The sequence below is a fragment of the Aurantiacibacter sp. KMU-128 genome (genome assembly GCF_056933515.1).
On the sequence record NZ_JBXORT010000001.1, the window covers coordinates 2,538,330 to 2,593,028 of the forward strand.

General features: G+C 61.7%; 57 protein-coding genes, 1 tRNA gene and 4 pseudogenes (1 of these 62 cut by a window edge). 21 read left to right on the top strand and 41 right to left on the bottom strand.

All coding sequences use genetic code 11. The annotated features are described in order from the left end of the window. Positions 1-756, bottom strand: the 5' portion of a protein-coding gene (locus ACS0VV_RS12390; protein WP_483533004.1) for a calcium-binding protein. The gene continues 672 nt to the left of window position 1, outside the view; the window shows 756 of its 1,428 coding nt (coding positions 1-756); its start codon is at positions 754-756; the stop codon falls past the left edge of the window. A gap of 200 nt (positions 757-956) precedes the next feature. On the opposite strand from ACS0VV_RS12390, the pseudogene ACS0VV_RS12395 reads away from it, so the two are divergent. Beyond that, a pseudogene (locus tag ACS0VV_RS12395) lies at positions 957-1,853 on the top strand (IS3 family transposase). Between the two features lie 264 nt (positions 1,854-2,117). Here ACS0VV_RS12395 and ACS0VV_RS12400 read toward each other — a convergent pair. Beyond that, complete coding sequence (locus ACS0VV_RS12400) at positions 2,118-3,305, bottom strand: acetyl-CoA C-acyltransferase family protein (protein WP_483533005.1); 1,188 nt, start codon at positions 3,303-3,305, stop codon at positions 2,118-2,120. Positions 3,306-3,495: 190 nt separating this feature from the next. Here ACS0VV_RS12400 and ACS0VV_RS12405 point away from each other — a divergent pair, with 190 nt between their 5' ends. Both ACS0VV_RS12405 and ACS0VV_RS12410 read left to right on the top strand, forming a co-directional pair. Then, positions 3,496-4,707 (top strand): aromatic ring-hydroxylating oxygenase subunit alpha, encoded by a 1,212-nt coding sequence (locus ACS0VV_RS12405; protein ID WP_483533006.1) that lies wholly within the window; start codon positions 3,496-3,498, stop codon positions 4,705-4,707. Then, positions 4,704-5,609 (top strand): SDR family oxidoreductase, encoded by a 906-nt coding sequence (locus ACS0VV_RS12410; RefSeq protein ID WP_483533007.1) that lies wholly within the window; start codon positions 4,704-4,706, stop codon positions 5,607-5,609. Before ACS0VV_RS12405 ends, ACS0VV_RS12410 begins: the two co-directional genes overlap by 4 nt. A 14-nt stretch (positions 5,610-5,623) precedes the next feature. On the opposite strand, the gene ACS0VV_RS12415 is transcribed toward ACS0VV_RS12410, so the two are convergent. Both ACS0VV_RS12415 and ACS0VV_RS12420 read right to left on the bottom strand, forming a co-directional pair. Next, on the bottom strand, positions 5,624-7,258 hold the full coding sequence (locus ACS0VV_RS12415) for a class I adenylate-forming enzyme family protein (RefSeq protein ID WP_483533008.1): 1,635 nt from the start codon (positions 7,256-7,258) through the stop codon (positions 5,624-5,626). 55 nt (positions 7,259-7,313) lie between these two features. Beyond that, complete coding sequence (locus ACS0VV_RS12420; protein ID WP_483533548.1) at positions 7,314-7,808, bottom strand: VOC family protein; 495 nt, start codon at positions 7,806-7,808, stop codon at positions 7,314-7,316. Between the two features lie 164 nt (positions 7,809-7,972). Between ACS0VV_RS12420 and ACS0VV_RS12425 the strand changes: the two genes are divergently transcribed. Then, positions 7,973-8,446, top strand: a complete 474-nt coding sequence (locus ACS0VV_RS12425; protein ID WP_483533009.1) for a MaoC/PaaZ C-terminal domain-containing protein — start codon at positions 7,973-7,975, stop codon at positions 8,444-8,446. Here the strand turns inward: ACS0VV_RS12425 and ACS0VV_RS12430 are convergent. The 5 genes from ACS0VV_RS12430 to ACS0VV_RS12450 are packed head-to-tail and all read right to left on the bottom strand — an operon-like array spanning position 8,443 to position 14,963. After that, positions 8,443-9,075, bottom strand: coding sequence for an FMN-dependent NADH-azoreductase (locus tag ACS0VV_RS12430; RefSeq protein WP_483533010.1), 633 nt, complete (start codon positions 9,073-9,075; stop codon positions 8,443-8,445). The two genes, ACS0VV_RS12425 and ACS0VV_RS12430, sit on opposite strands and share 4 nt — an antisense overlap. Continuing rightward, entirely contained in the window at positions 9,075-9,404 is a 330-nt protein-coding gene (locus ACS0VV_RS12435; RefSeq protein WP_483533011.1) for a Rieske (2Fe-2S) protein, read from the bottom strand. The genes ACS0VV_RS12430 and ACS0VV_RS12435 overlap by 1 nt, the downstream gene beginning before the upstream one ends. A 1-nt stretch (position 9,405) precedes the next feature. Next, positions 9,406-10,566 carry an acyl-CoA dehydrogenase family protein gene (locus ACS0VV_RS12440; RefSeq protein ID WP_483533012.1) on the bottom strand — a complete coding sequence of 387 codons (1,161 nt, stop codon included), beginning with the start codon at positions 10,564-10,566 and terminating at the stop codon, positions 9,406-9,408. 15 nt (positions 10,567-10,581) lie between these two features. Next, positions 10,582-12,477, bottom strand: coding sequence for an outer membrane protein assembly factor BamB family protein (locus ACS0VV_RS12445; protein WP_483533013.1), 1,896 nt, complete (start codon positions 12,475-12,477; stop codon positions 10,582-10,584). Positions 12,478-12,503: 26 nt separating this feature from the next. Then, on the bottom strand, positions 12,504-14,963 hold the full coding sequence (locus ACS0VV_RS12450) for a TonB-dependent receptor (RefSeq protein WP_483533014.1): 2,460 nt from the start codon (positions 14,961-14,963) through the stop codon (positions 12,504-12,506). 158 nt (positions 14,964-15,121) lie between these two features. On the opposite strand from ACS0VV_RS12450, the gene ACS0VV_RS12455 reads away from it, so the two are divergent. The 4 genes from ACS0VV_RS12455 to ACS0VV_RS12470 are packed head-to-tail and all read left to right on the top strand — an operon-like array spanning position 15,122 to position 17,628. Further along, positions 15,122-16,474: an aromatic ring-hydroxylating oxygenase subunit alpha gene (locus tag ACS0VV_RS12455; RefSeq protein ID WP_483533015.1), complete on the top strand. Its 1,353-nt coding sequence runs from the start codon at positions 15,122-15,124 to the stop codon at positions 16,472-16,474. A 17-nt stretch (positions 16,475-16,491) separates the two neighbouring features. After that, positions 16,492-16,782 carry a putative quinol monooxygenase gene (locus ACS0VV_RS12460; protein WP_483533016.1) on the top strand — a complete coding sequence of 97 codons (291 nt, stop codon included), beginning with the start codon at positions 16,492-16,494 and terminating at the stop codon, positions 16,780-16,782. Continuing rightward, on the top strand, positions 16,769-17,089 hold the full coding sequence (locus tag ACS0VV_RS12465) for a putative quinol monooxygenase (protein ID WP_483533017.1): 321 nt from the start codon (positions 16,769-16,771) through the stop codon (positions 17,087-17,089). Before ACS0VV_RS12460 ends, ACS0VV_RS12465 begins: the two co-directional genes overlap by 14 nt. Next, complete coding sequence (locus ACS0VV_RS12470) at positions 17,086-17,628, top strand: nuclear transport factor 2 family protein (protein ID WP_483533018.1); 543 nt, start codon at positions 17,086-17,088, stop codon at positions 17,626-17,628. The genes ACS0VV_RS12465 and ACS0VV_RS12470 overlap by 4 nt, the downstream gene beginning before the upstream one ends. Here the strand turns inward: ACS0VV_RS12470 and ACS0VV_RS12475 are convergent. From ACS0VV_RS12475 to ACS0VV_RS12505, 7 genes are read right to left on the bottom strand one after another with little or no spacing between them, the layout of a single operon-like run. Continuing rightward, positions 17,625-19,016, bottom strand: a complete 1,392-nt coding sequence (locus tag ACS0VV_RS12475) for a dihydrolipoamide acetyltransferase family protein (protein ID WP_483533019.1) — start codon at positions 19,014-19,016, stop codon at positions 17,625-17,627. The two genes, ACS0VV_RS12470 and ACS0VV_RS12475, sit on opposite strands and share 4 nt — an antisense overlap. A gap of 3 nt (positions 19,017-19,019) precedes the next feature. Continuing rightward, on the bottom strand, positions 19,020-20,030 hold the full coding sequence (locus tag ACS0VV_RS12480; RefSeq protein ID WP_483533020.1) for an alpha-ketoacid dehydrogenase subunit beta: 1,011 nt from the start codon (positions 20,028-20,030) through the stop codon (positions 19,020-19,022). 11 nt (positions 20,031-20,041) lie between these two features. Next, positions 20,042-21,013 carry a thiamine pyrophosphate-dependent dehydrogenase E1 component subunit alpha gene (locus tag ACS0VV_RS12485; RefSeq protein WP_483533021.1) on the bottom strand — a complete coding sequence of 324 codons (972 nt, stop codon included), beginning with the start codon at positions 21,011-21,013 and terminating at the stop codon, positions 20,042-20,044. Next, a complete protein-coding gene (locus tag ACS0VV_RS12490) occupies positions 21,013-22,356 on the bottom strand; it encodes an aromatic ring-hydroxylating oxygenase subunit alpha (protein ID WP_483533022.1) in 1,344 nt (447 codons plus the stop codon). Before ACS0VV_RS12490 ends, ACS0VV_RS12485 begins: the two co-directional genes overlap by 1 nt. 24 nt (positions 22,357-22,380) lie before the next feature. Then, positions 22,381-23,142, bottom strand: a complete 762-nt coding sequence (locus tag ACS0VV_RS12495; RefSeq protein WP_151972652.1) for an SDR family NAD(P)-dependent oxidoreductase — start codon at positions 23,140-23,142, stop codon at positions 22,381-22,383. Positions 23,143-23,144: 2 nt separating this feature from the next. Continuing rightward, positions 23,145-23,909, bottom strand: a complete 765-nt coding sequence (locus ACS0VV_RS12500) for an SDR family NAD(P)-dependent oxidoreductase (RefSeq protein ID WP_483533023.1) — start codon at positions 23,907-23,909, stop codon at positions 23,145-23,147. Positions 23,910-23,967: 58 nt separating this feature from the next. Next, a complete protein-coding gene (locus tag ACS0VV_RS12505; RefSeq protein ID WP_483533024.1) occupies positions 23,968-24,723 on the bottom strand; it encodes an SDR family oxidoreductase in 756 nt (251 codons plus the stop codon). 130 nt (positions 24,724-24,853) lie between these two features. Here ACS0VV_RS12505 and ACS0VV_RS12510 point away from each other — a divergent pair, with 130 nt between their 5' ends. Continuing rightward, on the top strand, positions 24,854-25,480 hold the full coding sequence (locus ACS0VV_RS12510) for a TetR/AcrR family transcriptional regulator (RefSeq protein WP_483533025.1): 627 nt from the start codon (positions 24,854-24,856) through the stop codon (positions 25,478-25,480). On the opposite strand, the gene ACS0VV_RS12515 is transcribed toward ACS0VV_RS12510, so the two are convergent. Beyond that, complete coding sequence (locus ACS0VV_RS12515) at positions 25,477-26,214, bottom strand: ThuA domain-containing protein (protein WP_483533026.1); 738 nt, start codon at positions 26,212-26,214, stop codon at positions 25,477-25,479. The genes ACS0VV_RS12510 and ACS0VV_RS12515 overlap by 4 nt on opposite strands. 100 nt (positions 26,215-26,314) lie before the next feature. On the opposite strand from ACS0VV_RS12515, the gene ACS0VV_RS12520 reads away from it, so the two are divergent. Further along, positions 26,315-27,529, top strand: coding sequence for a CaiB/BaiF CoA transferase family protein (locus tag ACS0VV_RS12520; RefSeq protein WP_483533027.1), 1,215 nt, complete (start codon positions 26,315-26,317; stop codon positions 27,527-27,529). On the opposite strand, the gene ACS0VV_RS12525 is transcribed toward ACS0VV_RS12520, so the two are convergent. Next, positions 27,517-27,885, bottom strand: a complete 369-nt coding sequence (locus ACS0VV_RS12525) for a Zn-ribbon domain-containing OB-fold protein (RefSeq protein ID WP_483533028.1) — start codon at positions 27,883-27,885, stop codon at positions 27,517-27,519. The two genes, ACS0VV_RS12520 and ACS0VV_RS12525, sit on opposite strands and share 13 nt — an antisense overlap. A gap of 50 nt (positions 27,886-27,935) precedes the next feature. On the opposite strand from ACS0VV_RS12525, the gene ACS0VV_RS12530 reads away from it, so the two are divergent. Next, positions 27,936-29,087: an acetyl-CoA acetyltransferase gene (locus ACS0VV_RS12530; RefSeq protein WP_483533549.1), complete on the top strand. Its 1,152-nt coding sequence runs from the start codon at positions 27,936-27,938 to the stop codon at positions 29,085-29,087. 26 nt (positions 29,088-29,113) lie between these two features. Beyond that, a complete protein-coding gene (locus ACS0VV_RS12535) occupies positions 29,114-29,671 on the top strand; it encodes a carboxymuconolactone decarboxylase family protein (protein ID WP_483533029.1) in 558 nt (185 codons plus the stop codon). A gap of 88 nt (positions 29,672-29,759) precedes the next feature. Here the strand turns inward: ACS0VV_RS12535 and ACS0VV_RS12540 are convergent, their stop codons facing one another. The 3 genes and pseudogenes from ACS0VV_RS12540 to ACS0VV_RS12550 form a co-directional block, all read right to left on the bottom strand. Further along, positions 29,760-30,221: a helix-turn-helix domain-containing protein gene (locus ACS0VV_RS12540; RefSeq protein ID WP_483533550.1), complete on the bottom strand. Its 462-nt coding sequence runs from the start codon at positions 30,219-30,221 to the stop codon at positions 29,760-29,762. A gap of 30 nt (positions 30,222-30,251) precedes the next feature. Further along, a pseudogene (locus tag ACS0VV_RS12545) lies at positions 30,252-30,401 on the bottom strand (sigma 54-interacting transcriptional regulator); the annotation flags it as partial. A 39-nt stretch (positions 30,402-30,440) separates the two neighbouring features. Then, a complete protein-coding gene (locus tag ACS0VV_RS12550) occupies positions 30,441-30,656 on the bottom strand; it encodes a hypothetical protein (protein WP_483533030.1) in 216 nt (71 codons plus the stop codon). A 6-nt stretch (positions 30,657-30,662) separates the two neighbouring features. Here ACS0VV_RS12550 and ACS0VV_RS12555 point away from each other — a divergent pair. The 3 genes and pseudogenes from ACS0VV_RS12555 to ACS0VV_RS12565 form a co-directional block, all read left to right on the top strand. Further along, positions 30,663-31,001, top strand: a pseudogene (locus tag ACS0VV_RS12555) (GAF domain-containing protein); the annotation flags it as partial. A gap of 331 nt (positions 31,002-31,332) precedes the next feature. Beyond that, the gene (locus ACS0VV_RS12560) at positions 31,333-31,425 is read left to right on the top strand and encodes a helix-turn-helix domain-containing protein (RefSeq protein WP_483533031.1); all 93 of its coding nucleotides are present in this window, start codon (positions 31,333-31,335) and stop codon (positions 31,423-31,425) included. A 141-nt stretch (positions 31,426-31,566) separates the two neighbouring features. Beyond that, positions 31,567-32,376 (top strand): annotated as a pseudogene (locus ACS0VV_RS12565) (aldehyde dehydrogenase family protein); the annotation flags it as partial. An 82-nt stretch (positions 32,377-32,458) separates the two neighbouring features. Here the strand turns inward: ACS0VV_RS12565 and ACS0VV_RS12570 are convergent. Beyond that, a tRNA-Leu gene (locus ACS0VV_RS12570) sits at positions 32,459-32,545 on the bottom strand. A gap of 222 nt (positions 32,546-32,767) precedes the next feature. Here ACS0VV_RS12570 and ACS0VV_RS12575 point away from each other — a divergent pair. Then, positions 32,768-33,778: an NmrA family NAD(P)-binding protein gene (locus ACS0VV_RS12575; RefSeq protein ID WP_483533032.1), complete on the top strand. Its 1,011-nt coding sequence runs from the start codon at positions 32,768-32,770 to the stop codon at positions 33,776-33,778. A 54-nt stretch (positions 33,779-33,832) separates the two neighbouring features. Beyond that, positions 33,833-34,486 carry a fructose-6-phosphate aldolase gene (fsa, locus tag ACS0VV_RS12580; protein ID WP_483533033.1) on the top strand — a complete coding sequence of 218 codons (654 nt, stop codon included), beginning with the start codon at positions 33,833-33,835 and terminating at the stop codon, positions 34,484-34,486. Positions 34,487-34,609: 123 nt separating this feature from the next. Here the strand turns inward: fsa and ACS0VV_RS12585 are convergent, their stop codons facing one another. The 6 genes from ACS0VV_RS12585 to ACS0VV_RS12610 all read right to left on the bottom strand — a co-directional run bounded on the left by ACS0VV_RS12585 (position 34,610) and on the right by ACS0VV_RS12610 (position 41,229). Then, positions 34,610-36,319, bottom strand: a complete 1,710-nt coding sequence (locus ACS0VV_RS12585; protein ID WP_483533034.1) for a hypothetical protein — start codon at positions 36,317-36,319, stop codon at positions 34,610-34,612. 73 nt (positions 36,320-36,392) lie between these two features. After that, positions 36,393-38,021: an AMP-binding protein gene (locus tag ACS0VV_RS12590; RefSeq protein WP_483533035.1), complete on the bottom strand. Its 1,629-nt coding sequence runs from the start codon at positions 38,019-38,021 to the stop codon at positions 36,393-36,395. Between the two features lie 111 nt (positions 38,022-38,132). Then, entirely contained in the window at positions 38,133-38,996 is an 864-nt protein-coding gene (locus tag ACS0VV_RS12595) for a dienelactone hydrolase family protein (protein WP_483533036.1), read from the bottom strand. 96 nt (positions 38,997-39,092) lie between these two features. After that, a complete protein-coding gene (locus ACS0VV_RS12600) occupies positions 39,093-39,224 on the bottom strand; it encodes a hypothetical protein (protein ID WP_483533037.1) in 132 nt (43 codons plus the stop codon). A gap of 139 nt (positions 39,225-39,363) precedes the next feature. After that, positions 39,364-40,173 (bottom strand): energy transducer TonB, encoded by an 810-nt coding sequence (locus ACS0VV_RS12605; RefSeq protein ID WP_483533038.1) that lies wholly within the window; start codon positions 40,171-40,173, stop codon positions 39,364-39,366. Between the two features lie 45 nt (positions 40,174-40,218). Next, complete coding sequence (locus ACS0VV_RS12610) at positions 40,219-41,229, bottom strand: NAD(P)H-dependent flavin oxidoreductase (RefSeq protein ID WP_483533039.1); 1,011 nt, start codon at positions 41,227-41,229, stop codon at positions 40,219-40,221. 71 nt (positions 41,230-41,300) lie between these two features. On the opposite strand from ACS0VV_RS12610, the gene ACS0VV_RS12615 reads away from it, so the two are divergent. After that, positions 41,301-42,782, top strand: a complete 1,482-nt coding sequence (locus ACS0VV_RS12615) for an aldehyde dehydrogenase family protein (RefSeq protein ID WP_483533040.1) — start codon at positions 41,301-41,303, stop codon at positions 42,780-42,782. Here ACS0VV_RS12615 and purT read toward each other — a convergent pair. Then, on the bottom strand, positions 42,779-43,960 hold the full coding sequence (gene purT, locus ACS0VV_RS12620) for a formate-dependent phosphoribosylglycinamide formyltransferase (RefSeq protein ID WP_483533041.1): 1,182 nt from the start codon (positions 43,958-43,960) through the stop codon (positions 42,779-42,781). The two genes, ACS0VV_RS12615 and purT, sit on opposite strands and share 4 nt — an antisense overlap. A 345-nt stretch (positions 43,961-44,305) precedes the next feature. Next, positions 44,306-45,583 carry an aspartate kinase gene (locus ACS0VV_RS12625; protein WP_483533042.1) on the bottom strand — a complete coding sequence of 426 codons (1,278 nt, stop codon included), beginning with the start codon at positions 45,581-45,583 and terminating at the stop codon, positions 44,306-44,308. A gap of 52 nt (positions 45,584-45,635) precedes the next feature. Between ACS0VV_RS12625 and ubiG the strand changes: the two genes are divergently transcribed. Beyond that, positions 45,636-46,388 carry a bifunctional 2-polyprenyl-6-hydroxyphenol methylase/3-demethylubiquinol 3-O-methyltransferase UbiG gene (gene ubiG / locus ACS0VV_RS12630; RefSeq protein ID WP_483533043.1) on the top strand — a complete coding sequence of 251 codons (753 nt, stop codon included), beginning with the start codon at positions 45,636-45,638 and terminating at the stop codon, positions 46,386-46,388. Here ubiG and ACS0VV_RS12635 read toward each other — a convergent pair. From ACS0VV_RS12635 to ACS0VV_RS12655, 5 genes are all read right to left on the bottom strand, one after another. Then, the gene (locus ACS0VV_RS12635) at positions 46,376-47,377 is read right to left on the bottom strand and encodes a glycerophosphodiester phosphodiesterase (protein ID WP_483533044.1); all 1,002 of its coding nucleotides are present in this window, start codon (positions 47,375-47,377) and stop codon (positions 46,376-46,378) included. The two genes, ubiG and ACS0VV_RS12635, sit on opposite strands and share 13 nt — an antisense overlap. Positions 47,378-47,439: 62 nt before the next feature. Further along, positions 47,440-47,784, bottom strand: coding sequence for an arsenate reductase (locus ACS0VV_RS12640; RefSeq protein ID WP_483533045.1), 345 nt, complete (start codon positions 47,782-47,784; stop codon positions 47,440-47,442). A 2-nt stretch (positions 47,785-47,786) separates the two neighbouring features. Further along, positions 47,787-48,095, bottom strand: coding sequence for an antibiotic biosynthesis monooxygenase family protein (locus ACS0VV_RS12645; protein ID WP_483533046.1), 309 nt, complete (start codon positions 48,093-48,095; stop codon positions 47,787-47,789). 174 nt (positions 48,096-48,269) lie between these two features. Continuing rightward, positions 48,270-48,734, bottom strand: a complete 465-nt coding sequence (gene ruvC, locus ACS0VV_RS12650; protein ID WP_483533047.1) for a crossover junction endodeoxyribonuclease RuvC — start codon at positions 48,732-48,734, stop codon at positions 48,270-48,272. Positions 48,735-48,770: 36 nt separating this feature from the next. Continuing rightward, complete coding sequence (locus ACS0VV_RS12655; protein ID WP_483533048.1) at positions 48,771-49,514, bottom strand: YebC/PmpR family DNA-binding transcriptional regulator; 744 nt, start codon at positions 49,512-49,514, stop codon at positions 48,771-48,773. Between the two features lie 78 nt (positions 49,515-49,592). On the opposite strand from ACS0VV_RS12655, the gene ACS0VV_RS12660 reads away from it, so the two are divergent. Continuing rightward, positions 49,593-49,967, top strand: a complete 375-nt coding sequence (locus tag ACS0VV_RS12660; RefSeq protein WP_483533049.1) for a VOC family protein — start codon at positions 49,593-49,595, stop codon at positions 49,965-49,967. Here ACS0VV_RS12660 and ACS0VV_RS12665 read toward each other — a convergent pair. The 5 genes from ACS0VV_RS12665 to ACS0VV_RS12685 all read right to left on the bottom strand — a co-directional run bounded on the left by ACS0VV_RS12665 (position 49,964) and on the right by ACS0VV_RS12685 (position 52,668). Next, positions 49,964-50,419, bottom strand: a complete 456-nt coding sequence (locus ACS0VV_RS12665; RefSeq protein WP_483533050.1) for a GNAT family N-acetyltransferase — start codon at positions 50,417-50,419, stop codon at positions 49,964-49,966. The genes ACS0VV_RS12660 and ACS0VV_RS12665 overlap by 4 nt on opposite strands. A 3-nt stretch (positions 50,420-50,422) precedes the next feature. Further along, complete coding sequence (locus ACS0VV_RS12670) at positions 50,423-50,770, bottom strand: heavy metal-binding domain-containing protein (RefSeq protein WP_483533051.1); 348 nt, start codon at positions 50,768-50,770, stop codon at positions 50,423-50,425. Between the two features lie 78 nt (positions 50,771-50,848). After that, positions 50,849-51,874, bottom strand: a complete 1,026-nt coding sequence (locus ACS0VV_RS12675; protein WP_483533052.1) for a hypothetical protein — start codon at positions 51,872-51,874, stop codon at positions 50,849-50,851. Positions 51,875-52,017: 143 nt separating this feature from the next. Further along, complete coding sequence (locus ACS0VV_RS12680; protein WP_483533053.1) at positions 52,018-52,254, bottom strand: DUF2312 domain-containing protein; 237 nt, start codon at positions 52,252-52,254, stop codon at positions 52,018-52,020. A 96-nt stretch (positions 52,255-52,350) separates the two neighbouring features. Beyond that, positions 52,351-52,668 carry a DUF1244 domain-containing protein gene (locus tag ACS0VV_RS12685; RefSeq protein WP_483533054.1) on the bottom strand — a complete coding sequence of 106 codons (318 nt, stop codon included), beginning with the start codon at positions 52,666-52,668 and terminating at the stop codon, positions 52,351-52,353. A gap of 61 nt (positions 52,669-52,729) precedes the next feature. Between ACS0VV_RS12685 and pyk the strand changes: the two genes are divergently transcribed. Then, positions 52,730-54,220 carry a pyruvate kinase gene (gene pyk / locus ACS0VV_RS12690; protein ID WP_483533055.1) on the top strand — a complete coding sequence of 497 codons (1,491 nt, stop codon included), beginning with the start codon at positions 52,730-52,732 and terminating at the stop codon, positions 54,218-54,220. On the opposite strand, the gene ACS0VV_RS12695 is transcribed toward pyk, so the two are convergent. Further along, complete coding sequence (locus tag ACS0VV_RS12695; RefSeq protein WP_483533056.1) at positions 54,202-54,693, bottom strand: hypothetical protein; 492 nt, start codon at positions 54,691-54,693, stop codon at positions 54,202-54,204. The genes pyk and ACS0VV_RS12695 overlap by 19 nt on opposite strands. Between the last annotated feature and the right edge of the window lie 6 nt (positions 54,694-54,699).

A 54,699-nucleotide genomic window follows, 5' to 3' on the forward strand; every position in this document is an offset into this window, starting at 1 on the left:
GCCCAGCGTGAAGTCGACGAAGGAACGCACGAAATCTGTGCCCTCGTCGGCAAACTCGATGACCACGTCTCCCGCATTGTCGACGAAATAGTTGTCGTTGCCGGAGCCGCCATACATTGTGTCTACTCCAGCGCCGCCATCGATCCGGTCATTCCCGCCAGCACCGAAGATCGTGTCATCGCCTGCGCCGCCAAAGATGCGGTCATGACCAATGGCCCCAAAAATCGTATCCGCACCACCATACGCGAAGATGCGGCTGCCGAGCGCCTCGTTGGCATAGATGGTCTCGCCATTGTCGGTTGTATGGATGGCAACCGCGCTGCCGATCAGACCGAACACCTCGATATTGGCATAGCGATTACCAAAGGGGTTGAGGTTGATGCTGGTGTTCAAACGGTCGGTGCCTTCGCCTGCCAACTCGGTCACCACGTCGAAGATACTGTCTATGAAGTAAGTGTCATTGCCAAGCCCGCCGACCATCAGATCGTCGCCCGTTCCTCCGTCGATAGTATCGTGCCCGCGCTCCCCGAAGACCTGATCGTTCCCGGCACCGCCGACAAAGGTATCGCTACCACCACCAAGCGACGCGACAACCCGCTTGTCCGCTCCCGAGGCGTCCACCGTGTCGACCATTGCGCCGAGATCAAGATAGATGGTGTTGGGCGCGAGCGTCGTCTGGCTGGTGTCTTCGATGCCCCAGAAAACGTTCCGGTTAGGGCCTTTGATGTCAAGCTCGGCGAAGTTGGATAGCGCCACTTCATCGCTGAAGGCCGGTGTAGAATTTGCCGTTCTAAAACTGACAGGCAATAAGACTGAACCATCTGGACTTGGTACGAGCACCTGTGTTCCAGCCGAAAGCCTCACTTCGCTGTAATCGCCATCACTCAAGTCCAAAACTGCGCCTGAACCGCCCCGGGATTGCCGGAGGCCCTAACTCCTGAGAGGAAGGGTCTACGATGAGCAAGACGACGAACAAGTTTGCACCTGAGGTTCGCGAAAGGGGGGCTCGCCTGGTGCTGGACCAGGAGTGCGAGCATCCATCCCGCTGGGCTGCGATCACATCCATAGCCGCCATGATCGGCTGCTCGGGGCACACGTTGCTGGAGTGGGTAAAGAAGGCCGAGGTGAACAGCGGCAAGCGCGCTTGGCGTTCCTGTCGAGGTGGCAGATGCAGCGGGAGGGCTTCGATATTGCCCGCTGCACGGTGGAACGGTTGATGCGCGAGTTGGGACTGCAGGGCGTGATCCGGGGCAAGCCGGTGAAGACGACGATCAGCGACAAGGCCGCACCGTGTCCGCTCGATCAGGTCAACCGCCAGTTCCATGCTCCGGCGCCGAACATGCTGTGGGTGTCGGACTTCACCTACGTCGCGACGTGGTTGGGGTTCGTCTATGTCGCCTTCGTGATCGACGTTTACGCCCGCTATATCGTGGGCTGGGGGGTGAGCAGGACGGCTCACGCCAGCTTCGTGCTCGATGCCCTGGAGCAGGCGATCCATGACCGACGACCTGTTCACCGTGGCGGCCTGATCCACCACAGTGATCGCGGCAGCCAATATGTCTCGATCAAGTATACCGAACGCCTTGCCGAGGCCGGGATCGAGCCGTCGGTGGGCAGCGTTGGTGACAGCTACGACAACGCCTTGGCCGAGACGATCAACGGTCGTTACAAGGCCGAGGTCATCCACCGCCGAGGTCCGTGGCGATCACTTGAAGCCGTTGAATATGCCACGCTCGAATGGGTCGACTGGTTCAACAACCGGCGCCTGCTCGCGCCCATCGGCAATATCCCCCCCTGCCGAAGCTGAAGCACGATACTACGCCATGCTGGACGAAACACTCATGGCTGCATAATTTTGATGAAACTGGCCTCCGGCAATCCCGGGGCGGTTCACTGCGATTAGGACTGCAAGGTTGCAGCGATAGCCGGCCAAGAAAATTTTCCATAATCTCGGATTGCGCGATCTCGTCCAGCTATTGGTTGGAGAAAGACGATCATAGGGTTTGCGAAAACCGCGCCCCGGTCATTCAAAACCAACAGGACAGGCAAAGACGTGCTAGGCTTTGAACTCTTCTAATCTGGTTGATTTACAGATACTCCGGCAGCATTTGCCACGCCTACCCGGTTGAGGCGTTCTCGATCACCATGGCAATGCCTTGCCCACCACCGATGCACATCGTGATAAGGCCGAAGCGCCCGCCGGTCCGCTGCAACTCATACAGGCATTTGACGGTCAGGATCGCGCCCGTCGCCCCCACCGGATGCCCCAGCGAAATGCCCGAGCCGTTGGGATTGGTGCGCGCCGGATCGAAGCCGAGTTCCTTGGCCACACCGCACGCCTGCGCGGCAAAGGCTTCGTTGCTCTCGATGACGTCGATCTGGCCAAGCGTCAGCCCCGCCCTGGCCAGCGCCACCGGAACCGCGCCCACCGGCCCCAGCCCCATGACCTCCGGTTCGAGCCCGGCATGGCCCCAGCCCAGAATGCGCGCCAAGGGCGTGCGCCCGTCGCGGGCCACGGCATCGCCGCCCGCCAAGACCAGCGCGGCTGCGCCGTCATTGATGCCGCTCGCATTGCCGGCCGTGACCGTGCCATCTTTCTTGAACACCGGACGCAGCCCCGCCATCCCTTCGGGCGAGGCATCGCTGCGCACATGCTCGTCGGTATCGAATACCACCGTGCCTTTGCGGGTGGCGATTTCGACCGGAACGATCTGTTCTTTGAACCGGCCCTCGGCAATCGCGCGGGCAGCGCGGCGGTGGCTTTCGACCGCCAGCGCGTCCTGCTCCTCGCGGCTGATGCCGCAGCGTTCGGCCACGTTCTCCGCCGTGATTCCCATATGGAAGTTGTCGAACGGATCATGCAGCGCGCCGAGCATCCCGTCCTGCAAGGTCAGATCGCCCATCTTGGTGCCGAAACGCGCGCCATTGGTCATATGCGGCGCACCAGACATGCATTCCGCCCCCGCGCCAATCGCGTAGTCGCATTCGCCCAAGCGGATCGCCTGCGCCGCCGACACAATCGCCTGCAAGCCGGAACCGCATAGCCGGTTGACGTTCATCGCCACGCTGGAAACCGGGATGCCTGCTTTCACCGAGGCAACGCGGCTGACATAGGCGTCTGCCGGCTGCGTGGGGATCACAATGCCGACGATCACCTGCTGGATGGCGGCCGCATCGACACCCGCGCGCGCAATCGCTTCGCGCATCACAATCGTGCCCAATTCTGCCGGGCGGAAGGAGGCGAGCGAGCCGCCAAACGTGCCGATTGCCGTGCGCGCGCCAGAGAGAATATAAATGTCCTGCATTGCCGTATTCCACATCCCGGTTGAACCATCCGGCTCCCGCTTGCCACACCGGCAAGGGAGCAACTCACCGCCCTTCAATAGCCCTGAACGGCGCGCTTGCCACCCCCTAACGCGTGCAATAAAAAAACATTCATGATTGTTTTATCTGTTTCGTACGCTATGGTGGCTAGCGATTTTGGAGAAGGGCGAGATGGACGCTGTAATCACTGCTGAAATCAAGCTGCGGATGGAACAGGAAACCGCGCGCAAAGGGCCGCCAGAAGGCTTCCCCGCGCTCCCTTCCATCCCCGCTGGTCGGTACACCAATGCCGAATTTTTGCAGCTAGAGCGCGAGCGGATGTGGAAGCGCGCCTGGCTGTATGCCTGCCACGCAGACCAGATTCCGCAGCCGGGCGACTGGATGCTGGTACGCAACACCGGCTCACCGGTTATCGTGTTGCGCGATCTCTCGGGAGAGTTCCGGGCCTACTACAACACCTGCCAGCATCGCGGCGCGCCGCTGGTCACGGAAGACGCGGGCAATGGCCGCGGCTTTGTGTGCGGGTATCACGGCTGGTCTTACACGCTGGATGGCAAGCTCGTGGCGGTGCGCGACAAGCGCGATTTTCCGAACATGGATTTTTCCTGCCATTCGCTCAAGCCCGTGCGCTGCGAGACGATTGGCAAGATCATCTTCATCAATGAAGACCCGGATGCAGAGCCGCTGCTCCAGCATATCGGCCCGATGGCGGCAGAGCTTGCGCAGTTCGAATTCGAACGGCTCGATTTCGTCGAAAGCCGCTCTTACGAAGTCGAATGCAATGTGAAGGTGCTGCTCGATGCCTTCCTCGAAGTGTATCATCTGAAATCGATCCACCAGCAATCGGTGGACCGCTTCCTCGATCATCGCGGAATGACCGCAACGCTGTGGCCCAAGGGGCATTCGCGAATGGTGACGCCCAACCGTCGGCCCGACTGGAAGGATCCCGGCACGATCGGGATGCCCAAGCTGCCCAATGTCACCGAGATTCCGCGCGACAACAATGTCAGCTACATGATCTACCCGAACTTCGTGATGCCGCCGAGCGATAGCGGCATTCCGCTGCTGCAATTCTGGCCGACCGGAGAGCGCACCTGCCGTGTCGTCTCGACATGGATTGCGCCGGAATATGACGCGGAAAACCCGCATCCCAATTGGGAGCAGCGCAAGGCCAATTGGGAGCGCATCCTCTACGAAGACCTGCAATATGCGCCGCAAATCCAGGAATCGCTGGAATCGCCGGGCTTCGTCGGTATGCCGCTCAATTATCAGGAACGGCGCATCTATCACTGGCATGAAGAGCTGGACCGCCGGATCGGAGCGAACCGCGTGCCTGAGGGGCTTGCCGTAACGCCGGTGCTGGAAGAATGGCTTGAGGCATGAACAAGGTCGACCCCATCATCTCCGCAGACGAGGCGCGCCCGAAGTTCGGCTTCACCAATCACGAATTGGCGACGATGCAGACCGTCTATCGCGACGATTTGCTCAAGGATCAGGTCGTGTTGGTCAGTGGCGGCGGATCGGGGATCGGCAAGGGCATAGCGTTTCTTGCCGCGCGGCTTGGCGCGCATGTGGTGATTTGCGGCAGGTCGGAGGACAAGTTGGTCGAAACCTGCGATGCGCTGGAAGAGGCCACCGGCAGGCGGCCGATGCATATCCCTATGTCCATCCGCGAGCCCGAGCAGGTGGAAAGCCTGTATGATGCGATTTTCGAACGCCACGGGCGCGTCGATCACCTGATCAACAATGCCGGTGGCCAGTTTCCGCAGGATGCCATTGATTTCAGCCGCAAGGGCTGGCTGTCGGTGATCGATCTCAATCTCAACGGCACCTGGTGGATGACGCAGACCCTCGCCCAACGCTGGCGCGAGCAGGGCGCGAAGGGCAATGTCATCAGCATCGTTGCCAATGTCGAACGCGGGATGCCGCAGGCGGCGCATACCTGCGCCGCGCGTGCGGGCGTGATCTACCTCTCCAAGACGCTGGCGACCGAATGGGCGCCGCTGGATATCCGCGTCAATTGCGTCGCTCCCGGCGTGATCGAAAGCGAAGGCTTCAGGGTTTATCCGCCCGAGGCGCTTGCCCGGTTCCACGATGCCAATCCGATGAAGCGGCGCGGCGATGTGTGGGACATTGCCGAGGCGTGCGTCTATCTGATGGGCCCGTCGGGCGATTTCATCACCGGCGAGTTGCTGGTGATCGATGGCGGACAGGCGCAAAACGGGGCTGTCTGGCCCGCCGGTCGCCCCGACTGGTTCGGCGGACCGCAGTCAGACCGCAGCTAGAGCCTGTTCCCCCGTCAGTTTTCTGTCTCGGCAGCTTCGAGCAACATTTCGCGCAGGCGGAACTTCTGGATTTTCGATGTCGACATCGGCCACGCGGTTACGAAGTGGACGGCACGCGGCAGCTTGAAATTCGCGATCCGGCCTTGGCAATGCGCGATCAGTTCCTCGGGTTCAACGCTGCAATCGGGTGATAGCTCGACAAAGGCGACCGGCACTTCGACGTAGCGATCATCGGGCATCCCCACAACTTGCGCCAGCTTCACCGCCGCATGGGTTTGCAGCGCGCTTTCGATTTCCGCCGCCGCAACATTCTCCCCGCCAACCTTGAGCATATCCTTGGTGCGCCCGTGGAACATGATCGTGCCGCTCTCATCAAACGATCCGATATCGCCCGTATGCAGCCAGCCATCGCGTATGCTTTCCGCGGTCTTTTCCGGCGCGTTGAAATAGCCCGAAAGCATATTGGGGCCGCGCGCGCAGATTTCGCCCCGCTCGCCGGTCGCGCATTGTTCGCCGGTCTCGACATCAACGATGCGGACTTCCCACTCGTCGAGCGGCACGCCGAGGCGGGTGGTGCGGCTTTCCAGCGTTTCGTCCAAACGGCTGGTGCAGATCGTGCCCGCGGCCTCGGTCAGACCATAAGTGCCCACGTGCACGATGGAAGGCATGGCCTCGATCATCGCGGTCTTGATCCATTCGGGCTGGACGGCGAAATTGCTGTTCATCAACCGCATGGAAGATAGGTCGGTCGCCTTGAACCGTCCGTGCGAAATCAGATCCTGCATGATGGTGACAAAGGCGGGATAGGCAATGGTCGCGCGCTCCTGCTCCAGCATTTCCAGCGCGGTGCCCGCGTCGAAATAGGGGACGGTCAGGTACGCGCCGCCCGCATCCATAATCATCGTCATCGGCAGGATACCGGCGATATGATAGATCGGCAGCGGAGACCACACCTTGTCCTGCGCCGTCACTTCGTAGCGTATGCCAAGATTGCGGCTGTTGCCCACCATCGCCCGGTTGCTGATCATGCAGCCTTTGGGATTGGAAGTGGTGCCCGAGGTATAGAGGATCAAGCCGATATCCTCAGGCTGCACCGCGTCGGTCATCTGCGCGATCTCGGCATCGGTGATGCTGTCCCCCATGGCGAGCGCGCGGCTTTTTGGCAGGAGCGACGCGGCGCATTGTTCTTCAAGGCAAATGATCTGGCGCAGCGCCGGGGCTTCGGGCAGGCTGAGCGCCGCATTATTCTCTGCGCTCGCCAGCGAAGGGAGCGCCGCCGCCAACCGCTCGCCAAAGTCGAGCGAATCGGCAACCTTGCCGGTCGTGACCAGCACCCGCAGCGAGGCATCGTGCACCAGATAGGCCAGTTCGCCCGGCTGGTACCGCGCGTTCACCGGAACCGTCACCGCACCGATCAGCGCGCAGCCATAATATACTTCGAGGAATTCGCGGCAGGTCGGCAGCAGGATACCGACATGATCGCCGCGCTCCACACCAAGCGCCGCCAGCGCCTTCGCCCAGCGGGTGGCTGCGGCGGTCAATTCGGCATAGGTCTGGCGCGAATCCGGAAAGATCAGCGCCAGATTGTCGCTGTGTGATGCTGCCCGCGCGGTCAGCATTTTCCCGATCGTGTAAATCGCCTTAGTCATCACTCTCTCTCCACTGGCCCGGCCCCCGCCTTTTGGCAGGTGGCGAAAAGGCCGGTCACAATTCTCGCAATAGGCCCGTAGGATCGCCGTCCCACTCCTCCGCCGCGCGGGCGATGGCGGCAAAGAAGCTTTGGATCGCGGAACATTCCTCCAAAATCTCGACCATGTGGCCGAGCGCCGGGCGGCAATCCACGTAGCAGAAGCGCGCGGCGCCGAAGTGGCCTGCGCTGGCAATGTCGAACCCTTGCGCGACATACTCGGCAACGGTCGCATCATAATCTGGCACCATAATCGCGACGTGATGCATGGCTTCGCTGCCCTTGGGCACGCTGTCGCGGTAGCAGGACGGTGCGTCATCATGCTGCTGCACAAGCTCGATCTGCACCGGCCCTGCTTGCGCGATGGCGGTGGAAAAATCGACTGCACCGGGCGCGCCGCGATAGAGGGGTTCGCGGATCGGAATGTGCCGGTTCACCAGAAACGGCCCGATCCCCATTGTCTGGTGCCAGCGGCGTGCCGCATCTTCGAGGTCGTCGACAACCCAGGCCATTTGCACAATGGCATGACGGGCAGGCACGGAAACGGTCACGGCAATCCTCGACGGCAAGAGTTGCGCATATTCTAGCACCGCCTCCACGCTTGTAAACATACAGGCATGATTGTCTTTTTTTAGTTTGCGGCTAGTGTCGACGGACTAACCACGGAGGCAAACCCATGCAGCCTGATCGACCACCGTTGAAGTTTGAAGACATTGTGGTCGGCGAAACCCGCCGCTCCTCCACCCGCACGATTACCGAGGCAGAGATTGTCGATTTCGCGCGGCAATATGATCCGCAGTGGTTCCATACCGATCCCGAAGCGGCGCGCGCGTCCACCTTCGGTGAAGTCGTGGCCAGCGGGGTGCACGTGCTCGCCATCTGGCGGCAGCTCGATCACGAGATCAACGCCGATATCGATTTCGTCTGCGGGCTCGGTTTCGACAATTTCCGGCTGCGCAATGCCTTGCGTCCCGGCGACACCGTGTATGTGACATCGCGCGTAGTTTCCAAGGAGCCGTCCAAAAGCGGCAAGCCGCGCGGCACCTGCATCGGCCATTATGAAATGCGCAACCAGCATGGCGACATCGTGCTGGAGTTCGATAGCATCAATTTCGTCCACACCCGCGAGGGAGCGGCGGAAACGGCCTAATCCAGCGCCCAGCGCCGGGCCAAAGCGGCGGCGGCCTTGCAGGATCGCGCCATGGTTTCTGCTACAGCGTCTTCCGGGCCGAAGGTCGGGGCGACCTGGATGCGCTCGATCTCGTCCACGCCGATAAAGCCGAGCCACGCCGCCAGATAGGCATATTGGTGGTCGAGCGCGTCGAGTGACGGATCGTGCCCGATCGGCATCGCGCTCGCGCCGATCACCAGTGCGCGCTTGCCCGCTGCCATGCCTTCGACATTGCCCACCGCATCATTGCGAAAGGTCATGCCAGGCTGCGTGACGACATCGACGAAATGCTTGAGCCGGTATGGCACGCCGAAATTCCACATCGGGGTGCTTATGACGAAGGCATCATGCGCCAGAAAGTCCGCCGCAACCGCCGCAACCGCCTGCCACTCACCGGCGACCGCATCGTCCACCGGCCTGCCGAACAGCAGCTCGTAACGCCCTTCGATCATCTCGCCGCCCAACGAAGGCAAGTCCATCTTCCACACATCCCAGCGCGTTACCTGCACATCAGCCGGCAAACCGGCGAGAAACGCTTCGGCCACCACACGCGAGCGCGAGCGGTTGGCGCGCGGGCTGGCGTCGATATGCAGAATACGCATCGTCATTATACCCCCGCATCCAGCCGCTGTTCGAGATCGACCAGAATCCGCCCGCCCTCCTCGGCGCATTTCCACGCCTTGATCGGTGTGTCGGTCAAATCTCCGCTCGGGCAGCCATTGCGCAAGTCAAAGCGAACGCCGTGGAGCGGGCAGAAGATAAACACCTTGCGCACCTTGCCGCCGTGCAGTTCCTGATAGGCGTGGCTGCACCTGTTCTCGACCGCGAACACGCCCGCCTCGCTGCGCACGAGCAGCACCTGCTCCCCGCCATGCGCCACCACCAGCGAGCCCTTCAGCGGCACCTCATCGGCCGCGGCGATGTCTTCCAACGCCATCTTAGCGCCTTTGGTCGAAGCGGCGGCCGACCATGGCGCTGGCGATATTGGTTTTCTGGATATCGATCGCGCCCCCGGCAATGCCCCAGCCCCAGGCATCGCGCATCCGCCGTTCCATCGGGAAGTCCTTGCTGTAGCCATAGGCGCCCATCAATTGCACCGCATTGCCGGTGACTTCGCGGGAGATCGAATTGGCAAAGCACTTGGCCACCGAACTTTCGAGAATTGAGGGCAGCCCGTCCTGCGCGTTCGAGGCTGCGCGCCAGATCAGCAGACGGGCGGCATCCACTTGCATCTGCATTTCGGCGAGCTTCAGCTGCACCGCCTGGAAATCGACAATCGGTTTGCCGAATTGCTTGCGCTCCTGCACGTAGTCGATGACATCTTCCAGCGCGCCTGACGCCTGCGCCAGCGACATGGTGGCATTGCCGCAGCGTTCCAGATCAAACGCTTCCATCAGCTTGCGGAAGCCGCCTGCGGGCACCACCAGATTGGCTTTGGGCACGCGGCATTCATCGAACATCAGATCGGATGAGGGAATGCCGCGGAAACCCATCAATTGTTCGTTCGGGCCGAAGGAAAGGCCGGGCGTGTCGGCTTCGACAAACAGCGCGCCGATGCCCTTGGCTCCGGGATCATCGGACATCCGGCAGTACACGACATAACCGTCGGCATGGCCCCCGCCCGAACACCAACGCTTGGTACCGGTCAACACGAAGTGGTCGCCATCTTCCACCGCGCGGGTAGCGAGATCGGTCAGCGCGCTGCCTGCATCGGGCTCCGACATGCTGACAGCCACCACCATGTCCCCGCTGCACACGGCAGGCACCACGCGGCGCTGCAAATCTTCCCCGGCAAAGCGCTCAATCGCGCGCACCGGGCCGACACAGGATTCGAAAATCGGGAAAGCGACAGCGGAGGAGATTTTGCCGAATTCCTCGAGCACTATCAGCGCCTCCAGATTGCCCAGCCCCATGCCGCCCAGTGCCTCGGGCACATTCATGCCGAGAAAGCCCAGCTCGGCATATTGCTTCAGCAGTGCGCGCGAGGGCGGACGGTTTTCCGCTTCGAGCTGCATCGCGACGGCGGGCAATTCCTCACGCGCGAAACGGCGCGCCGCCTCCTGCAATTCGCGCTGGTCGTCAGTCAGGGTAAAATTCATGGGAAGGAAACTGTCCTATCGCTTGGCAAACACCAGCAGCACATTGCCGGGCATATGGAAGTACAGGCCGTAGCCGCTGTTCACGATCACGTGGCCGTCATACACCGCAGGCCCAGGCCCGCTCATGCTGCCGCCCCGCCCTTCGACACCCGTGATCGTTTCCACCGGATTGCGCGTATTGAACGACCAGACCTTGTTGCCGTTGCGGCGGTCATAACCGAACAGCCGGCCATCCAGATGGCCCGCAATCACTCCGCCGGGAATGGCGGTGACGGCAGACGAAATGCCCGGATCGCAATAGGCTTCATCATCGCAGATATTGTCCGCCAGACTGCGCCAGAGCACGCGGCCATTGGTGGCGTTGATGGCATGGATGCCCGCGCCATTGATCGACGCATCATAAACGCGCCCGTCATAGGTATCGGCGAGGTCGGAGATTGGCACGTAAACCGTGCTGCCCTGTGCCGCGAGGCCGAAATGCACGCCGCCTTGCGTCCCGCCATGGCCCAACCGGCGTTCCCACACTTGCTCGCCCGTATCGGGGTCGACACCGTGGACAACGCCTGACTTCGAACCGACCACGATCATGTCGCCGCCATCATCGGTGGGCACCAGCAGCACCGATGCCGCGATATCGAGATCGGGGCCGTTTTCCTCAGGGCAATTCTCGTTGCCCAGCATACAGCCGACATTCCACGCGTCGTTTTCGGTGAACTGTAGCTGGAAAATCCGCCGCCCGGTGGTGGCATCGACCGCGAAGAGGGCGTCGCTGTTTTCATCGGCGGGAGAGGAATAATTCTCGCCCGAGCCGAAGTAGAAACGGTTGCGCGCCGCATCATAGGTCGGGCTGTTCCACACCGGCGCGCCCGAGGGGCCGAGAATGCGTGCGCCCGCGCTAGTCCTGCCTTGCTCGACCGGCGCTTCGGGCACGGTGTAATGCTTCCAGATTTCCTCGCCCGTATCCGGATCAAGCGCCGCCACTGCGCCGCGGAAGGTGCAGCAACTGTAATTGGGATCGGCAGCAGACGTCACTTCCAGCGAGGAAATCGGCACCGCCAGCACACCGCCGCCCAGCGTGGGCGTGCCGGTGATCGTCGCGTTGGGATGGTCATCGGCATCCACCCGCCAAAGCTGCTCGCCCGACATTGCGTCAATAGCGTAAACGCGGCCCAGAATATCGCCGAAATACAGCCGCTCATTCTCGGCATCGGCAACGATGGCCGTGCGCACTTCGGCGCCCGCACGATAGGTCCATTTCGTGCATCCGGTGTCGATATCGAAGGCGTAGACCATGCCCGTCTGGCTGCCGACAAAGATCGTGTCCCAGCCCACCGCGGGCTGCGAGCGGGCGCGGTTGGAGCTGGGGTAGGCGAAGGCCCATTTCAGCTCCATATCGGGCAGATCGGCAGCGGTAACACCGCCAACCGATGCGGGCACGAAGCGCGCATTATCGTGCCCCCAGCCCACCGCTGCGGGCGGCGCGCCGCTGCCGCCGATGCTGGCATCGGTGCAGGCGGGCGGCGGAGCGGGCGGAACGTAGTCATCCAGCTCGATCCGCGCCAGATATTCGGCGATATGCAATTGCTCGTCTTCGCTGAGATGCGCTGCCTGCTGCTGCATGATCCCGTCCCGCATGGAGGAGAGGATCATGTCAGGTTCCAGCATTTCCAGCCACACCACGGCAGGCGCCTTGGTGACAGTGCCGTTGTGGCAGGACAAGCAGTTTTGTTCGAACAGGGCCCTTCCCGGATGCGTCTCCAGATCGATGGGCGTACCGCCCCTCGCCTGCAGTTCCTCCAGCGAGGTCATCCGGGATGATCCGTCACCGGCTGCTTGCGTCAGGAACAATGCCGTTCCCACAGCAACCAGCGTCGCCGTGGCGACTGCGATCAAGGTGCCCTTGTTCTTCATGCGTCAGCGTCCCTTGCGTGCCTGCCTCAGTTGCCGAAGGTGAAGCCGACTTCGACACCGAAGTAGCGCGGGGGGCCGAACTGGCTGTTGAGCCACAGGCCCGCAACGTTTTGCGAGGCTGTACGGTAACGCTCGTCGGTCAGGTTCTGGCCGATCAGGCGGACGTAATACTGGTCATCCACCTGGCTCAGCGTGATCGAGCCGTTGAGCAGCGTGCGCGCATTGAGGAAAGTGTTTCCCAGCGGATCGTCAATCGCCTGCGTGAACAGGCTGCTGCTCTGATAGGCAACACTGCCGTTGAAGGTCAGCTCGTGATTGCTGCCGATGGGCTGCGCGTAGGTGGCATCGATCGTCCACTGCCATTCGGGCGCCCGGTCGAGCGGCGAGGTCGAAAGATCGTATCCGGCGTTGGGCGCGTTGTATTCGCCATAGCGCGCATCCTGATAGCCGAGCACACCGCGCAGCGTCAGATTGTCGGTCGGTTCCGCCGTCAGTTCGGCTTCGATGCCCGACACTTCGGCGCTCGCTGCATTGACGAAGATCGTCACCTGGTTGGGCGCGCCGTTGACAATCAGTGGCACGTTCAACTGGCGCTGCAGATCGTTGTATTCGACATGGAAGCCGGTGAGGTTGAACCGCATCAGATCTTCGAAGAGGTCGGCCTTGAAGCCCACTTCATAGCTGTTGGCGGTTTCCGGATCGGTCGCCTGCGCCGCTTCGGCAAAGGCATCAAGGTCGGTTCCGAACGCTGCGAAACCGCCGATCTGGTCGTTAAAGCCGCCCGCCTTGAAGCCACGCGATACCGTGCTGTAGAGGAACAGATCGGGCGTCGCCTGATAGCCGAGGCTCACCCGCCAGGTGAGCTGGCTGGCGCTGTCATCCACCCGGATGACGCCAGCGGGGAAATTGTAGACGCTCGCATCCAGCGCCTCGTCAATCGTCAGGCCGAGATCGAACCCGCCTTCGAGCGCGGGAATGAAGGTCTGCTGGCGGCCAAGCCAGGTCTTGTCTTCCCACGTGTAGCGCGCGCCTGCGGTCAGCGTCAGTTCCGGGGTGATTTCGAACGTGCCTTCGCCGAACAGCGCGGTCGACGACGCTTCCTGCGCGTTGCACAGGATGTAGGGCGTGTCATTCCAGTTGCCGAAGGGCAGCGGGCCTGAAGTCAGATCAAGGAAGCCGAGAATCTGCGAAACGCAGAAATCGGTGTTGTCGGACTGGTAGAAGCCGCCGACCACAAGGTTGAACGGCCCTTCGAAATCGCTGGCAAAGCGCACTTCCTGCTGGAAGGTCTCGCGGTCGTCATCGCGGGTCGCGTCGAAAATCGAGAGCGGATTGCCCTGCGCGTCGAGCGGAGCGTGGCCAGGATAGCTGTTGGGCAAGCGCGAACGCTGGCTGCGCCAGCCGGTGACCGAGGTCAGCGTGCCGATATCGAAGTCGAAATCGATGTTGGCATAAAGCCCGTCCACATCAATCCGCTGGCCGCGCCCAGCAAACAGCAGCGCATCATCGCGCAGCGTGATCGCGGCATTGTCGAGCGGATCATCGTTCGCGGGGTTGAACGATCCGGTGTTGAGCAGATCGGTGAGGAATGGCGCCGTGCCGGTATAACGGTCGTTCTCATTGACCGAAGGCACCGAGCCCGAACGGTCGCGCAGGATTTCATACTGGAACAGCGCGGAGATGTTGTCGGTCGGCTCGAACAGCAATTTGACGCGGCCCGAATAGACTTCGGTGCTGCCGATGCGGTCGCCATTGAGGCAGCCCTGCGCGCCTTGGAAGGGGTTGGCGACAAAGCCGGTCACCGGGCCATAACACCCCCCGTTGCGGTAATAGCCGTCATCGGTTTCCACCCCGCCGACCACGCGCAGTGCCAGCATATCGTCAACCAACGGGATATTGATTGCGCCGGCAACATTGAATGTGCCCCAGTCACCTGCCTGCGCACGCCCGCGCACGGTGAACTCGTTCATTTCCGGGCGGGTGGTGCGCACGGTCACCGCGCCGCCGGTGGTATTCTTGCCGAAAAGTGTTCCCTGCGGCCCGCGCAGCACTTCCACCTGATCGACATCGAAGGTGTCGAGCAATTGCGTCTGCACGCTGGGCATCACGAAATCGTCGACCAGTACGGCCACAGGCGGTTCGAAGTAGACGATAATATTGTTCTGCCCCACGCCGCGCATCGCAAAGCTGGCTGCGTTAAAACCGGTGATCGTTTCGGCAGAGAAGTTGGGAACGAACGCCGCCAAGCCGCCGATATTATCGAGATTGGCCTGTTCGATCAGCTCCGAATCGATGGCAGACACCGCGATCGGCGTGGTCTGCAAATCGGTATCGCGGCGGGTGGCGGTCACGATAATGCGACCAAGGCCCTCTTCTTCCTCTGCTGCGGGCGTTTCCCCCGCATCCTGCGCACTGGCGCCCGACGATACCGCAACACATGACAGTGCGGCCCACGCAGCCCCGATATAGAGTACCGACTTCTTCATCACGCTCTCCCAACAACTCTTGTGGCAGCCGGGTTCAGTCCCAGCTTGCCGGTTGACAACCACCTCCTGCCACAGCAGAATATAACAATCAATCATGCTTGTTTGTTTTATTGCGCCAAGCACACAGGTGCGGCGATGCAGGCAACAGGAGAGCTGGTGTGAATTTCGATTTCCGAAACTGGGATATCCATGTGGGCGACCCCCATCCGTTCAACGCTGAACGGCCACGCCCCGATAATGGCACGCATCGTCCTGATCCGGCTCGCTTTTTTACGCCCGAATATTGGGCGGAAGAGTGGGAGAAGGTGTTCACCAAAACCTGGCTGCTGGCTGGGGTGGAAAGCGACATTCCCGAAGAAGGCGATTGGCTTCGCTTTGAGATCGGGCCTGAATCTTTCGTGGTGGTGCGGCAGGCCGATGGCGGAGTGCGTGCGTTCTACAATGTCTGCCCGCATCGCGGCAGCCAGATCGCGCTTGCCGATTTCGGCTCGGCCAACAGTTTCGTCTGTCCGTTCCATAGCTGGAAATTCGATATTGATGGCACCAACACGCATATCACCGACCGCGAGACGTTCCATCCGGACGTGTTGTGCCACAAGACCGACCTGACCGAGGTCCGCTGCGAAGTATCATCGGGGCTCGTCTTCATTTCGATGAACGATGATGTGATGCCGCTGGCCGAATATCTCGGCGAAGTGGCGGAGCACCTCGCCCTTTATGAAATCCAGGACATGGTGGTGGTGCAGCACAAGAAGTCCGATTGGGCGGCCAATTGGAAAGGCGGTGTCGATGCCTTCTACGAAATCTATCATCTGCACGCCGTGCATCCGCAAACGCAGGCGGTGATGGATGATCGCACACAGATCGATCTCTTCCCCAACGGGATGAGCCGCCAGTTTGTCCCCTTCGCGCAGCCCAGCCCGCGCTTCCCCGATCAGGAAACGGTCAATCTGGGTATCCAGATGATGCTGGCCGATGCGGGGATTGATCCCGAAACCTTCACCGGCACCGCGCAGGAAAGCCGCGCGGCGATCCAGCAGGCAAAGCGCGCACGGTCTGACAAATACGGCCTCGGTTACGAGCGGTTCAGCGACACACAATTGAGCGATTCGACGATTTACGGGCTGTTCCCGAACATCCAGATCGGCTGCCACCCCGAGGCGGTGTTCATCCACCGCTTCCTGCCCGACGCCGATGATCCCAAGCGGTTCACTTACGAAACCATCATCCTGTTCAAGCCGGAGGATATTCCCGGACACCGTCCGCCCGCGTGGATGGGCCTTGCTGCCGATGCCGATATAACCGGGATGACCCGGCCCGATATCGTGCATACCGGCCTTGGCGAGCCGCCGGAGCTGGGCGAAGTGCTCGATCAGGATAGCGAGCTGCTCCCGATCGTGCAGAAGGGTGCCCGCTCGCGCGGCTTTGCCGGCCCCTTGTGGAGCGAGCAGGAAGCACGGCTGCGGCATTTCCATGTCGAGCTTGACCGTTATATCAACGGCGAAAAATAACCCAGCAGGAGCAGAAGATGCCGACCACTTTCCTTTCGAGGTTCAAAATAAAGCCCGGCGCCGATGCCGAATTCTGCGAGCTGATCGACGCGATGGAAGCCAATGCCGCGCGCGAACCCGATACGCTGCAATACAAGTTCTACCGGCTGGAAGAACCCAACGCTTTTGCCGTGTATGAGAGTTTCACCAATGAAGAGGCGGATGTCGCCCACCAGCAGAACCCGGAGAGCGCGCCGATCATCGCCCGCATGATCGAATGCATCGATGGCACCTACACACGGGAGTATCTCTACGATGTCAAAGGCTGAACGCGGCGGTGCTCCCGGCAAATCCTTTATCGCCACGCTGCGGGTAAAGCCCGAAAAACGCGATGAATTTATCGCCCTGCAAACCGAGCTGAAGGCGCTGGTGCACGAGCATGAGCCCGATGCCTATGTCTACGAGGTGATGCAGGCGGACGACGATCCCGACCTGTTCTATTGCATCGCCACCTTCAAGGACGAGGCCGCCTTCGATCACCATATGCATATCGACTTTCACGACCGGCTGGTGCCGCCGATCCTCGAATGCTTGGCCGAAGATATGCAACTGGGCTTCTTCCGCTCGCACGCATGAGCGAGGCGGCGCTGGCAGACAGGCTGCGCCTTATCGAGGACAGGCTCGATATCGGGCAATTGCAGGCACGCTACACGATCCATATAGACGATCACGATCTGGACCGGGTGGCGGAGCTGTTCGCCGAAAATGGCCGGTTCCGTTCGGCAGACGGCGTGATGGATGCGCAAGGGCGCGCGGCGGTGTGCGAGCAGTTCCGCGGACGATTCGCGGCGCTCGGCTTCGGTTTCCATGTAACCCACGACCATGTGATCACGCTCGATCCCGAACAACCCGATCAGGCGAACGGCATTGTCTCCAGCCATGCCGAAGTCGTGCGCAATGGCGCGCCGATGCTGGCCGCGATGCGCTATCATGATCGCTATGTGCGTGAGGATAGCGCGTGGCGCTTTGCCGACCGCTTGCTGCACTTTTTCTACTATCTGCCCGTGGCAGAATATGCCGCAGCCTTGCCGACGGCAGGGCGGATGCGCGCTTATGGCGATATCAGACCCGCCGATCTGCCCGAAAGCGCGCCGACGTTTGGCAGCAAAGCCTAGAGCTGTTCGGGGTTCTCGATCAGCTCCGCAATCGCCGCGAGGAAGCGGGCCCCATCCACGCCATCAATCGCGCGGTGATCGCAGCTGAGCGACAGATGCAGCACCGGCACAATCCGGATCGCGCCATTGTCATCGACTGGCTCGGGCCGCGCCGCACCGACCGCGAGAATCGCGCCCTGCGGCGGATTGATCACCGCATCGAAGGATTCGACCCCAAAGCTGCCGAGATTGGAAATCGAAAAGCTGCCACCCTGAAACTCTTCGGGGCGGAGCTTGCCTGCGCGGGCACGCTGGGCCAGCCGCGCGCTTTCCTTGGCGATATCGGCAACGTTGCGCTCGTCAGCCTTGGTAATGATCGGGGTGATGAGGCCGCGATCGGTCGCCACCGCCATCGCGATATCGCCATGGGCGAAGCGGTGGATCGCACCATCATGCACTTGCACATTGCAGCTTGGGACTTCGCGCAAAGCCAGCGCGGCGGCGCGGATCAGGTAATCGTTGATGGTGCCGACTTTGCCATCACTTTCGCGCAGCGCGATCAGCGCATCGGCGCGCACGCGGCGGCGCAGATAGATGTGCGGGATGGCCTGCTTCGCTTCAGTCAGGCGACGGGCGATGGTCTTGCGCATCGCGCTCATCGGCTCGACCGTCACGTCCGCGCCCGGCGCGCTGGATGCGGGTATGGGCCCGCTGGGCGCTGGAATATTGGCAAATGCCAACACATCCGCCTTGCAGATCCGACCACGCGGGCCGGTCCCGGTCAGCTGCGACAGATCAACACCGTTTTGCGCCGCGATCCGCCGTGCGAGCGGGCTGGCGAAGGCCTGCTCTTGTCCTGACACCGCGATGGGGCCGCGCAGCACGGGCGTGCGCGATCCGGCCATCGCCTTGTCGACATCCTGCCGGGTGATCCGCCCGTTGCGTCCGCTCGGCACGATATCGGCAACCGACAGCCCCGCTGCCTCTGCTGCGCGCCGGGCCGCTGGCGAAATGGCGATGCTATCGGCCATCTTGCTCGGCGAAGCAGGGGGAGGGGGGGCCGGTGCTGGCTCGGCCTCTCGCACTTCCTCCATATTGGCGGCAGCAGAACTTCCCGCCGGGCGGTAGGCCGCAACAAAGGCGTCGATCTCCGCTTCGCTCGCCTCGGGCGGGCCCATCACGGCGAGCAATGCGCCAACAGGCTTGGTCTCTTGCGCGCCGACCAGCAGCCGGACAAGGCAGCCGTCGGCATCGGCCTCGACCTCGTTCGTGATCTTGTCGGTTTCGATGAGGACGATGACATCGCCCTTGGCGAAGGGTTTTCCTTCCTCGACCTGCCAGCCCGCAACCGTGCCTTCGGTCATTTCGATGCCCCATTTGGGCATGGCAAAAGGCTTGAGCGCCGCCATATCTCAGCCCCAATCCAGCGTGCGCCGCACGGCGGCTTCGATGGCGGGCGGGCCAGGAACATAGGCGCGCTCCAGCTCCGGCGAGAAAGGCACCGGCGTATGCGGCGCGGTCACGCATTCGGGCGGAGCATCGAGGCTGGTAAAGGCTTTTTGCGCCACCAGCGCCGTGATATCCGCCGCCAGCCCGCAGCGCGGCGGGCACTCGTCCACCACCACCAACCGGCCCGTCTGCTCGACGCTATCGAGGATCGCTTCCTCGTCCAGCGGGCTGGTGGTGCGCGGATCGATAATGTCGCAGCCGATGCCGTCCTCGGCGAGCTTGTCTGCCGCCTTCTCGGCAAAGCTGACCATGCGGCCAAAGGCGACGATGGTCACATCGCCCCCCTCGCGCGCCATCCGCGCATGGCCGAACGGCACGCGGTAGTCGCCCTCGGGCACCTCGCCCTTTTTGCCGTAGAGCGCCTTGTGCTCGAAAAACATCACCGGATCATCGCCATTGAGGGCTTCGTTGAGCAATCCCTTGGCATCGGCGGGCGTGCTCGGCATCGCCACCTTGAGGCCGGGAATGGCAGTCAGGAGGTTGTAGAAAGCCTGGCTATGCTGCGCGGCGGAATTCATCCCCGCACCATAGATCAGCCGCACCACCACCGGGCAACGCGCCTTGCCGCCGAACATATAGCGGAATTTGGCAATCTGGTTGATCAGCTGATCGCCGCACACGCCAATAAAGTCGGCAAACATCAGCTCTGCCACCGGCCGCATTCCGGCGAGCGCCGCGCCTGCCGCCGCACCGACGATGGCGCTTTCCGAAATAGGTGTATCGATCACCCGGTCTGCGCCGAACTTGCCGAACAGGCCGGTGCTGGTGCCCCAGATGCCGCCAATCGCCTCTTGCCCGCCCGCCGTGCCCGCGCCGCCGGCAACATCCTCTCCGAGCAGGATGACGCTGGGATCACGCTCCATCGCATCGTGGAGCGTCTGGTTGATCGCTTCGCGGATATTCATCACACTCATCGATCAGCCTTTCAGTAACTTGCGTAAACGTCTTCAAGGACGTGCGAAGGGTCTGGCCGCTCGGCCTTGCGCGCAGCCTCCACCGCGCGGTCAATCTCTTCGCCGACAGCGGCGTCGAGCGCGTCGAGTTCGTCGGTGGAGAGATAGTTTTGCGTGACGGCGGAGGCGCGGAAGCTCTTGAGCGCATCGCGTTCCTCGCGCAGCCGCGCGACTTCGCCTTTGGCACGGTACCGCTGCGGATCGCCTTCGAAATGGCCATAGAACCGCTCGGTATCGAGCTCGATAGCGGCAGGCAGATTGGTGCTGCGGACATAGTCCAGCAGTTCCGCCATCGCTTCGAATGTCGAATAGAAGTCGCAACCATTGGCGCGCCACGCGCGCATCCCAAAGGCCTCTGCGCGGCTGGCAATATCCAGCGCGGTGCCCACGGCATAGGCATCGCCAGTATGTTCGGAATAGTGATTGTTCTCGAAAACGAAGATCGCGGGCACTTCGATAACAGCGGCCATATTCATCGCTTCAAACGTAGTGCCCTGGTTGCACGCGCCGTCACCCGAAAAGGCGATGGCGACCTTGCCCTTGCCCGCCGCCTTGGCGGCAATCGCCGCGCCGACCGCTTGCGGCGCTCCGGCCCCCACGATCCCGTTCGCGCCGAGCATTCCGATGGACGTATCGGCAATGTGCATGGAGCCGCCACGGCCCTTGCACAGGCCTTCACGGCTGCCGTAAATTTCCTTCATCATCCCGTCCACATCGCAGCCCTTGGCGATACAATGTCCGTGCCCGCGGTGGGTGGAGACGATCATGTCGCCACTATCCAGATGCTCGCACACGCCCACGGCGGCAGCTTCCTGCCCGGCATAGAGATGCGTGAAGCCGGGGATTTCGCCCTTGGCGATTTCTTCATGCAGGCGCTCTTCAAACTGGCGGATGGTGGCCATGCGGCGATAGGCGCGGAGCAATCCGTCTTTCGAATATTGCATCAGATATCCCCTTCGCCCGGCCCGTTATGGCCATACAGGTAATCGCCCAGCGTCTTGTGGAAATGCCGCAAGCGGATTTCCTGATCGCCGATCCAGAGACCTTCAAACGCCTCGCTGTTCATCCCCGCCTGCACATGCGGCAGGTTGAACGCGTCCTGATCGAGCACCTGGCCAATCGTCTTGTCGCCATGCTTGAAATGCTGGTGCGGCACGCGCGCGGGCCACTTTTCGCCTTCGGGCACCAATTCGAACATCCAGATATCGTAAAGCATCTTGTTCGGATCGGTTGGATGCGGGCGCTGGCGGAACATCATCACGTCATCGGCATGCACATTCAGCGAAACATTGGGAAAAATCGTGTAGTGATAATCGTCGGTTAGCTGGTCATCATTGAGCGCGGAATAATCCTTGCCCTGCGCCGCACCGTTTGCCCGCTTGAACTTCTGCAAAGCTTCGCGGACGCCGTCGATCCGGCCTTCATACCCGGCGGGATCCATGCCCGCCGCTTCCATCATGCCCGCAAACAGCGGCGGCATGATCGAGGGGAGTGAAACGCGCGGACTGACGGCGGCGAAGGGGATCAGATAGCGGTTGTGCTTGTCGTAGCAGTCATACTGCACGTTCACATCGTCCAGATACCATTTCAGCTGCGGGTGGATGCCCTGCACGTGATAGGTCTCGCTGAAAGCATCGACGCTGGCCTTCCAGTTGCAATCCCATTCCACGGTGACATCGCGCGTCCACGCCATCCGCTCCATATGATACGGATCGAGATGCTCTGGAATCACGCCCAGATAGTCGCGCAGCGGCTCTGCATCGGGGTTGAGCGAGAACCAGACAAAACTGCCCCACTCCTCCACCTTGATCGGCCGCACCCGCCCGCAGGGCGGCGCGCCTTGCGGGAAGGTCTCGCGGTCCGGCATGTGCAGCAGCTTCCCCTTGGGCGAATAGGCCCAGTGGTGATAGCTACAACGGAACACCCCGTCCTTGTCCTTCACCGAGCCGAGGCCCTCTTCGGGCACCAGCCGGTTCCCGCGATGCAGGCAGATGTTGTAGAACCCGGCGACCGAGCCATCGCGCTGGCGCACCAGCAGCACCGATTCTTTGCCGATATTGGTGCAACTATAATCGCCCGCTTCGGGAATATCGTCAGACCGGCCACCTAGCAGCCACACCTTCGTCCACAGCCGCTCCCATTCGAGCTGCATGAACTCCTTGGAGGTATAGCGCTCCGCCGGAATCAGCGCATAGCCAAGCTCCGGATCGGGCGCTTTTTCCACCGGTGTCCCGCCCGGCACCGGTTCGCTAACGCGCTTGACGAATTGCTCGCGTTTGACATCCATGGCTCTGGCTTTCCCGCTCCGGCCCTAGAAATGCGTGTTGTTGGTGAAGCCGCCATCGACAACGATGTGCGATCCGTTGCACCAGCTGGCCGCCGGACTGGCGAGGAACGCGACCACGCGGGCGATTTCTTCCGGCTTGCCGAAGCGGCCCTGCGGGTGCTTGCGGATCAGCGACTGGTAGAACTTCTCCATCGCCCCCTTGAGCATTTCCCAATTGCCGCCTTCAAATTCCACCGGGCCGGGGGATACGACATTGACGCGGATGCCATCCTTGCCATGCGCCAGACCCAGCTGCTTGCCATACGTAATGAGCGAGGCCTTGAGCGCGTTATACGCCTGCGGGCCACCCATATCCTCCAGCGCGGAGGTGGTGCCGATCAGCACGATGGAGCCACTTTTGCGCTCCGCCATCCCTTCAATCACCGCGTCAATCGCGCGCACCGGGCCCATCACATCGACGGCGAAGTTGCGTTCCCAGTATTTGAGACTGCCCACTCCGCCCGAGGCAGAGGTGACGGGCACGAGGATATCGACCCCGTCCAGCTCCGCATCCGCCCACTGCATCCACGCCTTGAACTGCTCGCCATCGGTGACGTCGCAGCCCTTGCCGATCACCTTCGTGCCGTATTTCTTGAGATTGGCGACAGCATCCTTCACCGAATCGTCGTTGCGGGCGGTGATCGCGACATCGCAGCCTTCGCGGGCGAAGGTCTCGGCAATGGCATAGCCGATCCCCCGCGCCCCGCCGACGACGATTGCTTTCTTGCCCTTCAGTCCCAGATCCATGCCTATGCCTTTCGTAACATCTTAAAGTCGCTCTTGTCGGGCAGGCGCCCCAGTTGCGCCCCGCCCGACAGCTGGATGATTTCGCCCGTGGTGAAGCACTCCGGCGACGCGAGCCACGCCACCGCCGCTGCGACTTCTTGCGGCGTCACCGCCCGCGCGCCGAGCGGCACATGATCGAGATACAGCCCGGTCAGCGCCGCATCGGCGAAGATCGCTTCGGTCATCGGCGTTTGCGAAAATCCTGGAGCGACTGCATTCACACGAATGCCTCGCTCACCCAGCTCAACCGCCGCCACCCGCACCAACTGTTCCAGCGCCGCCTTGGCGCAACTGTAGGCGGCAAGACCTACGCCTGCGAGCCGTGCGGTTAGCGAGGAAAACAGCACCACATTGCCGCCATCGGGCATAGCCGGAACGGCGTGTTTGAGCAGCAGCGCGTTGGCGGTGAAATGCAGTTCCATTTGGTCTTCGATCTGCGCCCGCTCGATCCGGGCAATCCCGCCCGCACAGGTCGTCCCCGCGGCGTTCACCAGCACGTCAATCGGGCCGGTTTGCGCAAACAGCGCCGCAATCGAGGTTTCATCGCGGATGTCGCAAACAGCGTGCTTGCCGCCAATCGCCCCGGCAAGATCGGCAACCGCACCGCTGCTGCGGGCGGCCACCGTCACCTGGCAGCCGTTACCGGCCAGCCGCCGGGCAACGGCCTCACCCAGGCCGCCCGGGCTGGATGCGCCGATAATGAGTGCTGTCCTGCCTGCAAAGTTCATGCCCTGACCTTAGAACCTGCAGCCGTCACTGCAAGAAAAAAGTCAGGCGTGATTGTTTTTAAGGGCGGATGCTCGAGCCGTTGTCGATCAGATATTCGCCCCCTGTCAGGAAGCGCGCATCGTCGCTGCAAAGGAACACGATCAGGCTGGCGACATCATCGGGCGCGCCGATGGAGCCTGCCGGCAGGACGCCTTGCGGAATCTCCTGTTCTTCGCCGGGCCGCCCCATTGCGCCCTGCACCATCGGCGTTTCGATGGCGGACGGATGGATCGTGTTGCAACGCACCTTGTAACCCTGATCCTGACAATGGATGGCAATCGACTTGCTCATCGATCGCACCGCACCTTTGGCCGCCGAATAGGCAAAGAAGGGCGGGAAACCGAAATGGCTGGCGTTCGAACACATATTGATGATCGAGCCGTTTTCGGACTTTGCAAGGAGGGGAAGCCCCAGTTTGCAGCCGAAGAAAACGCCCTTGCACATGATATCCATCGTCTTGTCGAACTGCTCGGTGGTGGTCTGCTCTGGGTCGGCGACAATCACGATCCCGGCATTGTTGACGAGAATATCGAGCCGCCCGTGATCGGCGGCAATCCGGTCATACACCGACTGCCATTCGGCCTCGGAGGCCACATCATGGCGCAGCGCCACAGCGCCCTCGCCGATCTGTGCCGCCACGTCTTGCGCTGCCGCTTCGTTCACATCGGTCACGTAAACGATAGCTCCCGCTTCGGCGAGGCGCAGGCAATCGGCCTTGCCCAAACCCGACCCGCCACCGGTCACCAATGCAATCTTGCCAGCCAGTTTGCTCATTCTTCTCTCCCTGATGATTCGTTTGACTGTTCGCTTCGCACCTATGTATGAGTCGTCGCTAAAGCAGTCACACCTGTTTTCTTTTTTTAGACATAAGGCGATCATGTCCGCGCGCAAGCAAACTTCCCGATTGAGCGAAATTCCGCGCGAAACATCGCGCCATTTGATCGAGCCGACTGCGCAGGCGCTCAAGAGTGCAAAGACCCGCTCGCGGCTGATCGAGGCGACGATCCGCTGCCTCGTCAAATACAGCTACGCCAACACCACAACGCCCAAGGTGGCGGAAGAAGCGGGCCTTTCGCGCGGGGCGATGCTCCACCATTTCGAAAACGGGCGGCAATTGATGCAGGCCACGCTGGTGGAACTGCATCACAAGCGGCTGCGCGCGTTCCGGCGCGGGGTGGGAACATTGAACGATGATGCCCGCACGTTGCTGCGATCCTATTGGGAACAACTGCTCAGCCCCAAATTCATCGCCTTCCAGGAACTTGCCAATGCCGCGCGCACGGACAAGGAACTGGCCGCCACGCTGGAGCCTGTGCGCAAGGAATTCAACGAGCGCTGGCACGATCTGGCCATCGAACTGTTCCCGCAATGGAGCAAAAATCCCCATGCATTCAAAATCGCGCTCGCGCTGACGCATAACACGCTGGAAGGCATGGCGCTGAACCGGCTGACCTTCGGGATTGACGAGGAAGAGATAGAGCTGGTTCTGGATCATCTCGAAAAGGTCATTCTTGATTTGCGGCCGGCCTAGCATCGAGGACTAAACCCCATCCCCCAGCGTATGCCGCGCCGCAAAAGCTCATAAAACACCGGATAATTCCACGCGCACCGCTCGATATGCGGGTAATAGGCGGTGATCGGCTGCAAATCGTAATGCCCCCGGCAGTGGCCCAGCGTGAGGTAGAGAACCGCGCCTTCCCCCACGCTGCGTTCATACAGCACCGGCACTTCGGGCTCATCGCAGTTGCTGAGGCCAAACTCCGGACAATCGCCTTTGAATGACGTGTGCAGCAAGGTCTCAAAACCGGCGAGCTGGCGGGTGAGATAGAGCTCATCCACCACCGAGAAATCGCGCAAACCATCGGTCATAGGGTGATCGTGGCGAGTGACGTGCACCTTGAACGGCCCGATGGGCGGATGGCCGATAAACTGCGTTCCCAGAAGCCGCATAAAGCGCGGTGCATCATCGGGCGTTTCGACCAGCCCGCCCTCAGCAAAGCGCAGCAGCGAATTTGTCCCGTGCAGAGCGAGCCAGCGCCCGCCCCGCTCCAGCCAGCGTTCCAGCACGTCGACCTCGGCATCATCCGGCACCAGATCGCAGGTGTAAGTGATTAGGAGATCGGCGGCCTCGATCAGCGCGCAATCGGCATAGCTTGCTGCTACTGTTGTGCGCAGCGCAGGCTGTTCGGCCAGCAGCTTGAGCAGTTCCAGCCGCGCAAAGTCGATATCGTGGTATTTTCCTGCGGCGATCAGGTGCACCCGCATCCAAACTCTCCGATTGTTCGCGCCCGGCTTTCAACTGCCCCTTGCACTTCGGCCATTCCCAGACCAAAAACAAGCATGATTGTTTTTTAAGGGATGGCAAATGGCTGGTGCAGGTGCTGGAAAAGGGCCGCTCGCAGGGGTGCGGGTCATCGATTGCACCAGCGTGCTGATGGGCCCCTATACCACGCAGATTTTCGCCGATCTGGGCGCGGATGTGATCAAAGTGGAAGCGCCTTCGGGCGATACCACGCGCGCCTTGCCGCCTGGCCCGACGGACGATTGTGGCGCGATGTTTATGAACGTCAATCGCGGCAAACGCAGCCTGGTGCTCGATCTGAAGGAGGAGCCGGGCCGCGATGCGCTGCTCCGACTGATCGACACTGCGGACGTGTTCATCCATTCGATGCGGTTGAAGGCCATCACCAGACTGGGCCTGTCCTACGCCGATATGAAAGCCCGCAATCCAAACATTATCTACGCCAATCTCTACGGCTATGGCCGCAGCGGCCCGTATGCTGACTATCCCGCCTATGATGATATCGTGCAGGCGGCATCGGGCATTGTGGCGCTGCAAGCCGCGCTTTCTGGCGGCGAACCGACCTATCTGGCGACGGTGGTGGCGGACAAGGTGGCAGGCCTTACGGCAGCCTATGCGGTGATCGCTGCGCTGTTCGCGCGCGAACGCAGCGGTATCGGGCAGGAAATCGAAGTGCCGATGTTCGAAACGCTCGCCTCTTTCGCCATGCTCGAACATTTGTGCGGCGCACTGTTCGATCCGCCGATTGGCCCGACCGGCTATGTTCGCGCGCTGTCGCCGGAGCGCAAACCCTATCGCACGGCGGACGGCTATATCGCGGTGATGATCTACAATGATCGCCACTGGCGCAGTTTCTTCGACGCCATCGGCAATCCCGAATGGTCAAAAGATCCGATGTTTGCCTCGCTGCGCACGCGGACGCAGAACATCTCACAAGTGCTCGGCCAACTCGCCGCCGTGATGCGCGAGCGCACGACGGACGAATGGATGACGGTGTTCGAAGCGGCGCAATGCCCCGCCATGCCCGTGCGCTCTATCGACGATCTGCTCGACGATCCGCATCTGGAGGCCGTGGGTTTCTGGCACCGTTGCGACACGCCCCATGGCAAGGTGCGGATGCCCGGAGTGCCGGTGCGCTTTTCCGCAACACCGGGAGAAGCCGGGCGTCCCGGCCCCGGCCTTGGCGCGGACAGTGCAGAGGTGCTGGCAGAGGCAGGCTTTAGCGAGCAGGAAATCGCCCAACTAATGGGGCGCGAAGCGGTGGATCAGGCCGGATGAAAAACGACCAGCGGCCCATCTTTCGTTTGCGCAATCGCGGCAACAACCGCGCTGCCGATAGCAATCCCATCCGCCGCCATGCCGTCCACCCGGCTCATCATCCGCACCCCTTCGGCAAGATCGACCAGCGCGACATTGTAGGGCTCCATCGGCGGGCGGGGATGGATGGTCGTGACCGCATAAACCGTGCCCGTGCCGCGCGCCTCAATCCATTCGAGCGCCTGCCCTTCCGGCCCGCAAACACGCGGCGGGAAAAAGACCGCGCCGCTGGCAGGATCGCGTTGCAGCAAAATCCGGCCTTGATCCAGCGCATCACGCCAGCGGGCTTCGGGGCCAGGAGCATCGTGGGACGTCATGCGACATTGCTATGGGCCTCGCCCGCAATCGTCAATCGCCGGTGCGCGGCATGACCGACCCCTTCCCCCGCGCTGCTGCTGCGATCGCCGGTCTGGCAACCTTCGGCGTGGGCGAGTGCCCCGGCTTCACCTCGCTGGAAATGGCCGCAAAGGCAGGACTGCTGGCGCTGGACGATGGCGGCATTCCGCTCGGCCAAGTCGATGCGCTGTTCTGTTGCCTGCCGGATGATCTTTTCGCGGGCCTTTCGCTCGCCGAAGCCTATGGCATTCGCCCGCGCTTTACCGACAATAACCGCACCGGCGGTTCGTCCTTCGCCAGCCATGTCATAACTGCTGCGGTGATGATCGCTGCAGGCTATATCGACTGCGCGCTGATCGCTTACGGCTCCAACCAGCGCAGCAGCGGCGGGAAACTGGCCACGCCCGCGCGCAGCTCGGCTTGGGAAGCGCCTTACAACCCGCTTTATCCGCTCAGCAGCTATGCGCTCGCCGCCGCCCGCCACGCCTATGAGTTTGGCACCACGCGCGAGCAAATGGCCGCCGTGGCGGTGGCCGCGCGGCAATGGGCCAACACCAATCCAGAAGCCTTTGCCAAGGGCGAGCTGACCATTGCCGATTGCCTTGCCAGCCGCATCATCAGCAGCCCGATCAGCAAGGCCGATTGCTGTCTGGTGACCGACGGCGCGGCGGCCATCGTGCTCACTTCGACCCCGCGGGCGCGCGACGGAAAGCAGGCTCCCGTCCCCGTGCTCGGTGCAGCGGCGGCGACGTGGCACAATGCGATCAGCCGCTCCGCCGATCTCACCCGCACGGCGGCGGTGGAATCCGGCGCAAGAGCGATGGCCGCGGCGGGCGTGACACCGCAAGATTTCGACACCGTGCAACTATACGATGCCTTCACCATCAACACGATCCTGTTCCTCGAAGACCTCGGCTTTTGTGCCAAGGGAGAAGGCGGGCCCTTCGTCGCCAGCGGCGCGATTGCGCCGGGCGGCAGCCTGCCGGTCAACACCAATGGCGGCGGGCTGAGTTGCTGCCATCCGGGAATGTACGGGCTTTTCGCGATTATCGAGGCCGCCCGGCAAATCCGCGGCGATGCTGCCAACCAGCAGGACGGGGCCAGCCTGTGCCTCGCGCATACCAATGGCGGAACGCTGTCCAGCCAGGCGACGCTTGTGCTCGGCGCGATGGAGACCGTTTGATCAGATAACCAAAGGAGAAGGATACCATGCCCCGCATCACCATTCCGCAGGATCAGGCGCACGATCCGCTGTCCTACACCTGGGCGCACTTTACGCCGGAAATCGGCGCGGCGGCGGCGGCCTATTCCTTGGCTGTGTACGAGCATTCGCAGCTTTCGATGCGCGAAATGGAAGCGGCGCGGATGCGCACCGCGCTCATCAACGGATGCCATCTGTGCCGCAATATGCGGGCCGAACGCGATTTGCCCGGACACATTACCCGCAGCGGCGGCGATGCCGCGCGGGCCGCAGCAGCGCGCGACAACACTCCGCCACCCGAGGAGTTCTACGCCGCCATCCCCGACTGGCGGAATGCAATGCTCTTTTCCGAACGCGAACGCCTCGCCATCGAATATGCCGAGCGGCTCGGCGAAGCACCGCAATCGATGGACGAAGACGAGGATTTCTGGGCGCGGATGCACGCCAGCTTCAGCGACCGCGACATTGTCGATCTGACCTTTGCCATCGGATCATGGATGGCGCTGGGCCGCTTCACCCATGTGCTGGCGCTCGACGGAGTGTGTATGCCAACCATGCCGGAGTGACGAAGAGGAAGGCGAGGACTGGCAAATACGGGCGTGTTTCAGCGCTCTTAAGACCATATTCCCCTTCAGATGTGCCACATGGGACGGCTCAGGATGGCAATTCCCTACGGAAGTCGCGGGGGCGCAATTCGTATCGCGAAAGTTTGTCGTAGAGAGTCTTGCGCGGGATCTGCATCCGTTCGGCCACAATCCCAACATTGCCTTCGCTCATGCGGAGTGCTTCTTCGAGTACGGATTTCTCGAAATCTGCGACCAGGGTCTGCAATGACCCGCTGCCAGCGCCAACATCCGTACCCTTTCCGGTTTTGGCAATCCCCAGAATGAAGGCTTGGGCATAGCCCTGCAGATCATGCAAATTGCCCGGCCAATCGTGCGTTTGCATATGCCGCCACTCATCCGCACCTATCGGATCGGCGGTCTTGTTTGTCGCAACCTCCAGGTCCGCAACAAACCGGCGGAAGAAATCGGCAATGTCATCACGTCGTTCGCGGAGTGGTGGGAGCGAAATGCGCACTGCTCCAAGCCTGCTTTCAAAGCTTGGCGTGAGCATGGAATCCCCGGCCGCAGAACTCTCTCTCGCCGCGACGATGACCCGGAAGTCGAGCTTGCGCTCGCGTTCTGCGCCCAGTGGCAACAGAGTGCGGGTTTCCAATGCCGATACCAGCCGCGACCGGATAACACCTTCCATCTCCCCGACATTGTCGAGAAACAGGGTTCCGCCGTATGCGCGCGTCCTTTGCCCGAAAGCCGCCTTCGGTTCGCGGTAACTCTAGCGACTTTCGATGATTTGCGATATCTGAACACGATGAGGGAGCGACACGAAGCCATTGTCGAAGAGGTTTTGCAATCCCCGTAAAGCGCCGCGCATTCGCTTGTCGCAGCGAGCTGGTGCCGTTCCGGCCTGAAGCACGGTCTCGATGCGGGTGCCAATCGTGCGGAGGAGCTCGTCTCCGGCATCGACCTTACGGAACGGCGGCAGCGTCATGAGCTGATGCTGGAAGTCGCGCGGCCGCTCCTCGATCAGCTGTTCCAGACCGTTTCCGCGACCGGCTGTGCCGTCATGCTGTCCGATAATGACGGTGTCGTTCTGGAAACGCGCAGTCTGGCGGGGGATCGCGAACTCTTCGACCGGGTGGGTCTGACCCCCGGCGGAGTGTGGAGTGAAAGCCGCGAAGGCACCAATGGTATCGGCACTTGCCTAGTCGAGGCGCGGCCCGTTACAATTCACCGCGACGAGCATTTCGCCAGCCGCAATATCGGCATCAGCTGCATGGACGCACCTGTTCGCGATGCGACCGGTCAGCTTGTCGGCGCGCTTGATATCTCGAATTGCCGCGACGATCACAGCGCCGCAATGGGTATACTGGTGCAGAACATTGTCCAGGACGCGGCGCACCGCATCGAGAGCGGCGTATTCCGCAAGCATTTTGCCGCGCACCGGATCATCGACGCCAATCTGCCTGGCGGCCATGCTGCCTTGCTGGCGGTGGATCGCGACGATCTTGTAGTCGGCGCGACCTTCGCGGCACGGCATCGTTTCGGTCTGACTGATGCCTGTTTAGAAGCGCGCCGCACGGCGTCAGACATTCTTGGGCGCGACGAGGGCATTTTCTTCCACGACTCAGAAGGAGCCGTGCTGCGGAGGGCCCTGAGGGAATCTGGTGGGGAATACCACGAAAGCAGCGAAATTGTTCGCGATCGGTCGGGCCACGCTTTATCGCCGAATGGATAAGGCGGGCCTGACGCGCGACTGATTTCGTAGATTGGTTCATAGTGTCTCGATAACGAGACGGTCTCATCTGCTCACCAGTTGCGCCCTTTGTTAATCCATTCGTTTTGACGGAACCATCATCCTCGCGACCGGGAGGGCCCGGCGAATTTGAGAGGATGACAACATGGACATACAGACCAATCCGGCCACATCGATGATCGCACCGTTCGCGGAGCGATGCGACAATTTCATTGGCGGCAAATGGGTTGCTCCGAAGGACGGGCGCCATTTCGACAACATCTCATCGGTAACCGGAAAGGCGGTCGGCAAGATCGCGCGAAGCCAGGCGGCCGATGTCGAGGCGGCGCTCGATGCCGCTCATGCCGCCAAGCAATCCTGGGGCCGCACCAGCGCGGGCGAGCGCGCCCTGATCCTGAACCGCATCGCCGACCGGATGGAGGAAAACCTCGAAAAGCTCGCCATTGCGGAGACGTGGGATAACGGAAAGCCGCTGCGCGAGACGATGGCGGCCGACATTACGCTGGCCATCGATCATTTCCGCTATTTCGCCGGCTGCATTCGCTCGCAGGAAGGCAACATTTCCGAAATCGATCACGATACGCTTGCCTACCATTTCCACGAGCCGCTCGGCGTGGTCGGCCTCGAAGCGGGCAAGCCGCTCGCCAGCAGCAACCGGATCGCCAAGATCGCCTTTACCGGAGAGACGACGACCGGACGTCTGATCATGCAGTATGCGAGCGAGAACCTGATTCCCGTGACGCTGGAACTCGGCGGCAAGAGCCCGAACATTTTCTTTTCCGACGTATGCCGCGAAGAGGATGATTATTTCGACAAGGCCATCGAAGGCTTCGTGATGTTCGCGCTCAACCAAGGCGAGGTCTGCACCTGCCCCAGCCGCGCGCTGATCCACGAGAGCATCTACGACCGCTTCATGGAAAGGGCGATCGCCCGCACCGAAGCAATCGTGGCCGGCAAGCAGAGACAAGTGCCTTAAGTGATCAACGAAGACTCACATTCACGGCATTTTAACTCGATATTTCAATTACTTAAAGCGATGGTGCCCAGAAGAGGACTCGAACCTCCACGCCCTTGCGAGCGCCGCCACCTGAAGACGGTGCGTCTACCAATTCCGCCATCTGGGCACACATCAATCAGCACGAGCTTGCGCTCCGCTGTTTGGTAGGAGCGCGCCTCTAGGATAGGCTTGGCTGTGAGTCAACGCGGGTTTTGCGCAATTCGTGCGCGAGATCGGGTGACCGCATTGCGGTGGCCGGGCGATAGGCGATAGAGAGGATTGCCCAGCGCGGCATCGCTGTGCATAGGGCGCGCAACGACCGTCGCTTTTCGCTTGAAGGATAGCCGCAATGGCACAGACATCTCCGCTCAATGGCAAGCTCGTCACGCTGATCGGTGGCAGCGGATTTATCGGCACGCATCTGGCGCAGGATCTGCTCGAACGCGGGGCGCGGGTGCGGATCGCTGCGCGCGAGCCGGAAATGGCCTTTACGCTGAAGCCGCTCGCCAATCTGGGACAAATCCAGTTCGCCCGCTGCAACGCCGCCGATACGCGCAGTGTCGAAGCCTGCGTCAACGGATCGGACTATGTCGTTTATCTGATCGGCACTTTCGATGGTGACCAGAAGCGCCTTCAGGCCGACAGCGCGGGCCACGCGGCGCGGGTTGCGGCGGCCCAGAGCGCGAGCGGGTTCGTCTATGTCTCGGCGATCGGTGCCGATCTGGAGGCCGAGACGGGCTATTACCGCACCAAGGCCGATGGCGAACGGCAGGTGCTAGAGGCCTTCCCCAAGGCGAGCGTGATCCGCCCCTCGGTCGTGTTCGGCGAGGAAGCGGGGCTGATCCCGATGTTTGCCGATATGGTGCAGATGATGCCGGTTATGCCGGTATTCGGCGCGGAATCGAAATTCCAGCTGGTGTGGGTCGATGATGTGGCCGCAGCTATTGTCGCGGCGCTGGAAGATCCGGCCAAGCATGGCGGCAAAGTGTTCGAGGCGGCAGGGCCCGAGGCGCTGTCGATGATGCAGATCAATGCAATGATCGCGGCGAGCCAAGGCCGCAAGCGAACCTTCTTCCCGATGCCCGATCCGCTGGCCAAAATCTTCGCCGCGTTGCCCGGCACGCCGATGAATTCCGATCAGCTCGCCATGCTGAAAAGCGGAAGCACCGCGAGCACGGACAATAAGCAGCTCAAGGATCTGGGCATCGCGCCTAGGCCGCTGGGCCTGTTCCTTGATCGCTGGATGGTCAAGTATCGCCGCCATGGAAGGTTCAGCGACACGCGCGCCGCGTCCTTAGCGCACCAAGGCTATCCAGCAGAGGAAATCGCCCTGCCCGCGGTGGCGCCGGAGGCGGCGTAACGCCTATAGGATTGTGTAACGATTCGCCGCGCCAGAGATAAGGACGCCTCTTCCATGAAATTCTTCGCCGACACTGCCGAACTTGAAGATATCCGCGATCTCGCCGCCACCGGCCTGCTCGACGGGGTGACGACCAACCCTTCGCTGATCGCCAAGTCGGGCCGCGACTTCATGGAAGTCACCAAGGAGATTTGCGATATTGTCGACGGGCCGGTGAGCGCCGAAGTCGTCGCGCTCGATCATGCGACCATGATGAAAGAGGCCGAAGTCCTGCGCAAGATCGCGGATAATGTCTGCATCAAAGTGCCGCTGACGGTGGACGGGCTGAAGACCTGCAAGGCGCTGACCGATGATGGCACGATGGTGAATGTCACCTTGTGCTTCTCTGCCAACCAGGCGCTTCTCGCAGCCAAAGCCGGGGCGACTTTCGTCTCGCCTTTCGTCGGGCGGCATGATGACAACGGTACTGATGGCATGGACCTGATCCGCGACATCCGCCTGATCTACGACAATTACGCCTTCGAGACCGAAATCCTCGTCGCCAGCGTGCGCCATGTCGTCCACGTGCTGGAAAGCGCGCGCATCGGCGCCGACGTGATGACCGCACCGCCCAAAGTGATCCACGCGCTGTTCAATCACGTGCTGACCGACAAGGGCATTGACGGCTTCCTGAAGGATTGGGCGAGCACGGGGCAGTCGATTTTGTAGGTGTTAGCGCGCATCCCAGATTTGCACGGATGACGGCTTTTCTGTGGTCCCGCTAGCAATGGTCGGCATAACGGCGCTTCATCGGCGAAAAGCCGTATTTATGCTTGCCCTTATGAAGTCAGACTAATCCCCGCTTTCGGCTGGTGCGCCTCCTTCTTCTGCGGACGCTTCAGAGCCTTCCTCCGTTGCCAAATCAAGTATCGAGGCCCTCCAGCCGAAGACGTTACATGCGCCGGCATGGTCCGCCCGGATGCGCGCGAGATCATCGGCTTCTGGCTCCCGCAGCACCAACGTGTCGATGCGCGCGGCCTGCCCGGGAATGGTCGGGCTGAAGAGCGCGTCGATTACGATCTCTCGTGGCTCCCCGCCCTCACCGAAATCGGCAAGGGCGATCATACGCGATTGCGCCCCATCATCACCTTCGATGTAGGAATAGCACCCTACTTCGCTAGCGAATGGCGAGGGTTGGTTCCGGTTCAACTCCCACTGATCGGGATTGGACAAGGTCATTTCGCTTTGCTGCAAGATGCCGAGGCCGGCCTGATCGAAGAACGCAAGGCCGATATGCTGGCCGTTCACGCGCCGATCAAAGTCGAACAGGGCGAGCGCCAGCGGTCTGCGTACCTGCCAAGGGCTGCGCCTGAAATAGCCGATTAGCGGCAGGCCTGTTTCAATTGTGCGCTGCATAGCCGTCCGATCCGGAACGACCGGGTCCGGAACAGCGCCCACCGGTGAGGAATCGATATCCTGCGTGTCGGCCCGCGCAGCGAGGATCACAAAGGTCTGCTCCAAGCACATCCGATCATAGATGCGCGGATCGTTTGCAAGGTTGGCCCGACCAACTGCAGCCGCCCAAACAAGCAATGCCTGATCGGAATTCGAGAAGCCACGATCTGAAAGTTCGTTGGTATATTGGCGGCAGGCAATATCGAAGGCTTCGGGCTGGTTGCTGCTGATCATTTCGACGAAGCCCGGAACAGCCCTTGCCATTTCCCCGAAAGTCGTCGCGCCTCCCGGGGTGCCTGCCGGCATGGGAGTTCGCAGGACAGCGTTGGGCGTCCACCCTGCGGCCGGGCGCGTGAAATAGCTCGGCACAGGTTCCAGCGCAGCTCTGATGCGCACGTCGGGAATGCTGCGCGCCGGATCACCCGGTATCTGCCATTCGTCGCTTCGTGTGCCGCCGGCTGCTAGGCTAAGATCGGTCCGGTCTACGATCCGGTTAGTCTGCGAATAGGCGTCCGACAGCTTGCCTTCGAGGCTGCCTGCCTCCCTGAGAAAATTGAAAGGCAATTCGGGAAGCACAGTATTGACCAGTGTCGGCGCATCTTTCTGTTCGGTAAAGCGCACTCCCACTGTCCATCTTAAGGCGTCATTCCCCGCAACAGTCATTAACGGCGTGCGCAGATCGACCCGGTGAAAGCTTGAAACACACTCGCTTTTCCCCACGCCAATCAAGCCGCCAAGATCGTTCAGAATACCGCCCTCACGGCTGACTTCGATATTATACAGCTGCGCTTCGGTCACCGCGATGGCCGGCGTTTCGATTCCGATGGTGAGCGTGTGGGACGATTCCCGGGCGAGCAGCTGGGAAATGTCGAAGTTAAGAATATTGCCGGTCGGACAGTGCGCAGTCGAGAAGCGGTTCGCCTGCCCTTCATAGTCCATTGTGACCCGCATCCGGTAATACCCGTCCGGGTCAAATGTGTCGGTTGTAGCTACGCCAGATGCACTTGATGTTCTGCTGTTGGTTTGCTGCGCTACGGCTGCTTGCGAAAAAACCAAGAGACTGGCCGCTGAAACCAGCGCCAGACGTAATGCGAAAGTCCTTTTCACTTGAAGCCCCCCTTTTCAAGAGGGACTGAAATTGACGGAATTTGATGGCAAGTCAACTGGCTAAAAGGGTAGGCTACCCCCCCAGAACACCTTCCGCCTTCTCGCCGATATGCTTCGCAATAAACTGGTCGCGCAGCTTGAATTTCTGGATCTTGCCCGAACCGGTTAGCGGCCATTCGGTGACCTCCTCCCAATATGCTGGGCATTTCTGCGGCGCGATTTGCGAGCGGACGTGCGCGCGCAAGGCTTCTTCATCGAAGCTGTGGCCCTCATTCATGCGCACGCAGGCGGCAACCGCTTCGCCCAGCACTTCGTCTGGCACGCCGAAGACCGCGCATTCGGCGACGCCTTCATGCTCGGCGAGAACATTCTCGATCTCGGCGGGGAAGAGGTTTTCGCCGCCGCGGATGATCATCTCTTTCACGCGGCCCGTGATGCGCACGAAGCCGCGATCATCCATCGTGCCTAGGTCGCCGGTGTGCAGCCAGCCGTCGGCATCGATCGCCTCGGCAGTGGCCTCGGGGTTCTCGTGATAGCCGAGCATTGTCGCATAGCCGCGCGAGCGGATTTCGCCGACAACACCGCAATCGACGATTTCATTGGTAGCAGGGTCGAAGATGCCGACTTCGGTGCCCAGTGCAGGGCGGCCGATGGTGGTCGTGATATCTTCCAGCGAATCGCTCGGGCGCGCGCTGGTGATAACGGGGCTGCTTTCGGTCTGACCGTAGGCGACCAGCGCCTTCGCGCCCAGCACCGCTTCGGCTGCCTTGGCAAGCTCCGGCGCGACCATCGCGCCGCCCATGCCGATCAGCTGCATTGAAGACAGATCGCGCGGGTTCGCCCGCTGCGTCGCGATCATCGCCACCGCCATGGTCGGCACGGCCAGCGTCCAGCTGACCTTCTCCGCTTCCATGATCGTCAATGCGGCATTGGGCTCGAAGAAAGGCAGCGGCACATATTTCGCCGCCGTTTGCAGCGATCCGAGCACGCCCATCGAACAGCCCATCGTGTGGAACAACGGCGTCAGGCCGATGGTCGACTGCCGGTCAGGCAGATTACCGGTCTTGGCGAAAATGCGCGCATTGTTGGTAAGGTTGCGGTGCGAGAGTACGACGCCCTTGGGGAAGCCGGTCGTGCCCGACGTATACTGGATCTGCGCCGGATCATTGGTGTCCACATCGGGCAGAGTGCCCGAAGGATCGGTGAACATCGCGGCTTCGTCCATCATGTCAACGACTTCGCGCACATGGGGAATCTCGGCGCACACCGCCTTGCCGATTTCCGCCACCGGATTGCCACGCACTTCCTTGATCAGGAACAGCGCCACGCTGCCCGACTGGCGCAGCACATAATCAAGCTCACGCTTCTGGTAGGCGGGGTTGACCGTCACCAGCGTGAGGCCCGCCAAAGCGCAGGCATATTCGACCAGCACCCATTCGGGGATGTTCGGCCCCCACACGGCGATCCGCTCGCCCGGCTGGAAGCGGGTGGCAAATCCCTTGGCAAGGCGCTCGGCATCGGCGAGCAATTCGGCATAAGTCCAGCGGCGACCGGTGGTGCCGTCCATGCGGCCTTCGACGAGCGCTTCGGCATCACCATTTTTCGCGGCTTGTTCGCGCAGCAGCCCCCCGATTGTCGTGTCGAGGATTTCCTCGCCCGCATACCAGTCACAATGGGCCTTAACGAGGCGCTGCTCGGTCATTTCTCTCTCCGTTTGTGGTCGGCCCGCTCATCAGTGCGGCGGGCTCTCTAGTCTGTGATACACTATACCCAAGGCGCTGCCGCAACCAAGTGGATTCGGACGGACGCCCGATCAGAGTCTGGCGGCGTAAAGCGCCAGCAGATTTGCCCATGCGCGATCTGCCTCGGCCTGCGCATAGGCAGGGCTATCGAGCACCGTCCAGCCGTGATCACCGTCATAGATTTCGACACTCACTTGCGCACTTGCCGCGCTGGCGGCAGCTTGTAATTGCGGCACCATGTCGGCGCGCGCAGCCGCGTCATCGCGTGCTTCGCCGATCAGCACGCCGGTATCGGCTGGCAGCCCCGCCAGCAGATTGACCGGCGCCATCGCCTCGCCTCGCGTCAACCCGCCGCTGTGGAAGCTGCCCGCGGCCTTGATCCGGTCTGGCACTGCAGAGGCGGCGTAAATCGTCCAGCTGCCGGTCATGCAATAGCCCTGATTGCCGATGCCGCGTGCGCTATCGACTTCGTCTTGCGCATCAAGCCATGCAACCACACTGCCAGCGGTGCGCATGACATTTTCGGGCGTGTTCGCCTCGCGCCACGGGCCGACGCGGTTCCAGCCGTCATCGCTGCGCCAATCGTCGAAATCGGCAAATTGCTGGCCCGCAACCGAGCGGTAATAGGGATTGGCGACCAACACGGCATAGCCTTCAGCCGCCAACCGGCGTCCCATTTCGATTTTGGCAGGGCGCAGGCCGGCAATGTCGGGCCACAGGATTACACCGGGATTGCTTTCCCCGGCGCGGTGTAGGAAAACCCCGTCCATCGTGCCGCCGTCAGCGGCGAAAGTGACGTTGCGCTGGGTGATACCGCCAACACCGTCCATGCCGCCGACTGGGGCGCAGGCGGCCAAAGCTCCAACGGTTCCGAAGGCCCCGAACTGGCGACGGGTCATTGCCGCCTTGGCATTGAAATGGTGTTCGTCGCACATACCCGGATCTCCTGAAGTTTACCCGCCAACGCAGGCGCAGGTGGGATGTTCCACCGGCCACACCGGTTGGCAAGAAACTTCGGAGCGTGCGCCGGATCAGTTACCGGTTCGCCCGCGGCGCAAATCGCGTTGGCGCTTGCGCCGACGCAGCAGCGCGGCAATTCCCCAGCCAACGAGCAGCAGAACAAAGGCTATCAGGCAATAGGCAATAAGAACACGTGTCGGCATGGATCCCCCGGAATCGCAATGATTCGACCGCAATGTTGCAATGCAGCAATTTTACATTTTTCCGAGGCAATTGAAAGGAGAGTTTTACAATTCTTGCAACTGCGCATTTCCGGGGCTGGCGCCTGGCCCGAAATGTGGCCTAGCGGACGCGGAATTCGATATAGGGGCGAATGCGTTCGCCATATATTCGCGAGCCGCTGGCATCGGTCACCTGCAGGAGCAAATGGGGCTGCGCCGCAAGCGCTGCCTCGCCGAAACCGAGTCCTTGCGGGTGCTCCTCGATCACCACGCAATCGGCGACGCGGTCATCGCGCAAAGCGGTGCATTCGAGCACGACCAGTCCGTAAATGCGCTGGCGGCGTGCCGCGCGCGGCATAAGCCGCTGGATAACACGGCGATCGAAACGCGGTGACCAGCTGACATTTCGCGTGGTATCGACGCCTCCTGCGCCAGTGCCGTCATTACCGAGCCCGCTGCCATGGCCTGTGCCGCGCCCGCTCCCTGTTCCTGCGCCCACACCTCGGACGATCCCGGCAATATCGCCCAAGCGGTCGAGATCGATATCCGGGCCGTCTCCGCCAGCAGACACATCGAGCCTTGCGAGCCGCAAAGCCGGGTCCGGTAATTGTCGGCGGGCGCGTTCGGCACGGGTGCCGGGTCCGCCGCTTGTCAAGCCCGCCCGGCTGCTGCCTCCCGCAAGGCCGGAGGCGGCTTCCTCAACTACAGGAGACTCAGGAGGGTCAGGCTCCTCCAGCGGTGGTGGAAGGACAATTCCTTCCAGAACCGCAAGCGGTGTCTCGCGGGTTTCTGCTTCCCCGACATCTGAAAACAGCCGCAGGATAAGCAGCGCGGCTAGCAAATGCGCGAGAATGACCAGCGCGAGAACGAGCGGCCGCAGACGGTTGTCCCGGTCAAAGCGCTGCTGCGAAAACATCTGAATCGCTGCCATTTGCATGACATATCAGAGTTCTGCCGCGCTGCGAAGCGCGCGCCGCTAGCGCGCGGAAAGTGCCGCCTCGCTTTCGGCCATCAATTGCGCGATGATATCGGCGGCAGGCTCTTCAGCCTTGACCATGCCGACACTTTGGCCGGCCATCAGCGACCCGTTCTCCACATCGCCATCGATCACTGCGCGGCGCAGCGCGCCTGCCCAGTAATGCTCGATCTGCAATTGCGCCTCGCCCATTTCGATTTCGCCTGCATCGAGAATGGCGGCGACTTCGCGCTGCTTGGCGGTGAATTCCTCGGTGCCCTTGTTCTTCAGCGCACGCACGGGGATGACGGGCAGGCGCGGATCGACCTGTACACTCGCCACCGCATCGCGGGCGTTGGCGCGGAAGAACGCCTTCTTGAAATCGGGATGCGCGATGCTTTCGGTCGCGCAGGCGAAGCGTGTGCCGAGCTGCACGCCGCTCGCGCCCATTTCCAGATAGCCGGCAATCGCTTCCCCGCGCCCGATGCCTCCTGCCACGAACACGACGAAATCCGCCGCCAGCTCTGGCAGGAATTCCTGCGCCAGCACGCTGGTGGAGACAGGCCCGATATGGCCGCCCGCTTCCATCCCCTCAATCACCAGCGCATCCGCGCCTGAGCGCAGCAGCTTCTTGGCGAGCGCCAGCGTGGGCGCGAAGACGAGCACTTTGCCACCAAACGCCTTGATCGCCTCGACACTGCCTTTGGGCGGAATGCCGCCTGCAAGCACGACGTGCGAAATCTCATGCCGCGCGCACACCTCGATCAGATCGAACAGCGCCGGGTGCATGGTGATGAGGTTCACGCCAAAGGGCTTGGTGGTCAGCGTTTTCGTCGCGGCGATTTCCGCGTCGAGCAATTCGGGTGTCATCGCCCCGCATGCGATTACGCCGAAGCCGCCGCCATTGCTGATCGCGGAGACCAGATTGCGTTCGGAAACCCAGCTCATAGCGCCGCACAGAATGGCGTGCTCAGTGCCGAGAAATTCGCGTCCACGCGCCATCAGCGCATGTGTCTTTGGAAAGTCGTTCATCCCGCAGCGCTTAGGATACGGTCTTTCGCCCCGCAAGCGGAACTGCGCCGCCAAAGCCCCGTTCGTTCAGCATGACCCAATCCTATGCAAACCTTGATCGCATTTTTGTCGCCGGTGAATGGCGCACCGGAACCGGTAGCGAAATGACGAATATTTGTCCTTGGGACGAATCCACCATTTTCACCATGAACGCAGCCACTGCCGCCGACGTCGACGAGGCTTGCAACGTTGCTGCCGAAGCACAGAAGGAATGGGGCGCACTGCCGCCCGCAGCGCGCGCCGCGGTGCTGCAACGCATCGCCGATGTCATGGAGCGCCGGAAGGATGAGATAACAGACTGGATTGTGCGCGAAATTGGCGGGACGCAGGTGAAGGCTGCATTGGAGCACAAATTGTGCACCGACGTAGCGCGCAAAGGCGCTGTCCTGCCCTTCATGGTCGAAGGTCTGATACTGCCCGAGGATATTCCCGGCAAGGAAAGCCGCGCCTACCGCCAACCAGCAGGTGTGGTTGCACTCATCAGCCCTTGGAACTTCCCGTTGCAATTAACGGGTCGCACCCTGTTTCCTGCACTCGCCCTTGGCAACGCGGTGGTGCTCAAACCTTCGAGCGATTCCATCGTAACAGGCGGCACCATCTTTGCCGCGATTTGCGAGGAAGCGGGCGTACCCAAAGGCCTTGTTTCCGTTTTGCCGGGGGGCGGTTCGGATATCGGCGATCCGCTGATCGCGCACGATGTTCCCTCGGTCGTCTCCTTCACCGGTTCTACCGGCGTCGGACGCGGAGTCGGAAAGGCAGCGCTCGATGCCAATCTCATCAAACAGGTCGAACTCGAACTCGGCGGCAATTCGCCAATCGTCGTGCTTGATGACGCGGATCTCGATTTCGCGGTGGAGGCGAGCGTTTGGGGCAAGTTCATGCACCAAGGCCAGATTTGCATGATCGCCAACCGCATTGTCGTGCAAGACCGGATTTACGATCAGTTCGTTGATGCTTTTGTGGAAAGGGTGAAGCAGCTGCCAGTAGGCAGGCGCGATGCAGCCGACTGCTTCATCGGCCCCATCGTCAATCGCGATCAGTTCGATTCCGTCCAGGATATGATTGCCAAGGCCAAGGAACAGGGCGCGACCTGTGCGCTGGGCGGCGAACCGGATGGCCTCGTCATACCGCCTCACATATTCACCGATGTCGCCGAGGACAATTGTCTGGTCGCCAACGAGATTTTCGGGCCGGTTTGCCCTATCCAGCGAGCCATGGATGAGGACGACGCGATCCGGCTTGCGAATGCGACGACATATGGGCTTTCTGCTTCGGTATTTTCGGAGAACCCAGGCCGCGCATTGCGTGTCGCGAAACAGATCCAATCGGGGATGTGCCACATCAACGATGCGCCGGTGAATGACAGCCCGCTATCGCCCTTCGGCGGTGTGAAGAATTCGGGCATCGGCCGGTTCAACGGACGCTGGGCAGTAGACGCATTCACCACCACGCGCTGGATCAGTGTGCAGCATGAAAAGCGCCAGCTGCCCTTCAGTGCTGACGATCTTGGCTAGCAGTCTTCCGGATAGATGATGCGTATAGCACTCGCCGCTGCCCGCGCTTTGCTGCGTGCTTCATCGGTGTCCGCGCCGGTTGCCAGCGCGACACCCATGCGGCGATAGGGGCGCGTGGTGGGCTTGCCGAAAATGCGGATATCGGTGCCCGGCTCGCGCATCGCCTTGGCCATGCCTTCATATCGGGGCGCTGTCCCGTCGCGCTCGGCGAGGATGACAGCGGAGGCTGCGGGACGCGCATCGATACTTTCGGGCACAGGCAGGCCCATGATCGCGCGGGCGTGGAGATCGAATTCGGTGAGCGTCTGGCTTGCCAAAGTCACCATCCCGGTATCGTGCGGGCGCGGGCTGAGTTCGGAGAAGATGACCTCGTCGCCTTTCACGAAGAACTCGACCCCGAACAGGCCGTAGCCCAATCCGGTAGAGCAAAGCTCTTCCACCACTTTGCGCGCCATATCCTGTGCCGCAGCAATTGCAGCATCGGACATGGGCGTAGGCTGCCAGCTTTCCTGATAATCGCCGCGTTCCTGCCTGTGCCCGATGGGCGGGCAGAAGGTGATGCCGCCTTTGTGGCGCACCGTCAGCAGAGTGATCTCGTAGTCGAAATCGACAAATTGCTCGACGATCACCCGCTGCCGGTCTCCGCGCATATTGGCAGCGGCATAGTCCCATGCCTCCTGCAATTGCTCTGCCGACTTGACCGTGCTCTGCCCCTTGCCGGAGGAGGACATTACTGGCTTGATAACGCAGGGGAAACCCGTATGCGCCGCGCCTTCCACCACCTCGGCGTAATTGCTCGCATAACGGTAGCGCGAGGTGCTGAGGCCTAGCTCCTTCGCCGCCAGATCGCGGATCGCGTCGCGGTTCATCGTCATTTGAGTGGCGCGCGCGGAGGGCACCACGGTGAACCCGTCCGCCTCAACCTCGGCTAGCACCTCCGTGCGGATCGCCTCGATTTCCGGCACGATCAGGTCGGGTTTGTGTTCCGCTATGACGTCCCGCAAACGCTCGCCATCGAGCATCGAGAAAACTTCACGGCCATCCGCCACCTGCATGGCGGGCGCGTCATCGTAGGAATCGCAGGCGATGACACAGGCGCCGAGCCGCTTCGCCGAGATAACAAATTCGCGCCCCAGCTCACCCGAGCCGAGCAGGAGGATTTTGGCGGTGTAGGTCATGTCTTGGGTTTCCTCTTCCGCTTCCTGTTACCCCATTGCCGCCGCTTGGGTCGAGGGGTCGGCGCAGTCCGGCCGCCGTTCGCTGGCGGGCCACGTCGCTTTTTCTCACGCGAGAAAGCGCGGTCCAGCCTGTAGCCGAGCGCTACCAGAACTCCGATGCCAAAGATTGATCCGAAAAGGCTCTGCCAATTTCGGGCAAGGTTAGCGAATGAAGACTCGCTCAATTGCCCCGTTAAGCCCCAAACGCACACGTTCGCTAACCCGACCAGCCCGATGCGTATCGCATACATCCAGCAATCAAGCGCAAAATCGCTCCACGTTTCGAGCGCTTTGCTGAGCGAGAATTTAAGCGGGCTCTTCAGCATCCAGCCCGTATGCCGTGTGCAGCACGCGCACTGCCAGTTCGGTCTCGTCCTCGTCGATCAGCACGCTCACCTTGATTTCCGAAGTCGAAATCGCCTGCACGTTGATTCCGCGATCCGCCAGCGCCTTGAACATGGTGGCGGCGACACCCGCATGGCTTTTCATGCCCATGCCGACAACGCTGATCTTGGCGACCTTCGCATCGGTGATGATGCGGTTGAAGCCGATCTTATCGCGCTTGTCTTCCAGCAGCGCCTGCGCCCGTGCCAGTTCGGCCTGCGGGACGGTGAAGGTCACGTCGGTCTCGCCCTTGTCGCGGCCGACATTCTGGATGATCATGTCAACATTGATCCCCGCCTCGCCCAGCGGGGTGAAGATATTGGCGACCGCGCCCGGCTTGTCGGGCACACGGGTCAGCACCACGCGGGCCTCGTTCTTGTCATGCGCGATACCGGTGACGGTTTGGCGTTCCACTTGGGCTTCCTCCAGAAGTTTGGCCATCTCGCTTTCGGAGACGATCATGGTGCCGGGCAGACTGTCGGCGGGCGGCGAATCCTCGTCCACGAAAGAGGACAGCACCTGCACCGGCACATTGTGTTTCATGGCCATGCTGACCGAGCGGGTCTGCAAGACCTTCGCACCCACGCTGGCGAGTTCGAGCATTTCCTCAAACGCGATATGTTTGATCTTGCGCGCACGGGCGACGATGCGCGGATCGGTGGTGTAGACCCCGTCCACATCGGTGTAGACATCGCACCGGTCCGCGCCAATCGCCGCCGCGACGGCCACCGCCGAAGTATCCGATCCGCCGCGCCCCATGGTGGTGATGCGGCCCTCGTCTGACACGCCCTGGAAGCCGGGGATCACGGCGATCTCGCCCGCCGCCATGCTTTCAAGCAGCCGCTCCGCCTCGATTTCGTCCACCCGCGCATTGGCGTGGTTGGCAAAGGTCTTCACCGGCAATTGCCAGCCGAGCCAGCTGCGCGCCTTGCAGCCCATGCTTTGTAGCGTCAGCGCGAGCAGACCGCTGGTCACCTGCTCCCCGCTGGCGACCACCACGTCATATTCGGCGGGATCATAGAGCGGGTTCGCCTCGCGGCAGAAGGTCACGAGCCGATCGGTCTCCCCCGCCATCGCTGAGACCACCACCGCCACCTGATTGCCACCCGCAGCCTGCGCGCGGACAATATTGGCGACGCGGCGAATCCGCTCGGTGCCCGCGACCGAGGTTCCGCCAAATTTCATCACAATGCGCGCCACGAAGACTCTCGCCGGTATGGTTGAAACGAATGCGCGCTGTTAAGAGCAAGGCATGAGCGATGCAACTGTCACAAGTGAAACCAGTTCGGCGACCATTCGGCCGGAGGAAGCCGCGCATTTCGGCAAGCTGGCGCGCGAGTGGTGGGATCCGAAGGGCTCCTCCGCCATGCTGCACAAACTGAACCCCGTGCGCCTCGGCTACCTCCGTGAAGCGATTGACCTGCATTGGGGCGGCGATGTGCAAAGCGTGAAGCCGCTGGCGGGCAAGACCGCGCTCGATGTCGGCTGCGGCGCGGGGCTGCTGTGCGAGCCCTTGGCGCGCATGGGCGGCGAAGTGACCGGCGTCGATGCCGCGCCGGAGAACACGCAAGTCGCCGCCCTGCACGCGGAAGGCGCGGGGCTGGATATCCGCTACGTGCCGGGCGAGCTGGGTTCGCTGGGGCTGGGCCAGTTCGGTCTGGTGACGAGCATGGAAGTGATCGAACACGTGGCGGACAAGGCCGCGTTTCTCGACGGGCTGGCCGCACATCTCGCGCCCGATGGTCTGCTGGTGATGTCGACGCCCAACCGCACTTTGGCGAGCCGCGCGCTGCTGGTCGAAGGCGCGGAGGCGCTGGGCGCGGTGCCCAAGGGGACGCACCACTGGGAGGACTTCGTCACGCCCGACGAGCTGACCGCGATGCTCGAAGCGGCTGGGTTGGTGGTGACGCGGATGCAGGGCATCGCCTTTTCACCGATGAAGGGCCTGCATCTGAGCGAGGATATGGCGCTGAATTACATTTTGAGCGCGCGTCACGGCTCGTAATTGCCGCTCTCCCGCAAGAAAACAGCCGCTTGGGGGTGATCGGTAAAAATCCCGTCCACACCGGCAGCAACCAGCAATCCCATCAACGGCGGCAACCCTCCCACACCGCGCGGATTATCGCTGGTGGCGAGTCGCGGCGGCATAAAGGCGTTCTCTCGGCGGAGTGTCCAAGCGTGAACGGCAAGCCCCTGTTCCTGAGCGCGAGCAACAAGTCCGGTTGAACCACCTTCCGCATCAAGAACCAGCCGTATATCGACGCCAATGCCGGCGGCATACTCGGCTATCTGTGCCAACCCTTCGTCGGTGATCATTTGCGCGTAGCTCATGGTCCCGTTGTCAGCAGGCCCGCCGTCGGCAGCGATCAATTGCACCAGCCGCAGCTCTGTGATCGATGCCAATCGCTCCAGCGGAGCGACCTCGAAGCATTGGATGAACACCGGCGCATCACGGCCCGAATAGCCCGCAGCGTTCATCTGCACGACGAGCAGATGGGCAAGGTCGATTCCGATGTCCTGAAAATAGCCGGGATGCTTGATTTCAGGATAGAGCCCGATCACCCGACCCGTCTCTGCCTCGCGCGCCCGCACCAGCGCGATGATCTCGGCCAAGGTCGGCACCTGATACAGTCCGTCATAGGCGGTGTTTTCCGGCCGCAGGTAAGGCAACCGCTCCCGCGCCCTCAACGTCCGCAATTCGGCGAGCGTGAAGTCCTCGGTGAACCAGCCGGTCACTTCCTCGCCGTCGATCACCTTGGTCGTGCGGCGACCCGCAAATTCAGGGCGGTCGGCGACATCGGTCGTCCCCGAGATCTCGTTCTCGTGGCGGGAGACCAGAACGCCGTCCGCCGTCGCCACCAGATCGGGCTCGATATAGTCGGCCCCTTGATCGATAGCGAGGTCATAGGCCGCCAGCGTGTGCTCGGGCCGCTCCCCGCTGGCGCCGCGATGGGCGATAATGAGCATTTCCGGCTCCTCTATTTGTTGCGCCATAACAGGGGATAATGCTGCACTCCATGCTGCGCAGCAAAACACTGTTATAACGAGAAATAGTCTCAACACAGCGCCGCTTCCCATTCGCCTTCCTTGAACCCCACCAATATGCCGCCAGCATACTCGACAACCGGCCGCTTGATCATGCTCGGATGCTCGACAAGCAGCGCGACGGCCTTGGCCGCGTCGATGTCTGCCTTGTCCGCATCGGACAGTTTGCGAAAGGTCGTCCCACGCCGGTTCAGCACAGTATCGACGCCCTTCTCGGCAATCCATGCCTCCAGCTTCGCCGCATCCGCGCCTTCCTTCTTGTAATCGTGGAAGGTGCAATCGAGCCCCTGCGCGTCCAGCCATGTGCGTGCTTTCTTCACCGTGTCGCAATTGGGAATTCCGTAGATCTCAATCATGTCTAATCCTTTGCGGCAAAAGTGTGAATCCTTGGGGAATCGCAAGCGAACAGCGTGTAGCTGGCGTAATATTGCGCACGGGAGAAGGCCTGCATCTGGCGGTGCTCTTCCTGCCGACCCCAGCCGCGCGCGCTTGCCTCGTCATCCCATTCGGATACCGCGATCACCTCGCCATCATCGGCGGTGTAGGTTTTGAAGCTACGATAGCCCGGCTGGCGGGCAGCCATGGCCTCCATATGCGCGGCATCGCGCAGATAGGCCTCGCGGTCGATATCGGCGCGTTTGCGGTTGCGGAAGACGACGAGATACATTCAATCCAACCTCTCACCCGACTGCCCTGAGCCTGTCGAAGGGCTGCATTTTCTTCGGAGCTTGGCGTCGAATTTGAAGGAAAAGCAGTCCTTCGACAAGCTCAGGACGAACGGAGGTGGGGAAGCGCGAAAGCCCTTCTGCCTACTGCCTACTGCCTACTGCCTACTGCCTCACTACCCCAAATGCGCGTCCGCAATCGCCACTGCCAGAGCATCCGCCGCATCGGCACCTGCCACCGCCACGCCCGGCAGCAGCACTTTGAGCATCGCCTGCACCTGCGCTTTCTCCGCCCCGCCGGTGCCGACAACCGCCTTTTTGACCAGCCGCGCCGCGTGTTCGCGCACCTCCAAAGCCGACGCGCCGCATGCAGCCAGCACGCAGCCGCGCGCTTGCGCCAGCTTGATCGTCGATTGCGGGTTCTTGTTGAGGAACACTTCCTCGCACGCGGCGCGATCCGGCTTATGCTCCGCGATCACCGCCGCAATTTCGCGCGACAATTGCGCCAACCGCGCGGCCATCGGCGCGCTCGGATCGGTTTTCACCTGCCCGTTGGCGATATGCGACAACCGCGAACCCTCGCTGCGCACAAGGCCCCAGCCGGTGCAGCTGAGCGAGGGATCAAGGCCGAGGATCAACATCCTTGAAGCCCCTCCCCTGAGGGGGAAGGGAGTTCATCACCCCAACTTCTCCATCACCTCATCCGAAATGTCGTAATTGCCCCACACGGTCTGCACGTCATCATCGTCGTCGAGCGCGTCGACCAGTTTGAGCAGCGTGCCCGCATCCTTTTCATCCATGGCAACGGTCAGCGTCGGCTTCCACGCCAGTTTCACGCTGTCTGCTGTGCCAAGCGCCTTTTCCAGATCGCCAGCGACCTGGTGCAGAGCATCTGCCTCGGTCCAGATCGTGTGCCCGTCCTCGCTGCTCTCGATGTCGTCCGCGCCCGCTTCCATGGCGGCGATCAGCACGGTTTCCTCATCGCCCGCGCTGGCCGGATATTCGATCAGTCCCTTGCGGTCGAACCCGTGACTCACCGCGCCCGATGCGGCGAGATTGCCGCCGTTCTTGGAAAAGGCGGTGCGGATATTGGTGGCGGTGCGGTTGCGGTTATCGGTCAGCGCCTCGACAATGATCGCGCTGCCGCCCGGGCCATAGCCTTCGTAGCGCACTTCCTCGAAATTCTCGCCATCATTGGTCGACGCCTTGTCGATCGCGCGCTGGATATTGTCCTTGGGCATGGACTGCGCCTTGGCGGCGTTGACCGCAAGCCGCAGGCGCGGGTTCATGTCCGGATCGGGCATCCCCATTTTCGCCGCCACGGTGATTTCGCGGCTGAGCTTGGAAAACAGGTTCGAACGCTTTTTGTCCTGCGCACCCTTGCGGTGCATGATGTTTTTGAATTTGGAATGGCCTGCCATGGGTTTTCGCTAATCTTCTTGAAATGGGATGTGCCCGCCCCTTAACGCAGCACGGCGCGCATGGGCAAGCGGGAGGTAATGAAGATGCTAAAAGGGCTCGACCATTTCAACATCAGCACCGGCGATATGGCGGCGACCCTGCGCTTCTTCGAGGACGTGTTCGGACTGGAGGCGCGCCCTGCGCCCGGGCGCGATGGCGCGGTGAACAGCTGGCTGCACGACGCGAGCGGCCACGCGCCCGTCCATGTGAATTTGCGCGAAGGGGTAGAGGGCGATGGCGTGATCAACCACGTCGCCTTTGCCTGCAAGGGCTATGCGGCGATGCGCGAGCGGCTGAAGGCGCGTGGTCACGCCATCCGCGAGCTGGACAACCGCGCAACCACCGGCGCGCGGCAGATCTTCGTGCGCGGGCCGGAGGGGGCGCTGATCGAGCTGAATTTCAGCGGGGATTAGGGCGCGATGTCGAAGTGGTGCGCCATGATCTCTTCGCAGGCGAACTTGCGGTAGAGTAACCGCGCAGGCTCGTCCTCGTCGAACACATCGGCTTGCACGAAGATCGTCCACGCGCCAACCTCGCGCGCGACCCGCCGCATCTCTTCGATCATCGCCGAGGCGACACCGCGCCGCCGCGCGGTTTCGAGCACGGCGAGATCATAAATGTAGAGCTCGCGCCGGGCCTGTTCGAACTTGTTGAGCACGTAGCCCGCAAGGGCGCCAACCGGCTGGTCACCGTCATATCCGAGGATTGCGATATTGTCCGGATTGGCGAGCCAGCGCCCGCAATAGTCGTTATCCGGCTGCCGGTCGGCATAGTTGTGCGGTTCCCCGAACGCTTCGGCGAAGATGGCATTCATCGTCCGGAAACCGGCAAGATCGCCGCCATCCAGCCGCCTTGCGGTCGCCACGCATCAGACCTTCACTGCGGTTCCGCTGGCGCTGACCATCAACATCGAACCGTTCGCGCCAATCACTTCATAATCAAGGTCGACACCGACCACCGCATTGCCCCCGCGGCTCGCGCATTCGGCCTGCAGCTCTTCAATCGCCTGGTTGCGTGCGTCGGCCAGAATGCGCTCGTAGCTGCCCGAGCGCCCGCCCACGATATCGCGGATATTGGCAAACAGATCACGGAACACGTTAGCGCCGACGATCACTTCGCCCGTCACAATGCCGAGATAGTCCTGGATCGGCCGCCCTTCGAGCGTAGGCGTAGTGGTAACGGGAATGCCGCGCGCATCTTTCCATTCGCGTGCCATAGTGAAGTCCTCCTGAAATTGCGGTTCGCTGCTGTATTATCTGGGTAAAACAGAGGGGATTTCAAGAGCAACCCGTCGTCAGAGCGCGCCTGAGTCAATAGTAATTGCTCGATCTTCGCCCCATGTCGAGACCGAGCCGACAATGCGTTCCTCCATCAGCAATTCCATGACCCGGCTGGGCCGTGGCAAGCGGTCTTGCGAGACAAGGTTGAGCGTCCGAGCTGCCATAATGAGTCGTAGGCTAAACACTTCCACGTCGTCATCCTCTGACAACAGAGCGCCCAAACCATCGGGGCCGACTGCTATGGCATTACCGTTATCGCCGAGCGCGATCAGATAGGAGTTTTCAGCAGAATCAGCGCGATACACGATCTGCGTCGGCTCAAGCTCGTCATCGCGGCACCAAACTGCCGGAGCGGCCATGGCCGCGCCTTCGTCGAGCTCTTCGAGGTCGGATCCAATCTCGGAGACAACCAGACTTCCGAAAAGCGAACCGACGGGATTCGTCTCGGCATCCCGCGAACGTCCACGGAAGCGGAGCTCATCCGCGCAATCCTCTACGGGCGCAACAGCCTCGCCTGCATTTCCCGGCAGCACCAATTCTGCCAGCGCCGCATCCATCCACGCTACCAGTTCAGCAGGTGAGCGGCTCGCAGAGGATGCGCGAATCTTCACGTAAAAGCCATTGAGGGTAAACAGCACCACGCCGGTCGAGCGCATGACACTGCGCCGTCCCGGCGCGTAGACCGCGCGCAAAGCCGAGCTTACGTCCGAACCCGGAAGGCTGAAGCTCTCCGGAGCGACAGCTACAGCCGGATTGTCGAGGCCGGACTGGCTTTCGATCGCTGCCTGCGCCTGCGAAAACCACACCGGCACAGAGCCGTTGGTGTTCCGGAAGACATAGAAACTCAGCACCTCGCCGCGATCGGGTGACTCGAAATTCATGCCGACATCAAGATGATCCTCGGCATAGGCGCGGGCGGTGGTGCGCGGATACCCGCCAAGCGTGGCCGGCACTTCGATACCGCTGTGCGGGTGGTTGTAGCTTTCCTGCGCCCGCAATGGCAGGTTCTGCTGCGCTGCCGCAGGTGTGCTGAATGCCAAGCACGCGGCCAGTGCCGCAGCGCCGATGTGCCTGCAAATTCCGATCATAGCCAAGCCCTCCATTCGCCGGAGAAGCTGGCAGACCGGCTATGTTATGGCAAGTGCCCGTTTTACTGGCGAAAACCCGCCGATAATCTCCACATTCACCCCATGCCGAGCGCGGCTTTGTACGTATCGAGGATCATTTCCTGCTCGCTGCGATCGTTCGCATCCATTTTGCGCAGGCGCACGATCTGGCGCATGATCTTGGGATCGTAACCCACGGCCTTGGCTTCCGCGTAAACGTCGCGGATATCGTCGGCGATGCCTTTTTTCTCTTCTTCGAGGCGCTCGATGCGTTCGATCAGCAGGCGCAGGCGGTCGTCGGTGGCTTCGGCCATGTAGGGCAACTCCAAGAATGTTCGAGAATCGGTTGAGCGCCCGATTAGCTTTGCCACGTTGGCGGGTGAAGTCCCCTTTCCACAGGCGGGAAAACTTTATCTCAGGTCGGGCGCGTTCTTGGCGAGGCTCGTCTGCATCCGCGCCAATTGTTCCTCGGTCGCCTCGCTCTGGCGGGTGGCCTTCCATTCCGCCATCGGCATTCCGTGGATCAGTTCGCGCGCGGCAGCCTTATCGCCATCGAAGCCTGCTTCCAAAATCCAGTCGGCAAGGCAGTTGCGGCAGAAGCCTGCCAGCCCCATCAACTCGATATTCTGCGCATCGTGGCGGTGCTGCAAATGCAGCACCAGCCGGCGGAAAGCGGCGGCGGCCAACGTGTCGGACAGCGCGTCCAACGGGTCAGGCGTCTCGTGCATACCAATGCCTCGCATCATGGTGACTTGTCTTGTCACATAGTGGTGCCATAGGCTGTTTCTCATGGCTACCGAAACCGCTCCAAAGCTCCAACCGAGAGGCCGCAAGGTCAAGATCCTTGCCACCACCGGCCCCGCAACCGCCGATGCCGATGTGCTGCGCCGCCTGTTCATGGCGGGCGCCGATGCGTTCCGCGTCAATATGAGCCATGGCGAGCACGCGATGCACGCCAAAACAATCGCCAATATCCGCGCGCTGGAAGAGGAATTCGGCAAGCCGATTGCCATTCTGGCCGACTTGCAAGGGCCCAAACTGCGCGTCGGCAAGTTTGCCGATGGCCGCGCAACCGTTGCGCATGGCGCGACCTTTACCTTCGACCGCAATCCCGAACCCGGCGATGCCACCCGCGTCGAATTGCCGCACCCGGAAATCCTGGACGTGGTCGAGGTCGGGCAGCGGCTGCTCGTCAATGATGGCAAGATGCGTTTCCGCATCACCGCAGTGCAAGACGGAACGCTGGTCTGCCGCGCCGAAGTCGGCGGCGTGATTTCGGACCGCAAGGGCGTGAACGTGCCCGATGCGGAAATTCCCATCCCCGCACTCACCGAGAAAGACCGCAAGGATCTGGCCTTCGCGCTCGATCAGGGCGTCGATTGGATCGGCCTCAGCTTCGTGCAGCGTCCCGATGACCTTGCCGAAGCGCGCCGGTTGATGACCGGCACCGATGGCAAGCAGCGCGCCTCGCTCTGCGCCAAGATCGAAAAGCCCTCGGCCATCCGCCGTCTCGATGAAATCATCGAGCAGGCTGACGGGATCATGGTGGCGCGCGGCGATCTGGGCGTGGAGCTCAATCCCGAAGAAGTGCCGCCGCTGCAAAAGAAGATCGTCAACGCAACGCGCCTGACGGGCAAGCCGGTTATCGTGGCGACGCAAATGCTCGAAAGCATGATCGAAAGCCCCGCCCCCACCCGCGCCGAAGTCTCCGACGTGGCCAATGCGGTGTATGACGGCGCGGATGCGGTGATGCTTTCAGCCGAAACAGCTGCGGGCGACTGGCCCGAAGAAGCAGTGCTGATGATGGCGAGCATCGCGCGGCAGGTGGAATCGGACGAGCTTTACAAGGAACGCGTCCGCCTGCTCGACACCCCGCCCGACCCGACAACGGCCGATGCAATGGCGCACGCCTGTATGACGATTGCAGACACGGTGAAGATCGGCGCCATCGGCGTGTTCACTTCATCCGGCAGCAGTGCCCGCCGCGTGGCGCGCGAACGGCCCGCGGTGCCGGTGATGGTGCTCACCCCCGATCTCAGCGTCGCCCGCCGCGTGGCACTGCTTTGGGGCGCGCATCCGGTGGCGACCAAGGATATCGGCAGCTTTGAAGAGATGGTTGCGAAGGGCAAGCGCATGGCGCTGCGCCACGGCTTTGCCAGCGCCGGATCGCGGCTGGCGGTGATGGCAGGCGTGCCCTTCGGCCAGTCGGGCGCGACTAATCTGGTGCACGTGGTGACGGTGAAGGGCGACGAGCTCGACGGTTATTCGGGCGAGGGATAGAGCGCGTCGGGCGCGGTCTCGCTCCAGCATTCTTCGAGCACGCCGATACTGTCCTCGACAAAGTCTGCCAAAGGCGTACCGACATTCGATGTGAAGCGGATGTTCGACGACACGTTGTCCCCGTAATGCGCGCGCGATTCAAAGCTGTATTGCACCCCGTCGAGCGTGATGACGACCGAGCCATCGGGTGAGATCGGCACGCCCGGAATATGGATACCCGGCGGCTCGACTTCGATGGCCTGTCTGATGACATCGCTGGCGACAGCGCAGCTATGCGTGTCGGCCCAATGGACCGTCGCCATACCCTGCCCGCTTTCCACGCGCCGCAGCCAATAATGGTAAGGCCCGGTGCTGGGCAAAACGCCGATTTCGATCTGCGTCGTGGCGATCCCTGTGGCGGAGCGGGTGACCGTAAGAAATGGCACCGGGTCAGCGGTGGAGACCGTCAGGGCGAGAAGAGTTGAGACGAGCAAGATATG

Bases quoted from the DNA above. Each gene is read 5' to 3' on its own strand.
- ACS0VV_RS12400 (WP_483533005.1), bottom strand. From the start codon at position 3,305: ATGCAGGACATTTATATTCTCTCTGGCGCGCGCACGGCAATCGGCACG.
- ACS0VV_RS12405 (WP_483533006.1), top strand. From the start codon at position 3,496: ATGGACGCTGTAATCACTGCTGAAATCAAGCTGCGGATGGAACAGGAA.
- ACS0VV_RS12410 (WP_483533007.1), top strand. From the start codon at position 4,704: ATGAACAAGGTCGACCCCATCATCTCCGCAGACGAGGCGCGCCCGAAG.
- ACS0VV_RS12415 (WP_483533008.1), bottom strand. From the start codon at position 7,258: ATGACTAAGGCGATTTACACGATCGGGAAAATGCTGACCGCGCGGGCA.
- ACS0VV_RS12420 (WP_483533548.1), bottom strand. From the start codon at position 7,808: ATGGCCTGGGTTGTCGACGACCTCGAAGATGCGGCACGCCGCTGGCAC.
- ACS0VV_RS12425 (WP_483533009.1), top strand. From the start codon at position 7,973: ATGCAGCCTGATCGACCACCGTTGAAGTTTGAAGACATTGTGGTCGGC.
- ACS0VV_RS12430 (WP_483533010.1), bottom strand. From the start codon at position 9,075: ATGACGATGCGTATTCTGCATATCGACGCCAGCCCGCGCGCCAACCGC.
- ACS0VV_RS12435 (WP_483533011.1), bottom strand. From the start codon at position 9,404: ATGGCGTTGGAAGACATCGCCGCGGCCGATGAGGTGCCGCTGAAGGGC.
- ACS0VV_RS12440 (WP_483533012.1), bottom strand. From the start codon at position 10,566: ATGAATTTTACCCTGACTGACGACCAGCGCGAATTGCAGGAGGCGGCG.
- ACS0VV_RS12445 (WP_483533013.1), bottom strand. From the start codon at position 12,477: ATGAAGAACAAGGGCACCTTGATCGCAGTCGCCACGGCGACGCTGGTT.
- ACS0VV_RS12450 (WP_483533014.1), bottom strand. From the start codon at position 14,963: ATGAAGAAGTCGGTACTCTATATCGGGGCTGCGTGGGCCGCACTGTCA.
- ACS0VV_RS12460 (WP_483533016.1), top strand. From the start codon at position 16,492: ATGCCGACCACTTTCCTTTCGAGGTTCAAAATAAAGCCCGGCGCCGAT.
- ACS0VV_RS12465 (WP_483533017.1), top strand. From the start codon at position 16,769: ATGTCAAAGGCTGAACGCGGCGGTGCTCCCGGCAAATCCTTTATCGCC.
- ACS0VV_RS12470 (WP_483533018.1), top strand. From the start codon at position 17,086: ATGAGCGAGGCGGCGCTGGCAGACAGGCTGCGCCTTATCGAGGACAGG.
- ACS0VV_RS12475 (WP_483533019.1), bottom strand. From the start codon at position 19,016: ATGGCGGCGCTCAAGCCTTTTGCCATGCCCAAATGGGGCATCGAAATG.
- ACS0VV_RS12480 (WP_483533020.1), bottom strand. From the start codon at position 20,030: ATGAGTGTGATGAATATCCGCGAAGCGATCAACCAGACGCTCCACGAT.
- ACS0VV_RS12485 (WP_483533021.1), bottom strand. From the start codon at position 21,013: ATGCAATATTCGAAAGACGGATTGCTCCGCGCCTATCGCCGCATGGCC.
- ACS0VV_RS12490 (WP_483533022.1), bottom strand. From the start codon at position 22,356: ATGGATGTCAAACGCGAGCAATTCGTCAAGCGCGTTAGCGAACCGGTG.
- ACS0VV_RS12495 (WP_151972652.1), bottom strand. From the start codon at position 23,142: ATGGATCTGGGACTGAAGGGCAAGAAAGCAATCGTCGTCGGCGGGGCG.
- ACS0VV_RS12500 (WP_483533023.1), bottom strand. From the start codon at position 23,909: ATGAACTTTGCAGGCAGGACAGCACTCATTATCGGCGCATCCAGCCCG.
- ACS0VV_RS12505 (WP_483533024.1), bottom strand. From the start codon at position 24,723: ATGAGCAAACTGGCTGGCAAGATTGCATTGGTGACCGGTGGCGGGTCG.
- ACS0VV_RS12515 (WP_483533026.1), bottom strand. From the start codon at position 26,214: ATGCGGGTGCACCTGATCGCCGCAGGAAAATACCACGATATCGACTTT.
- ACS0VV_RS12520 (WP_483533027.1), top strand. From the start codon at position 26,315: ATGGCTGGTGCAGGTGCTGGAAAAGGGCCGCTCGCAGGGGTGCGGGTC.
- ACS0VV_RS12525 (WP_483533028.1), bottom strand. From the start codon at position 27,885: ATGACGTCCCACGATGCTCCTGGCCCCGAAGCCCGCTGGCGTGATGCG.
- ACS0VV_RS12530 (WP_483533549.1), top strand. From the start codon at position 27,936: ATGACCGACCCCTTCCCCCGCGCTGCTGCTGCGATCGCCGGTCTGGCA.
- ACS0VV_RS12535 (WP_483533029.1), top strand. From the start codon at position 29,114: ATGCCCCGCATCACCATTCCGCAGGATCAGGCGCACGATCCGCTGTCC.
- ACS0VV_RS12540 (WP_483533550.1), bottom strand. From the start codon at position 30,221: ATGCTCACGCCAAGCTTTGAAAGCAGGCTTGGAGCAGTGCGCATTTCG.
- ACS0VV_RS12550 (WP_483533030.1), bottom strand. From the start codon at position 30,656: ATGACGCTGCCGCCGTTCCGTAAGGTCGATGCCGGAGACGAGCTCCTC.
- ACS0VV_RS12575 (WP_483533032.1), top strand. From the start codon at position 32,768: ATGGCACAGACATCTCCGCTCAATGGCAAGCTCGTCACGCTGATCGGT.
- fsa (WP_483533033.1), top strand. From the start codon at position 33,833: ATGAAATTCTTCGCCGACACTGCCGAACTTGAAGATATCCGCGATCTC.
- ACS0VV_RS12590 (WP_483533035.1), bottom strand. From the start codon at position 38,021: ATGACCGAGCAGCGCCTCGTTAAGGCCCATTGTGACTGGTATGCGGGC.
- ACS0VV_RS12595 (WP_483533036.1), bottom strand. From the start codon at position 38,996: ATGTGCGACGAACACCATTTCAATGCCAAGGCGGCAATGACCCGTCGC.
- ACS0VV_RS12600 (WP_483533037.1), bottom strand. From the start codon at position 39,224: ATGCCGACACGTGTTCTTATTGCCTATTGCCTGATAGCCTTTGTTCTG.
- ACS0VV_RS12605 (WP_483533038.1), bottom strand. From the start codon at position 40,173: ATGGCAGCGATTCAGATGTTTTCGCAGCAGCGCTTTGACCGGGACAAC.
- ACS0VV_RS12610 (WP_483533039.1), bottom strand. From the start codon at position 41,229: ATGAACGACTTTCCAAAGACACATGCGCTGATGGCGCGTGGACGCGAA.
- ACS0VV_RS12615 (WP_483533040.1), top strand. From the start codon at position 41,301: ATGACCCAATCCTATGCAAACCTTGATCGCATTTTTGTCGCCGGTGAA.
- purT (WP_483533041.1), bottom strand. From the start codon at position 43,960: ATGACCTACACCGCCAAAATCCTCCTGCTCGGCTCGGGTGAGCTGGGG.
- ubiG (WP_483533043.1), top strand. From the start codon at position 45,636: ATGAGCGATGCAACTGTCACAAGTGAAACCAGTTCGGCGACCATTCGG.
- ACS0VV_RS12635 (WP_483533044.1), bottom strand. From the start codon at position 47,377: ATGGCGCAACAAATAGAGGAGCCGGAAATGCTCATTATCGCCCATCGC.
- ACS0VV_RS12640 (WP_483533045.1), bottom strand. From the start codon at position 47,784: ATGATTGAGATCTACGGAATTCCCAATTGCGACACGGTGAAGAAAGCA.
- ACS0VV_RS12645 (WP_483533046.1), bottom strand. From the start codon at position 48,095: ATGTATCTCGTCGTCTTCCGCAACCGCAAACGCGCCGATATCGACCGC.
- ruvC (WP_483533047.1), bottom strand. From the start codon at position 48,734: ATGTTGATCCTCGGCCTTGATCCCTCGCTCAGCTGCACCGGCTGGGGC.
- ACS0VV_RS12655 (WP_483533048.1), bottom strand. From the start codon at position 49,514: ATGGCAGGCCATTCCAAATTCAAAAACATCATGCACCGCAAGGGTGCG.
- ACS0VV_RS12660 (WP_483533049.1), top strand. From the start codon at position 49,593: ATGAAGATGCTAAAAGGGCTCGACCATTTCAACATCAGCACCGGCGAT.
- ACS0VV_RS12670 (WP_483533051.1), bottom strand. From the start codon at position 50,770: ATGGCACGCGAATGGAAAGATGCGCGCGGCATTCCCGTTACCACTACG.
- ACS0VV_RS12680 (WP_483533053.1), bottom strand. From the start codon at position 52,254: ATGGCCGAAGCCACCGACGACCGCCTGCGCCTGCTGATCGAACGCATC.
- ACS0VV_RS12685 (WP_483533054.1), bottom strand. From the start codon at position 52,668: ATGCACGAGACGCCTGACCCGTTGGACGCGCTGTCCGACACGTTGGCC.
- pyk (WP_483533055.1), top strand. From the start codon at position 52,730: ATGGCTACCGAAACCGCTCCAAAGCTCCAACCGAGAGGCCGCAAGGTC.